Annotated in this window: 52 protein-coding genes (1 of these 52 running past the window's edge); 21 read left to right on the top strand and 31 right to left on the bottom strand. The window is 34.3% G+C overall.

The genetic code is table 11. From position 1 onward, the window contains the following. From coaBC to rpsF, 10 genes are all read right to left on the bottom strand, one after another. On the bottom strand, window positions 1–1,124 hold the 5' portion of the coding sequence (coaBC, locus tag B6A10_RS13865) for a bifunctional phosphopantothenoylcysteine decarboxylase/phosphopantothenate--cysteine ligase CoaBC (RefSeq protein WP_188221341.1). 88 nt of this gene lie to the left of the window's left edge; the window shows 1,124 of its 1,212 coding nt (coding positions 1–1,124); its start codon is at window positions 1,122–1,124; its stop codon lies off the left edge, out of view. Between the two features lie 6 nt (window positions 1,125–1,130). After that, the gene (locus B6A10_RS13860; protein WP_026715030.1) at window positions 1,131–1,448 is read right to left on the bottom strand and encodes a DNA-directed RNA polymerase subunit omega; all 318 of its coding nucleotides are present in this window, start codon (window positions 1,446–1,448) and stop codon (window positions 1,131–1,133) included. Window positions 1,449–1,457: 9 nt separating this feature from the next. After that, window positions 1,458–2,252 carry an outer membrane protein assembly factor BamD gene (locus tag B6A10_RS13855; protein ID WP_188221340.1) on the bottom strand — a complete coding sequence of 265 codons (795 nt, stop codon included), beginning with the start codon at window positions 2,250–2,252 and terminating at the stop codon, window positions 1,458–1,460. Window positions 2,253–2,388: 136 nt separating this feature from the next. Then, window positions 2,389–3,270: a 4-hydroxy-tetrahydrodipicolinate synthase gene (gene dapA, locus B6A10_RS13850; protein WP_188221339.1), complete on the bottom strand. Its 882-nt coding sequence runs from the start codon at window positions 3,268–3,270 to the stop codon at window positions 2,389–2,391. Between the two features lie 9 nt (window positions 3,271–3,279). Beyond that, window positions 3,280–3,798, bottom strand: a complete 519-nt coding sequence (locus tag B6A10_RS13845) for a DUF6913 domain-containing protein (RefSeq protein WP_188221338.1) — start codon at window positions 3,796–3,798, stop codon at window positions 3,280–3,282. 138 nt (window positions 3,799–3,936) lie between these two features. Then, window positions 3,937–5,958, bottom strand: a complete 2,022-nt coding sequence (gene ligA / locus B6A10_RS13840) for an NAD-dependent DNA ligase LigA (protein ID WP_188221337.1) — start codon at window positions 5,956–5,958, stop codon at window positions 3,937–3,939. A gap of 75 nt (window positions 5,959–6,033) precedes the next feature. Beyond that, window positions 6,034–6,507 carry a DUF6495 family protein gene (locus tag B6A10_RS13835; protein ID WP_055092221.1) on the bottom strand — a complete coding sequence of 158 codons (474 nt, stop codon included), beginning with the start codon at window positions 6,505–6,507 and terminating at the stop codon, window positions 6,034–6,036. Window positions 6,508–6,606: 99 nt separating this feature from the next. Continuing rightward, entirely contained in the window at window positions 6,607–7,050 is a 444-nt protein-coding gene (gene rplI / locus B6A10_RS13830) for a 50S ribosomal protein L9 (protein ID WP_055092223.1), read from the bottom strand. 71 nt (window positions 7,051–7,121) lie between these two features. After that, window positions 7,122–7,418: a 30S ribosomal protein S18 gene (gene rpsR, locus B6A10_RS13825; RefSeq protein WP_026715037.1), complete on the bottom strand. Its 297-nt coding sequence runs from the start codon at window positions 7,416–7,418 to the stop codon at window positions 7,122–7,124. A gap of 5 nt (window positions 7,419–7,423) precedes the next feature. Further along, complete coding sequence (rpsF, locus tag B6A10_RS13820) at window positions 7,424–7,765, bottom strand: 30S ribosomal protein S6 (protein WP_026715038.1); 342 nt, start codon at window positions 7,763–7,765, stop codon at window positions 7,424–7,426. A 169-nt stretch (window positions 7,766–7,934) separates the two neighbouring features. Here rpsF and B6A10_RS13815 point away from each other — a divergent pair, with 169 nt between their 5' ends. Then, the gene (locus tag B6A10_RS13815; protein WP_026715039.1) at window positions 7,935–8,630 is read left to right on the top strand and encodes a LytR/AlgR family response regulator transcription factor; all 696 of its coding nucleotides are present in this window, start codon (window positions 7,935–7,937) and stop codon (window positions 8,628–8,630) included. A 5-nt stretch (window positions 8,631–8,635) separates the two neighbouring features. Here the strand turns inward: B6A10_RS13815 and priA are convergent, their stop codons facing one another. From priA to nadC, 3 genes are read right to left on the bottom strand one after another with little or no spacing between them, the layout of a single operon-like run. Next, window positions 8,636–11,089 (bottom strand): replication restart helicase PriA, encoded by a 2,454-nt coding sequence (gene priA, locus B6A10_RS13810; protein WP_188221336.1) that lies wholly within the window; start codon window positions 11,087–11,089, stop codon window positions 8,636–8,638. 37 nt (window positions 11,090–11,126) lie between these two features. Then, on the bottom strand, window positions 11,127–12,062 hold the full coding sequence (locus B6A10_RS13805; protein ID WP_188221335.1) for a YihY/virulence factor BrkB family protein: 936 nt from the start codon (window positions 12,060–12,062) through the stop codon (window positions 11,127–11,129). A 22-nt stretch (window positions 12,063–12,084) separates the two neighbouring features. Continuing rightward, window positions 12,085–12,945: a carboxylating nicotinate-nucleotide diphosphorylase gene (gene nadC, locus B6A10_RS13800; RefSeq protein WP_188221334.1), complete on the bottom strand. Its 861-nt coding sequence runs from the start codon at window positions 12,943–12,945 to the stop codon at window positions 12,085–12,087. 197 nt (window positions 12,946–13,142) lie between these two features. On the opposite strand from nadC, the gene B6A10_RS13795 reads away from it, so the two are divergent. The 3 genes from B6A10_RS13795 (at window position 13,143) to B6A10_RS13785 (ending at window position 16,614) form a co-directional block, all read left to right on the top strand. Next, a complete protein-coding gene (locus B6A10_RS13795) occupies window positions 13,143–14,105 on the top strand; it encodes a c-type cytochrome (RefSeq protein ID WP_188221333.1) in 963 nt (320 codons plus the stop codon). Window positions 14,106–14,216: 111 nt separating this feature from the next. Then, the gene (locus B6A10_RS13790; protein ID WP_188221332.1) at window positions 14,217–14,678 is read left to right on the top strand and encodes a cupin domain-containing protein; all 462 of its coding nucleotides are present in this window, start codon (window positions 14,217–14,219) and stop codon (window positions 14,676–14,678) included. Window positions 14,679–14,691: 13 nt separating this feature from the next. Further along, window positions 14,692–16,614 carry a mechanosensitive ion channel family protein gene (locus B6A10_RS13785; protein ID WP_188221331.1) on the top strand — a complete coding sequence of 641 codons (1,923 nt, stop codon included), beginning with the start codon at window positions 14,692–14,694 and terminating at the stop codon, window positions 16,612–16,614. Window positions 16,615–16,625: 11 nt separating this feature from the next. Here the strand turns inward: B6A10_RS13785 and B6A10_RS13780 are convergent, their stop codons facing one another. Further along, window positions 16,626–17,420 (bottom strand): AraC family transcriptional regulator, encoded by a 795-nt coding sequence (locus tag B6A10_RS13780; protein ID WP_188221330.1) that lies wholly within the window; start codon window positions 17,418–17,420, stop codon window positions 16,626–16,628. 101 nt (window positions 17,421–17,521) lie between these two features. Here B6A10_RS13780 and B6A10_RS13775 point away from each other — a divergent pair, with 101 nt between their 5' ends. Then, window positions 17,522–18,730, top strand: a complete 1,209-nt coding sequence (locus tag B6A10_RS13775) for an MFS transporter (protein WP_188221329.1) — start codon at window positions 17,522–17,524, stop codon at window positions 18,728–18,730. A 118-nt stretch (window positions 18,731–18,848) separates the two neighbouring features. Beyond that, window positions 18,849–19,322: a 23S rRNA (pseudouridine(1915)-N(3))-methyltransferase RlmH gene (rlmH, locus tag B6A10_RS13770; protein ID WP_188221328.1), complete on the top strand. Its 474-nt coding sequence runs from the start codon at window positions 18,849–18,851 to the stop codon at window positions 19,320–19,322. Between the two features lie 97 nt (window positions 19,323–19,419). On the opposite strand, the gene B6A10_RS13765 is transcribed toward rlmH, so the two are convergent. Together B6A10_RS13765 and folP are read right to left on the bottom strand one after the other, a co-directional pair. Next, the gene (locus B6A10_RS13765; RefSeq protein ID WP_238929412.1) at window positions 19,420–20,058 is read right to left on the bottom strand and encodes a hypothetical protein; all 639 of its coding nucleotides are present in this window, start codon (window positions 20,056–20,058) and stop codon (window positions 19,420–19,422) included. A 1-nt stretch (window position 20,059) separates the two neighbouring features. Continuing rightward, window positions 20,060–20,884 (bottom strand): dihydropteroate synthase, encoded by an 825-nt coding sequence (gene folP, locus B6A10_RS13760; RefSeq protein WP_188221327.1) that lies wholly within the window; start codon window positions 20,882–20,884, stop codon window positions 20,060–20,062. Between the two features lie 73 nt (window positions 20,885–20,957). On the opposite strand from folP, the gene B6A10_RS13755 reads away from it, so the two are divergent. From B6A10_RS13755 to B6A10_RS13730, 6 genes are all read left to right on the top strand, one after another. Beyond that, the gene (locus B6A10_RS13755) at window positions 20,958–21,509 is read left to right on the top strand and encodes a DUF1599 domain-containing protein (protein WP_188221326.1); all 552 of its coding nucleotides are present in this window, start codon (window positions 20,958–20,960) and stop codon (window positions 21,507–21,509) included. Window positions 21,510–21,511: 2 nt separating this feature from the next. Next, the gene (locus tag B6A10_RS13750; protein WP_188221325.1) at window positions 21,512–22,615 is read left to right on the top strand and encodes a BT_3928 family protein; all 1,104 of its coding nucleotides are present in this window, start codon (window positions 21,512–21,514) and stop codon (window positions 22,613–22,615) included. A gap of 275 nt (window positions 22,616–22,890) precedes the next feature. Continuing rightward, a complete protein-coding gene (locus B6A10_RS13745; RefSeq protein WP_188221324.1) occupies window positions 22,891–23,412 on the top strand; it encodes a TlpA family protein disulfide reductase in 522 nt (173 codons plus the stop codon). Window positions 23,413–23,453: 41 nt separating this feature from the next. Then, entirely contained in the window at window positions 23,454–24,206 is a 753-nt protein-coding gene (gene tpiA, locus B6A10_RS13740; protein WP_188221323.1) for a triose-phosphate isomerase, read from the top strand. Window positions 24,207–24,313: 107 nt separating this feature from the next. Then, complete coding sequence (gene prmA, locus B6A10_RS13735) at window positions 24,314–25,147, top strand: 50S ribosomal protein L11 methyltransferase (RefSeq protein WP_188221322.1); 834 nt, start codon at window positions 24,314–24,316, stop codon at window positions 25,145–25,147. A gap of 46 nt (window positions 25,148–25,193) precedes the next feature. Then, on the top strand, window positions 25,194–25,469 hold the full coding sequence (locus B6A10_RS13730) for an ATP-dependent Clp protease adaptor ClpS (protein WP_055092249.1): 276 nt from the start codon (window positions 25,194–25,196) through the stop codon (window positions 25,467–25,469). Between the two features lie 75 nt (window positions 25,470–25,544). Here B6A10_RS13730 and B6A10_RS13725 read toward each other — a convergent pair whose 3' ends face one another. Together B6A10_RS13725 and B6A10_RS13720 are read right to left on the bottom strand one after the other, a co-directional pair. Further along, on the bottom strand, window positions 25,545–25,958 hold the full coding sequence (locus tag B6A10_RS13725; protein ID WP_188221321.1) for a DUF6691 family protein: 414 nt from the start codon (window positions 25,956–25,958) through the stop codon (window positions 25,545–25,547). Window positions 25,959–25,961: 3 nt separating this feature from the next. Beyond that, complete coding sequence (locus B6A10_RS13720; RefSeq protein ID WP_188221320.1) at window positions 25,962–26,519, bottom strand: YeeE/YedE family protein; 558 nt, start codon at window positions 26,517–26,519, stop codon at window positions 25,962–25,964. A 291-nt stretch (window positions 26,520–26,810) separates the two neighbouring features. Here B6A10_RS13720 and B6A10_RS13715 point away from each other — a divergent pair, with 291 nt between their 5' ends. The 4 genes from B6A10_RS13715 to B6A10_RS13700 all read left to right on the top strand — a co-directional run bounded on the left by B6A10_RS13715 (window position 26,811) and on the right by B6A10_RS13700 (window position 30,321). Continuing rightward, the gene (locus tag B6A10_RS13715; RefSeq protein WP_055092958.1) at window positions 26,811–27,239 is read left to right on the top strand and encodes a hypothetical protein; all 429 of its coding nucleotides are present in this window, start codon (window positions 26,811–26,813) and stop codon (window positions 27,237–27,239) included. A 97-nt stretch (window positions 27,240–27,336) separates the two neighbouring features. Then, a complete protein-coding gene (kdsA, locus tag B6A10_RS13710) occupies window positions 27,337–28,155 on the top strand; it encodes a 3-deoxy-8-phosphooctulonate synthase (protein WP_055092257.1) in 819 nt (272 codons plus the stop codon). A gap of 22 nt (window positions 28,156–28,177) precedes the next feature. Then, on the top strand, window positions 28,178–29,020 hold the full coding sequence (locus B6A10_RS13705; RefSeq protein ID WP_188221319.1) for a hypothetical protein: 843 nt from the start codon (window positions 28,178–28,180) through the stop codon (window positions 29,018–29,020). A 200-nt stretch (window positions 29,021–29,220) separates the two neighbouring features. Next, window positions 29,221–30,321: a PAS domain-containing sensor histidine kinase gene (locus B6A10_RS13700; protein WP_188221318.1), complete on the top strand. Its 1,101-nt coding sequence runs from the start codon at window positions 29,221–29,223 to the stop codon at window positions 30,319–30,321. 37 nt (window positions 30,322–30,358) lie between these two features. Here the strand turns inward: B6A10_RS13700 and B6A10_RS13695 are convergent, their stop codons facing one another. The 13 genes from B6A10_RS13695 to dnaK form a co-directional block, all read right to left on the bottom strand. Then, window positions 30,359–32,290 carry a family 43 glycosylhydrolase gene (locus tag B6A10_RS13695; protein ID WP_188221317.1) on the bottom strand — a complete coding sequence of 644 codons (1,932 nt, stop codon included), beginning with the start codon at window positions 32,288–32,290 and terminating at the stop codon, window positions 30,359–30,361. Window positions 32,291–32,311: 21 nt separating this feature from the next. Beyond that, window positions 32,312–33,100, bottom strand: coding sequence for a glycerophosphodiester phosphodiesterase family protein (locus tag B6A10_RS13690; RefSeq protein WP_231633664.1), 789 nt, complete (start codon window positions 33,098–33,100; stop codon window positions 32,312–32,314). A 69-nt stretch (window positions 33,101–33,169) separates the two neighbouring features. Further along, window positions 33,170–35,446 (bottom strand): beta-glucosidase BglX, encoded by a 2,277-nt coding sequence (bglX, locus tag B6A10_RS13685; protein ID WP_188221316.1) that lies wholly within the window; start codon window positions 35,444–35,446, stop codon window positions 33,170–33,172. A 1-nt stretch (window position 35,447) separates the two neighbouring features. Next, a complete protein-coding gene (locus tag B6A10_RS13680; RefSeq protein ID WP_055092268.1) occupies window positions 35,448–36,146 on the bottom strand; it encodes a carboxylesterase family protein in 699 nt (232 codons plus the stop codon). 11 nt (window positions 36,147–36,157) lie between these two features. Then, window positions 36,158–37,543, bottom strand: a complete 1,386-nt coding sequence (locus B6A10_RS13675; protein WP_188221315.1) for a glucoamylase family protein — start codon at window positions 37,541–37,543, stop codon at window positions 36,158–36,160. A gap of 93 nt (window positions 37,544–37,636) precedes the next feature. Then, window positions 37,637–38,413 (bottom strand): LamG domain-containing protein, encoded by a 777-nt coding sequence (locus B6A10_RS13670; protein ID WP_188221314.1) that lies wholly within the window; start codon window positions 38,411–38,413, stop codon window positions 37,637–37,639. Window positions 38,414–38,430: 17 nt separating this feature from the next. Then, a complete protein-coding gene (locus B6A10_RS13665; protein WP_188221313.1) occupies window positions 38,431–39,906 on the bottom strand; it encodes a RagB/SusD family nutrient uptake outer membrane protein in 1,476 nt (491 codons plus the stop codon). Window positions 39,907–39,924: 18 nt separating this feature from the next. Continuing rightward, on the bottom strand, window positions 39,925–42,927 hold the full coding sequence (locus B6A10_RS13660; RefSeq protein ID WP_188221312.1) for a SusC/RagA family TonB-linked outer membrane protein: 3,003 nt from the start codon (window positions 42,925–42,927) through the stop codon (window positions 39,925–39,927). Window positions 42,928–43,172: 245 nt separating this feature from the next. Beyond that, window positions 43,173–45,917 (bottom strand): ligand-binding sensor domain-containing protein, encoded by a 2,745-nt coding sequence (locus B6A10_RS13655; RefSeq protein WP_188221311.1) that lies wholly within the window; start codon window positions 45,915–45,917, stop codon window positions 43,173–43,175. 100 nt (window positions 45,918–46,017) lie between these two features. Then, complete coding sequence (locus tag B6A10_RS13650) at window positions 46,018–47,202, bottom strand: acetate/propionate family kinase (protein ID WP_188221310.1); 1,185 nt, start codon at window positions 47,200–47,202, stop codon at window positions 46,018–46,020. 82 nt (window positions 47,203–47,284) lie between these two features. Beyond that, window positions 47,285–49,378, bottom strand: coding sequence for a phosphate acetyltransferase (pta, locus tag B6A10_RS13645; RefSeq protein WP_188221309.1), 2,094 nt, complete (start codon window positions 49,376–49,378; stop codon window positions 47,285–47,287). A gap of 39 nt (window positions 49,379–49,417) precedes the next feature. Then, window positions 49,418–50,488 (bottom strand): magnesium/cobalt transporter CorA, encoded by a 1,071-nt coding sequence (corA, locus tag B6A10_RS13640; RefSeq protein WP_188221308.1) that lies wholly within the window; start codon window positions 50,486–50,488, stop codon window positions 49,418–49,420. Window positions 50,489–50,984: 496 nt separating this feature from the next. Then, window positions 50,985–52,865 (bottom strand): molecular chaperone DnaK, encoded by a 1,881-nt coding sequence (dnaK, locus tag B6A10_RS13635; protein WP_188221307.1) that lies wholly within the window; start codon window positions 52,863–52,865, stop codon window positions 50,985–50,987. A gap of 302 nt (window positions 52,866–53,167) precedes the next feature. On the opposite strand from dnaK, the gene B6A10_RS13630 reads away from it, so the two are divergent. The 5 genes from B6A10_RS13630 (at window position 53,168) to B6A10_RS13610 (ending at window position 57,505) form a co-directional block, all read left to right on the top strand. Beyond that, window positions 53,168–54,004, top strand: a complete 837-nt coding sequence (locus B6A10_RS13630; RefSeq protein ID WP_188221306.1) for a mechanosensitive ion channel family protein — start codon at window positions 53,168–53,170, stop codon at window positions 54,002–54,004. Between the two features lie 46 nt (window positions 54,005–54,050). Further along, window positions 54,051–54,440 (top strand): DUF1398 domain-containing protein, encoded by a 390-nt coding sequence (locus B6A10_RS13625; RefSeq protein ID WP_188221305.1) that lies wholly within the window; start codon window positions 54,051–54,053, stop codon window positions 54,438–54,440. A gap of 384 nt (window positions 54,441–54,824) precedes the next feature. Next, window positions 54,825–56,108 carry a serine hydrolase domain-containing protein gene (locus B6A10_RS13620; protein ID WP_188221304.1) on the top strand — a complete coding sequence of 428 codons (1,284 nt, stop codon included), beginning with the start codon at window positions 54,825–54,827 and terminating at the stop codon, window positions 56,106–56,108. 85 nt (window positions 56,109–56,193) lie between these two features. Next, on the top strand, window positions 56,194–56,697 hold the full coding sequence (locus B6A10_RS13615) for an acyl-CoA thioesterase (protein WP_394354337.1): 504 nt from the start codon (window positions 56,194–56,196) through the stop codon (window positions 56,695–56,697). A gap of 43 nt (window positions 56,698–56,740) precedes the next feature. Next, the gene (locus tag B6A10_RS13610; protein WP_188221303.1) at window positions 56,741–57,505 is read left to right on the top strand and encodes a patatin-like phospholipase family protein; all 765 of its coding nucleotides are present in this window, start codon (window positions 56,741–56,743) and stop codon (window positions 57,503–57,505) included. Window positions 57,506–57,671 lie beyond the last annotated feature (166 nt).

Raw genomic sequence — 57,671 nt, 5'->3', positions numbered from 1 at the left:
TCTTTATCAATAAAAGTAACTTTGTTGGTTGTTTTTTGAAAACCGGCTCCTTCATCCTGCAAAGAATTTAAAACAATCAAATCTAAGTTTTTTTTCTGAATTTTCGCCTTTGCATTTTCAATTTCATTTTCTGTTTCCAGAGCAAAACCAATTAAAAACTGCTGTTTTTTATTTTCTCCCAATGAAGACAGGATGTCTTTTGTTTTTTCGAGTTCAATTACAAAATTATCTGCCGCTTTTTTAATTTTCTGATTAGCTACATTTTTTGGCCTATAATCCGCAACTGCTGCGGCAGCAATAGCCACATCAACATCAGCATAATATTGATGACAGGCATCATACATTTCCTGAGCCGAAGTAACTTTGACAAGCTGAATCAAAACATGATTTACCACACAATGCGTAGGTCCTGAAACTAAAATTACTGAAGCACCAAGATTAGCAGCACTCTTAGCAATATCAAAACCCATTTTTCCGGAAGAATGATTTCCGATAAAACGCACCGGATCTATGGCTTCGTAAGTAGGTCCGGCTGTGATTAAGATTTTTTTTTCTTTTAGAGGCAATTTACTTTCCAAATCAGCTTCGAGAAAAGCAACGATATTTTCTGGCTCAGCCATTCGTCCTTCTCCGGATAAACCACTGGCTAATTCACCGCTTTCAGCAGGAATCATAATATTACCGAATTGTTCTAAGGCCTGAAAACTAGCAATTGTAGATGGATGTTTGTACATATCCAAATCCATAGCCGGAGCAAAATAAACAGGACATTTTGCCGAAAGATAAGTAGCAATTAGCAGATTATCGCAAGTACCATTTGCCATTTTAGACAAGGTATTGGCGGTTGCAGGCGCAACAAGCATTAAATCTGCCCAAAGACCAAATTCCACATGATTATTCCATTTTTCATCTTCTTCATCTTCATTAAAAAAAGTAGAATAAACCGGATTTTTGGACAAAGTAGATAATGTAAGCGGAGTTACAAAATCCTTAGAAGCAGGTGTCATGATCACTTGTACATGTGCACCTGCTTTTATAAAAAGTCGTACTAAAGACGCTGTTTTATAGGCGGCAATTCCGCCAGAAACACCTAGCAAAATTCTTTTACCGCTTAAAACTGACATAGTATCTTATTTGTTTGATTCTCTGAAATAAATTTTACCGTCTAACCATTCCTGAACAGCAAGAGCGTGAGGTTTTGGTAATTTTTCATAGAATTTAGAAACCTCAATTTGTTCTTTGTTTTCAAAAACTTCCTCAAGACTATCATTATATGTAGCAAATTCTTCCAATTTTTCAGTCAATTCTTTTTTAATTTCAGAATTGATTTGGTTCGCTCTTTTAGCCATAATGGTAATTGCTTCATACACATTTCCGGTAGGTTGTTCAATAAGCGTTTTATTGTACGTAATTGTATTTACCGGAGCATTCGTCTTTTTTAAATCCATGACCTTTATTTATTTAGTATATTTTTGTAATTCTTGTTCCACACGAGCATACATTTCGTCTGCCTGTTCTTTATATTTTGTATCCGCTTTAAACTTAATCAAATTTTGATAAGAGGTTTTAGCTACATTCAATCGTTCCTGCATTTTTTCAGGAACACTGTTAATTCCTAATTTATAAGCAGAATCTAATTTATAAAACAAAGCATCTTCTTTGAATTTTGTTCCCGGATAATCGATAATAAAATTATCAAAAGCCACTAATGCCGATTTATAATCAGAAATAGTATTATAACCTTTGGCGTTTTCGTAAACTTTTTTCTCAATCTTTTCCGATAATAATTTAGTCAAACCATTTGCTTCAGTCAAATATTGCGAATTTGGAAATCGATCAATAAATGCCTGCATTTTCTCAATTGCTTTATACGTATCCGCCTGATCCAAACTGTAAACCGGTGATAAAACAGCATAACTTTTTGCTCCTAAAAAAGAAGCTTCTTCTATTTTTACACTTTTTGGATATCCCGAAGCAAAACTTTCAAACTGATAAGCTGCTAAATAATATTGTTTGGTTTTATAATACGACTGTGCGTACATATAAAACATCTTTTCTGCCTGTGGCTTTCCTCTGAATTCCGGAGCTATTTGTTCAAAAAGACGCAATGCTTTTGAATATTTAGCCTGAGCATACAAAGTATCTGCCATTTTATATTTTACCGAAACATCTTCGCTTTTAAGTGCTTTTTGATATTCATTACATGAACTAAAAAGAACTACAAGAAGCAATAAGGATACAATTTTTTTCATTTTTTTATTTTGTTTTTCTAATACAGACCTTTTACAGCCCATAAAAAATCATACCGAAGTTTCGGTGGCAAATTTAGTTATTAATTTAGCGACTACAAAATATTTCTTAGCTTAAAAAAATACTTGCAAAAAGCTATTATTTATCTATTTTTTTGACAAATTCAGCTATTCTTTGTTGCAAATCTTCATCAACTGTTACTAATGGCAAACGCACGGTGTTCTCAGCAATTCCTAAAACCTGAAAAACCTGTTTGATTCCGGCAGGATTACCCTGTTCGAAGATCATATCAATACAATCAGATAATAAATATTGTGATTTGAAAGCTTCATCTACTTTACGATTCAAACCCAGACGAATCATCTCAGAAAATTCCTTTGGAAATCCCTGACCAATTACCGAAATCACTCCGGAACCACCTGCTAAAACTGTAGCTAAAGCCGTCATGTCATCACCTGAAATCACATGAAAATCCTTCGGTTTATCTTTTAACAATTGCATCGCCTGAACAATATCACCGGCAGCTTCTTTGATAGCCACAATATTTTCAAAATCATTTGCTAAACGCAAAACCGTTTTTGGCAACATATTACTGGAAGTCCTTCCCGGAACATTATACACAATTACCGGAATTGGAGAAGCCTCAGCAATGGCTTTAAAATGCTGATAAATCCCTTCCTGAGAAGGCTTGTTATAATAAGGAGAAACTGAAAGAATAGCCACATAAGGCGACATATCTCTTGTTTTTAACTCCTCAACTACTTTCATCGTATTATTTCCACCAACTCCCAAAACCAATGGTAAACGCCCATTATTCGCTTCAATCACGGTTTTAATAACCAATTCCTTTTCCTCATTGTTAAGCGTAGCATTTTCAGCAGTTGTTCCTAAAATAACCAGATATTCAACTCCACCATCTACAGAAAAATTTACAATTCTTCTTAATGCTTCGGTATCGATAGAAAAATCTTCTTTGAAAGGAGTTACCAGAGCAACACCAGTTCCTATTAATGATTGCATGTTTTTAGTTTATATTTTGTTTAATATTTTTAAATATCTAAATAATTCCTGAACAAAAACCTGATAATTTCCCTGATTCGTATTAATCATAAAATCATTCAAGCGTTTGTCTATATTCGCAAAGCCAACTTTAAATTTGGCTCCAGATTCATGAGTTACCACAAGTAAAATTGCTTTTTCTACCTCATAATAACTCACTAATAAATCAAAATCGCGAGCAATAAATTTCTTTACTTCTTTACTTTTAATCTGCCCTTTCCAATCGAGATTTCCTGAAGTTAATTTTACAGTTTCAACCTCAAAATCAACATTTTTATCCCCTTTAAAAAGCAACAAACTAACATTTTCTTTTAAAATTCCGTTGGCTTTTAATTCATCCAGCAAGGATTTAGTGTTGGCAAAATGACTTTGATCAACAATCACTCCTACTGTTTTAATATCGCCTAAAGAAGAACTTCTCTTTACATTAAGTAAGCTGTTTTTTAATCTTTTCTTTACCGAAAACTCTTTTAAGTAATTCAAAAACATAACTTATCTTTATAAGTAAACAAAATTAATTAATTAAGTCACACTAAAAGCGGCAAATCTAAAAAAGTATAATGACGATTTAAAACTTTTTGTTAAATTCTTAACACTCTTTTTTACTCAAAAAAACCAAACAAGCGCTTAATTTTCCGTTAGCATCACCATAAAATCGGATTCAGAAATAATTGGAATATTCAACTTATTCGCTTTATCTAACTTAGCCGGCCCCATATTATCTCCCGCCACTACATAATCCGTTTTAGATGAAATAGAACTACCAACTTTCCCTCCGTTATCTTCGATAGCCGTTTTGAGTTCCTCTCTTGAAAATTGAGTAAAAACTCCCGAAACCACAAAAATTTTACCTTCTAACTTATTCGTTGCATTGAGATTTATTTTTTCAACAATTTCAAATTGAACTCCGTACTGTTTTAAACGTTGAATTATGATTTTATTTTCTTCTTTTTCAAAAAATTCAACTACACTTTGCGCAATTCGTTCTCCAATTTCATCCACTAAAATCAAATCCATCAAAGTCGCCTGACTCAGCGCCTCAATATTTTTATAATGCTTCGCTAATTTTTTAGCGACAGTCTCACCCACATAACGAATTCCTAAAGCATACAAAACACTTTCAAAAGGAATCAGCGTAGATTTTTTAACACCATTTACCAAATTTTCCGCCGATTTTTGCGCCATTCGTTCCAAAGGCAAAATATCCTCAACTTTCAATTCGTACAAATCAGCATAATTTTGAACCAAATGATTATTATACAACAAAGCCACAGTTTCACCTCCTAAACCTTCAATATCCATCGCTTTTCGAGAAATAAAATGCTGAATTCTACCAATAATCTGTGGTGGACAGCCATAAAAATTCGGACAATAATGATTAGCTTCTCCTTCATTACGAACTAATTCCGAATTACATTCGGGACAATGCGTTATATAATCCGTAATTTTAGAATCTTCCGGACGTTTACTTAAATCTACCGCAATAATTTTCGGAATAATCTCCCCTCCTTTTTCCACAAAAACAGTATCCCCAATACGAATATCCAATTTTTCAATCTGATCCGCATTATGCAAGGAAGCCCGTTTTACAATGGTTCCCGCCAACTGCACCGGCTCTAAATTAGCCACTGGTGTAATCGCTCCGGTTCGACCTACCTGATACGAAATGGAATTTAATTTTGTAGCCACCTGCTCCGCCTTAAACTTATAAGCAATTGCCCAGCGCGGCGATTTTGCTGTATACCCTAATTCATCTTGATAATAACATTTATCTACTTTTATCACAACCCCATCCGTCTCATAAGGCAAATCATGTCGATGTACATCCCAATAGTCTATAAATTCAAAAACCTGATCCATTCCAGAAGCAAACTTATACTGATACTTCTCTTTATCAGGAACTTTAAACCCCCAATTTTTAGCACATTCTAAAGCTTCATGTTGAGAAGACCAACACATATTACTAGCTCCAGCCAAAAAATATAACAAACAACTTAATTTTCTTTTACCAACTTCAGCACTATCTTGTAATTTTAAACTGCCTGAAGCCGTATTTCGGGGATTAGAATATGGCGTTTCACCAATTTCAATCAATTCCTGATTCATCTTTTCAAATTCCACCAATGGAAGAATAATTTCACCACGAATATCAAATTTATCAGGATAACCTTCCCCTTTCAACTGCAACGGAATCGACCTTATCGTTTTGATATTATTCGTCACATCATCCCCTTGAAAACCATCGCCACGGGTTACCGCACGGACTAATTTTCCATTTTCATACGTAATACTAATCGACGCTCCGTCGTACTTTAATTCACAGGTATATTGCAAATCGACATTTCCCAGAACTTTTTGAATTCGGTTTTCCCAATCCAATAAATCTTCTTTCGAATAGGAATTATCCAAAGAATACATCCGATGCGTGTGCGCAACGGTTTGAAAATTTTTAGTAATCGTACCTCCTACTCGTTGGGTTGGTGAATTAGCATCAAAAAACTCAGGATGCATATTCTCCAAATCCTGAAGTTCTTTCAGTTTTATATCAAACTCATAATCAGATATCGTGGGATTATCCAAGACATAATAATTGTAATTATGAAGATTTAGTTCGTCTCGTAATTTTTGAATAGTTTTTAACACCGCCATATAAAAAAATTGGTCATTTTAGTTTCTGTAAACAGCCTACTAAAATAACCAATTTTAATAAAAATAACACTTAAATTACGATTCTATAATCGAATTTATTTGTTTAAATAATTGTCCGTCGCTTAAAAAAGCGCCTTGCTGAATTAATGAAAAAATTGAACTGTTACGCTCTTCTGTAAAAACCTTTTTTCCAACCTTCATCTCAATTGTTTCTGTAAACATATTATCACTCAGCCACTGCAAACCTTCTTTGGTTAGAAAATCCACATCCGGCACTAGCGATTTCAAAACAATAGACTGCACATGAGTATCAAAAGCCTGAAAAAGAAAAATATGATTTTTAGAAAAATGCTCTAAATATTCAGCCTTAGCCAAAACACCTTCCCAAATCAAATCGGAAAAAACATCCAATTCCTGTTCAGCAACTTCCGGCTTTTCTTCTTTGATCTTGTCCCACTCTGCTTTATCAATAGATTGGGTTGCCAAAAAATTGACAAATTCAGGATGTAATTCTTCAAATTGTTCTTTTGTTAATCTGGAATATTTCATTTATGCTGAATTGATTTCAGCATCTTATCATTAAGATGCAAATTAATTTTAAAAAAAAATCCCGACTTTCATCGGGATTTTTAATATTGAATAACAAAATTATGCTTTTTCAGCTACAATTTCGTATGGTAATTCTACGATAACATCTCTGTGTAATCTTACAGTAGCAGAATATTTTCCAGTACGTTTAACGATACCACTTGTGATGAATTTTCTTTCGATAGACTGACCTGCTTTTTCTAAAGCTTCAACGATGTCAATATTTGTGATTGAACCAAATAATTTTTCACCACCTGCTTTAGCAGCAATTTTAATTTCAAGAGCTTTTAAAGCTTCAGCAGTAGCTTTAGCATCAGCAATAATTTTAGCCTCTTTGTGCGCTCTTTGTTTTAGGTTTTCAGCTAATACTTTCTTTGCAGAAGCAGTTGCTAATTGAGCAAATCCTTGTGGGATTAAGTAGTTACGACCGTATCCGTTTTTTACAGTTACGATATCATCTTTAAAACCTAAGTTTTGAACGTCTTTCTTTAAAATAAGTTCCATGTTGTTGTCCTTGTATTTTAGAAGTTAGTCCCGTTGAGTTGCAACGAGACAACAACTGTTAATTTAATTGATTATTTTAATAAATCAGCCACATATGGCATTAAAGCTAAGTGACGAGCTCTTTTTACAGCTACAGACACTTTTCTTTGGTATTTCAAAGAAGTACCAGTTAAACGACGAGGTAAAATTTTACCTTGCTCATTAACAAATTTCAATAAGAAATCAGCATCTTTATAATCTACATATTTGATACCTGATTTTTTGAAACGACAGTACTTTTTAGTTTTGTTAGTTTCAATATTTAAAGGAGTAAGATATCTGATATCTCCGTCTTTTTTTCCTGAAGCAGATTGTTGTAATGTTGCCATGATAATTAAGCTTTTTGAGATTTTAATTTTGCTCTTCTTCTTTCAGCCCAAGAGATAGCATGTTTGTCAAGACTTACAGTTAAGAAACGCATAACTCTTTCGTCACGTCTAAACTCAGTTTCAAAAGCGATTAACACTTCTGGTGCTACTTTGAATTCAAACAAATGGTAAAAACCAGATTTTTTGTTTTGGATTTCGTAAGCCATTTTTTTAAGACCCCAATCCTCTTTAGCTACCATTTCAGCTCCTCTACTAGTAAGAAAATCTTCAAATTTGCTTACTGTTTCCTTTACCTGAACATCAGATAAAACGGGATTTAAAATGAAAACAGTTTCGTAATGATTCATAATAAATGTTTTATTTTGTTAAATTTGGGCGCAAAAATAATTAAATAATTCGAATAAAAAAACAAAAAACAACTTTATTCGTTGTATTGCAAAAAAAACCGATAAAGATTAGTTCATGTAAATATTTTACAATACTTTTACTAAGCCAAATCTTAAATTCCTAAAAATTATGAAACTTAATTGTGTCGTTGTCGATGATAGTTCGATACAAAGAATGATCATCGCAAAGTTAGTGAATAATCACCCAAACCTACATTTAATAGGTGATTTTTCCAATGCTATCGAAGCCAAAAGTTGCATGTCGGTGCATTCCGTAGATTTAATATTTCTTGATATAGAAATGCCGGTAATAAGCGGGTTTGATTTTTTAGACGGACTAAAAACCAAACCTCAAATTATTTTCATCACATCAAAAGCTGAATATGCCCTTAAAGCTTTTGACTATGATGCAACTGATTACTTGCAAAAACCTATAGCTGTAGACCGTTTTAATGCTTCTGTAAAAAGAGCCATCGATTTACATTTATTAAAACAGGACACCAAAGAAGAGGAAGGAGAACATATTTTTATCAAAAGTAATTTGAAAAAATTAAAAATCTACACTTCCAGAATCAAATGGATTGAAGCCTTCGGAGACTACGTAAGAGTGGTTACTGAAGACGACAGCCACTTGGTGCTTTCGACCATGAAATCTTTTGAAAATGATTTACCAAAAAAGAAATTTGTTCGTGTTCATAAATCCTACATTATCAACATTGACAAAGTAGAACGCTTTAACAGTAAATTTGCCGAAATTGGTCCAACCAAAATTCCTTTGAGCAGAAACAAGAAAGAAGATTTAGTAAAAGCGCTTTCTTACGCCTAAAAGGTTTAATAAAAATCGACGTTCAATACCACTTTAATCATTCTGTATTGAGCAACACTATCAAAACTATTCAATATTTTTTGAATAGTTTTTTTTGTCCCCATAATCGAAACATTATGGGGATTTTTTATCATTATTGTTCTAATATATTCGTTACGGATTCTGTTAACCGGAGGTTCCTCAGGACCAAGTACCGGAATTCCCAAATGCTGAGACAACACCTGATACAACCACATCGAACCTTCTTTTAATTTCTCAAAATCACGATGTTTTAAAGACAGTTTGATAATTCTGAAATAAGGCGGATATTTATAAATCTGACGGTCATACAACTGTTCTTTATACATTCCCGCATAATCATTGTTTGTTACCTGCTGAATCGTATTGTGATGAGGATTATAGGTTTGAATCACAACTTTTCCTTGTTTTTCAGCTCTTCCTGCACGACCCGCCACCTGAATCATGGTTTGAAAACTTCTTTCAAATGCCCTGAAATCCGGATGGTACAACATATTATCGGCATTCATAATCCCTACCAGACTTACATTGTCAAAATCCAATCCTTTTGCCAGCATTTGCGTTCCCACCATAATATCGATTTCCCTGTTTTTAAAACTGTCGATGATTTTTTCAAACCCAAATTTACCACGAGTCGTATCCTGATCCATTCGGCCAATTTTCTTCTCCGGAAAAAGTTGCACTAATTCCTGTTGGATTTGCTCTGTTCCAAAACCTTTTGTAGACAAATCAATCCCTGAACAACTATGACAGCGCGTAGGCTTTGCAATTGAATAACCACAATAATGACAACGCAGTTCATTTCTGTGTTTGTGATACGTCAAACTCACATCACATTGCTGACATTGCGGTACATGACCACAGGTCATACATTCCAACAAAGGCGAATATCCTCTCCTGTTTTGAAACAAAATTACCTGCTCTCCTAAAGACAAGGCTTCCGAAATCGCTTCAATCAAGACATCACTAAAATGACCAGTCATTCGCTTTCGGAAATATTTATCTTTTAAATCAACCAATTCAATTTCAGGCAAACGCACATTTCCATAACGCGTTTTAAGTTCAATCAGTCCGTATTTTCCGTTTTGTGCATTATAATAAGATTCGATACTTGGCGTAGCCGATCCAAGTAAAACTTTGGCATTAAAAAAACCTGCCAAAACTATTGCCGCATCACGGGCGTGATACCTTGGTGCCGGATCTTGCTGCTTAAAAGTCTGCTCATGTTCTTCGTCAACAATTACAAAACCCAAATTGGAAAAAGGTAAAAACAAAGCCGAACGTGCTCCAATTACCACCTGCGCTTTCTCTGAATTTTGTAAAACCTGATTCCAAACTTCTACCCTTTCATTATTATTATATTTCGAATGAAAAACCGCCACTTTATTTCCAAAATACGCTTGCAATCTTGAAACCAACTGTGTAGTCAACGCAATTTCAGGCAATAAAAACAAAATTTGTTTTCCGGTTTTTAAGTAATCTTCAATAAGTTTGATGTAGATTTCCGTTTTTCCGCTTGAAGTCACACCATGCAGTAAACAAACTTCTTTTTCGATAAAACCGTTTTTAATTTCGTCAAAAGCTTTTTGTTGTGCTTCACTTAACTGCAATAGCGTATCGTTTATTTCTCCGGTAAATTTTACACGGTCTTCCTGCAACAAATATTCTTCAAAAACCTGTTTATCAATCAAAGCTTTTACTTGCGCCGAAGTCGATTGAGAAGCTTCAACTAATTCTTTTACCGAAATTGCTTTCTTATTGGAAGCCGCACTCAACTGAAAATAAGTCAGTACAACTTCTTTTTGCTTATTAGCATTTTTTAAAACTTCCAATAATTCACTCAAGCCGCTGTCAGATTTATATTGTTCACTCAAACGAATATAGCGCACCAATTTAGGCTTATAAACTTCCTGAACTTCATCCTGTAAAACCAGAACATTTTTGTCTATTAATTTTTGAATAATTGGAAAAACACTCTTTTTATTCAAAATCCCAACCACATCCTGTACTTTCAATGAAGATTGCTGCTGTAGCGCCTGAAAAATTAAAAATTCATCATCCGTAAGTTGGCTTTCATCAATAAATGCATCGCTTTTTTGAGAAATCAGCGTTTCATTTTCTAATAACAATGCACTAGGCATCGCACCGCGATACACATCGCCGATGGCACACATATAATAAGAAGCAATCCATTGCCAGTGTTTGATTTGATTTTCAGTAACAACTGGCATTTCATCTAAGATTTGATGAATTTCTTTTGCTTCATACAAAGCGGGTTTATTTTGATGCAAATCAATCGCCAGCGCCGTATATATTTTGCTTTTCCCAAAAGGAACAGCTATTCGCATTCCTTTTTGAATATAATGATACTCGGCTTCAGAAACACTATAAGTAAAGGTTTTAGCCAGAGCCAACGGTAAAATTACTTCAACAAAATACATGAATTATGACTTATTCGATTAGAGATGAATCCTTATTTTAGGACAATTTATTATTAGCTTCTCTCTTTTTTAACTTATTAATAACTTCATTAAGTTCAAAACCAAGTAATAAAATCATACAGTTAATCCAGATATAAAACATAACAATCAATAAGGTTCCGATAGAACCGTAAAGTTCGTTGTATTTAGAGAAACGAATTACCCAAACACCAAAAAAATACGAACTAATAATCGTTAAAATAGTAGTAAACACGGAACCAATAGAAATAAACGAACGATTTTCCTGATTTTTAGTTCCAAATTTAAACAGCACCGAAGTGGTTATTAAAATCATCAAGATTAAGAAAGCATAACGCCCCATTACCATCAACGGAATTTTTTCACTCAAAAAATCTCGGGCATTTAACTGTTGAATTACAACTTCAAAAACAACGATAATTGCTACGGTTAGAATCAACAAAACAGCCAAAAATAAAGACATTCCAACTGCCACAAAATACTGATGAAAAAAACCTCTTTTTACCAAAACATGTTTCGAATTTTCAAAACCTCCTAAAATAGCATTCAATCCATTAGCCATCAAAAAAACCGACAGTAAAAACCCCGAAGAAACTAATCCGGAATGACTGTTATGCAAAATATCATTGATAATATTTTTGATAGCATAAAAAGTATTGGGTGGAACTCCGTCAGCCACAAATTTTAAAAAATCATCCTGAAATCCCTCTATTGGAATAAACGGAATAAGGTTTAAAATGAACAGCGCAAAAGGAAACAAAGCCATGAAAAAACTAAAAGCAATAGCACCGGCACGATTAGACAGGGCACCTTCGGTTAAACCGATAATATACAATTCCAATAAATCATATAAAGACAATCCGCTAAGCCAACTGAGTTTTACTTTTTTTGCCCAATTGACAAAATTGCGCATCAGAGGTATCTTTTTTAGTCTTTGTTCTATTTCTACCGACATTCATTTTCTTTTTATAAAGCAATTAGTCAATCGCTTTTAAACTCAAATCCATATTATAAATTGAATGCGTCAACGCTCCCGAAGAAATATAATTCACACCACATTCTGCATACAAACGAATTGTATCTTCATTAATATTTCCTGACGATTCCGTTTGACATTCATCCCCAATAAAAGCAACTGCTTCCCTGGTCATTTCATAATCAAAATTATCCAATAAAATTCGGAATACTCCGCCTGCAGCCACAATTTGTCTTACTTCTTCCATATCGCGGGCTTCCACAATAATTTTCAAATCGCGATTGGTTTCTTTCAAATAGGTTTTGGTTTTAGCAATTGCTAACCCGATTCCGCCGGCAAAATCAATATGATTGTCTTTCAACATCACCATATCATACAATGCAAAACGATGATTTTCTCCTCCTCCAATCTTTACCGCCCATTTTTCGGCAACTCTAAAACCAGGAGTCGTTTTTCGGGTATCCAAAATTTTAGTTCCGGTTCCTTCTAACATTTTCACATAACTATTGGTTTTTGTAGCAATAGCCGACATTCTTTGCATCGAATTCAAAACCATACGTTCAGCCTTTAAAATAGACTGCGAACTTCCTGAAACATGAAACACAACATCTCCAAATTTTACCGGTGTTCCATCTTCAATAAAAGTTTCTATTTGCAAATTAGCATCCACGTAATTAAAAATCATTTTCGCAAATTCGACTCCGGCAATAATTCCGTTGTCCTTCACCAAAAGCTTTGCTTTTCCTTGTGCCGATGCAGGAATACAGGCTAACGAACTGTGATCGCCATCGCCCACATCTTCCCTGATGGCATTTGCTATTAATAATTCTAACTCGTTTTGAAATTGTGCTTCGCTAATCATTTTTTATCAGAAATTTATACCTCGCTAAATTAGGACATATTTTGTGGATAAGAAAATTTGTTTCCATATATAAGTTTTCACAAACAATCACTTCAAAAACAATTCACTGTAAATCAAAAGCTTAACAATGTTTTTATTATATTTACAATCGTTATTTCGTTCTTTTTCAAGGTTCTACCATCTAATCTGTATTCGTTATGAAAAAAATTTTAAAAATCATTGGAATTATTGTTCTTCTTATCGTTGCAATTGCTCTTATTGGATTTATTTACATCAGCGCAACAGACATCCCCAAATACCAGACATTAACTATCGATTACAAGGTAAAAAGCGATTCGGCTTCAGTAGAAAGAGGAAAAAAACTCGTTACGATGCTTTGTGCCAATTGCCATAAAGATCCTCAAACCGGAAAACTAACCGGAACACTCATGCGCGATGCTCCGGCAGAATTTGGTGAAATATATTCCCAAAACATTACTCAGGATAAAACATACGGAATAGGAAACTGGAGCGACAGCGAAATTTTTTACCTGTTACGCACCGGTGTTAAAAAAGACGGTCAATATGCTCCGCCTTACATGGCAAAATTACCCAATATGGCCGATGAAGACATTAATGCCATCATTGCTTTTTTAAGGTCAGATGACCCAATGATTCAAGCCGATGCCACTCCTGATACTCCTACCAAACCTTCTTTTTTGACCAAATTACTATGTCGCGTAGTCTGGAAACCATTTCCATTACCAACTGAAAAAATCAATTTACCTGATTCCACACAAACTATTGCATTAGGAAAATATCTGGCTCAAAACTTAGAATGCTTTTCCTGTCACTCCGCCGATTTTAAAACGAACAATTTCCTAAAACCGGAACTAAGTGAAGGTTATTTTGCCGGTGGAAACAGTCCCCTTGATACCGAAGGAAGAGTCAAAAAAACACCTAATTTAACACCTGATAAAGAAACCGGAATAGGCAACTGGACTAAAGAGCAATTTATCAAAGCTGTCCGTTTTGGAATGGTTGATGGTCAAAAAGCGTTGACCTACCCGATGATTCCTTACCCACAACTAACTGATACAGAAACCGCTGCTATTTACGAATATTTAAAAACTATTCCGCCGATTAAAAACAAAGTTGAACGATCAATTTACGAGGACTAATTTGCAAATTACCTGCTATTTAAAAAATTAATCCAGCTGAACTTTTTTAAGAAAAAACGACTTTTCATCAGAGATTTATGTAGTATATTTGGTGAAAACAATATTATTACAATGTCTGAAATACTTTCCGAAAACGAAAAAAAAGAGCTGATTGATTTGGTTTCGCAATACATCGACCTAAGTGTCACTCCTTTTAAAAAAGCTGAAAGAACCGTGGTTCGAATAGACAAAAGAAATCCGATGTATGGCGGAAAAGGCATTGTTTATTTACTACAAATGTTTAACGAAGGTGAATTGACCAATAATCGCATTGGAGCCTACATGGTTTTTAAAAACAAAGGGGACGAAGCCGGATTTCATACCCATGGCACCCGCCACGAAGAAGAACTTTATATTGTGATGCATGGCGAAGGCGAATATTCGGAAATGACTAAAAAAGATGGTATTATCCGAAAAAAAACACTCAAAAAAGGAAGTATTACAGCCATGAACGGCGAAGGTTTTCATTCACTCATTAATACTACGGACGAAGTTCTAATTGTTTTTGTCATTACTACCAATAATCCTCAATAAAGCTTTAAAATTTATGCCAAATAAATGCTGCCTAAATACCGTTCGAAAAACAACATTTTACCGTTTTTCCAATAGTTGCAATCTTGCGATTTTGCTTTTTATAATACTATTTGCAACTACTGTAAAAGCCCAAAATGACAGCATCAATAAAAAATCAGATTCTATTAATGCTGCAATTGTTCAGGATTTTAATAAAAAATTAGGCTTAATAGAAGCCCAACGAATAAGCGATTCTCTAAAAAAAGTTGCCTTAGAAACCGAACTGAAATCCTTAAAAACCACCGATAACTTAAAAAAAGCTGCTTTACAAAAACAATTACAGGCATTAAGCAAACAGGATTCTATTCGAATAGCGGAAAAAAAACAGCAAATTGACTCACTGCGAAAAACCGTTAAAGGACATCCTGTAGTAGGATTTTTCAACGACACCTTATTTATCATATACAACAAACTGGGAAGTTTTTCGGCAAAAGACCGTGCCAATGCTATTAGTGAACGTATCAGAACAATTGCAGGCGAATTAGCGTTCAACGGCAAATCCATCAAAATTGTGGAATCCGAAACGACCTTAGATATTGTAAAAGGCGAGCACATTATTATGAGTGTTTCTGAAAATGATGCTATTTGGAACAAAACCTCAAAAACAGCTTTGGCTCAGAAATATAAAATCATTATCAGCGATGCTATTATCAAATACAAACAGGAAACCAGTTTAAGCACCTTGGCTAAAGAAATTGGATTGGCTTTTTTGGTGCTGCTTATAATTTACTTTCTGATTAAATACATCAAAAAGTTGTTCTTTTGGCTGGAGACTAAAATCCGAAAAGAAGAAAATCATCGCATTAAAGGAATCAAAATTAGAAACTTCACCTTATTTGATGCACACCAACAAGTAAATGCTTTACTCAATGTCAATACTTTTTTAAAATGGCTGTTTATAGCACTTATTGTTTACATTGCCTTACCAATACTTTTTGGGATTTTTCCCTGGACAGAAGATTTTGCCGGGACTCTATTTGGCTATATTTTAAATCCTTTGAAAAAAATAGCTTTAGGATTCTGGAATTACCTGCCTAATTTAATTACTATTTTAGTCATCATTTTTGTTTTCAGATATGCGCTTAAAGGCATCCGCTTTTTGAAAAATGAAATTCAAAAAGGCAATCTGGAAATCCCCGGATTCTATGCCGATTGGGCTAATCCTACATACCAAATCATCCGAATTATTGTTTTAGCTTTCATGCTGGTGGTTATTTTCCCATACCTTCCGGGGAGTAATTCTCCCGTTTTTCAAGGTGTTTCTGTATTTCTGGGATTCTTGTTTACCTTTGGTTCAGCCGGTTCATTGTCTAATATTATAGCTGGATTAATCCTGACGTATATGCGTTTGTTTAAAATTGGAGACCGTGTAAAAATTGGTGAAGTAACCGGAGATGTTATCGAAAAATCTTTATTGGTTACCCGAATCAGAACGATTAAAAACGAAATTATTTCGATTCCTAATTCTACCGTGATGAATAGTCACACAATTAATTACAGCAGTGATGCGCCTGAAAAAGGACTTATTATCCATTCCACCGTTACAATTGGCTACGATGTTCTCTGGAAAAAAATGCACGAAGTTTTAATTGAAGCTGCAACCCGAACCGAATTGATTTTGCCGGAGCCAAAACCTTTTGTATTACAAACCAGTCTGGATGATTTTTATGTTTCTTACGAAATTAACGCTTATGTAAAAGAAGCCAACAAACAAGCAGTAATTTATTCTAATTTACATCAAAATATTCAGGATGTATGTAATGAAAACGGCATCGAAATCATGTCGCCACATTACCGGGCTGCCCGTGACGGAAGTCAGACTACGATTCCGGAAAATTATTTAGACAAAGATTATAAAGCGCCGCCTTTTCATTTGAAAATTAATAAAGAGGACTAAAAATTAAAAGTTTAGGCAAAATCTTCTAAAATATAATTAGAAGGTGTTTTGCCTAAATGTTTTTTAAACATAAAAATAAATGCACTGGTGGTTTCATAACCTAAATCAAAAGCAATTTCTTTTACCGATTGTTTTTCTCCAAGCCTTTTAATCGCTTCGAGTAATTTTAATCGAATACGCCAATCACTAAAATTCATTCCTAATTCTTTAATAAACAATCGGGACAAAGTCCTGCTACTCATACAGGAAATCTCCGCATAATATTCGATAGTGTGTTTACTGGCAACATCTTCAAGTAAAAGCTCAACAACATTACTCAACACTAAATGATTTGTAGTAGGTAAAAAAGTGGCACTTGGCTGAATCGAAGCCAATTCATCCATAAAAACATCCATAATTCTTCTTTGCGAAGGCGTAATTATTCCATCAATTTTAAAAGAAATAATTTTAAACAACAGCTGTTTTAAAAATTCAGAAATATCAAATGAAAATGTAGTTCCAGGAAGCCCGGCTGTAAATGAAGGATCTATAAAAACACTATACAAATTCACGTCTTGCTGAAACGAAACCTGATGCTCCATCCCTCCCGGAATCCATAATCCCTGCAACGGATTCACAACCCAAATTTGATTCTCTACAACCACATTCATTACTCCGCTACTGGCATAAATCAATTGTGCTCTGGGATGCGCGTGAGAAACACAAATCGCATTAGTAATTTTCTCGGTATACCCCACAACAGGTAATTCCGGATTGATTTGGAAACCATAATCTACTAAATAATATGTCTGATATTCGTTATTCATTGTCCAAATATAGTAATTCTGACAATGTTTTTTATTAGCAACTTTGTATAAAATATTACAGCTGTTATTTTAAAAGAATATTTTAAACAAAAAAACAATTCATGGAAAATGTCAAATCACATCAGGAAATAGCCCAAAAGACTATTTATTCGATACTATTTACAATAAGTTTTTCGCATTTTATAAATGACTTATTGCAAGCCGTAATCCCTTCAGTTTATCCTTTATTAAAAGACAATTTTAATTTAAGTTTTTCTCAAATTGGAATCATCACATTTACTTATCAAATGATTGCTTCCCTTTTACAACCTTTTGTAGGCATGCATACCGATAAAAAATCAAAACCCTATTCGTTATTAATAGGAATGTCTTTTACAATGGCAGGTTTATTTTTTATTTCAATAGCCAGTAGCTTCAATTATTTATTAATATCTGTCAGCCTTGTTGGGATTGGCTCTTCAATTTTTCATCCGGAATCTTCCAGAGTAGCGCATTTGGCTTCGGGAGGAAAAAAAGGATTAGCACAATCTATTTTTCAATTAGGAGGAAATGCCGGAAGTGCTATTGGTCCTCTTTTAGTAGCTTTGATGGTGATTCCTTATGGACAAACCAATATTATGTGGTTTTGTTTAATTGCTTTAATAGGAATTCTGGTTTTATACAAAATTGCTCTATGGTACAGTAATCATTTATCATTAAAAAATACAACTGCAAAGACTCCGGAAATTTTCATTCATCATTTGTCAAAAAAGAAAATTGTCTTTTCTTTATTCATACTATTAATTTTAATTTTCTCAAAATATTTCTATTTAAGCAGCATTACCAGTTATTATACTTTTTTTCTAATTGATAAATTTCATTTAAGTATTCAGGATTCACAATTGTATTTGTTTACATTTTTAGGAGCTGTTGCAACCGGAACCTTAATAGGAGGCCCTTTAGGAGACAAATTTGGAAGAAAATATGTCATTTGGATTTCCATCTTAGGCGCGGCGCCTTTTACACTTTTATTGCCCCATGTTAGTTTGTTTTGGGTAGGCATTTTATCTGTTTTCATTGGCTTAATTATATCTTCTGCCTTTTCAGCGATATTAGTCTATGCTACCGAACTCTTACCGGGAAAAGTAGGTTTGGTTGCCGGATTATTCTTTGGATTCGCTTTTGGAATGGGCGGTTTAGGATCGGCTGTTTTAGGTAAATTGGCCGACGAAACAAGTATTGCTCATGTTTTTAACCTTTGTGCCTATTTACCATTATTGGGTATTCTAACGGCATTTTTACCTAATATTGAAAGTAAAAAAACAACTTAATGACAAGCGTAAATTCGCAAATTTATTTTTATGCTATGCTTTAAATTTGCGAATTTGCGGTTATTCTTAAAATCAAAAACTAGTTTAATATCTTTGCACTTCGAAAATCATCCGCAAAATGAACATTAAACTTCTCGCTATCGGCAAAACCGACAATAAGGCATTACAAAGCTTAATTGACGATTACACCAAACGTTTGTCTTTTTATATCAAATTTGATTTGGAAATAATTCCCGACATCAAAAATGTAAAAAACTTATCCGAAAGTCAGCAAAAAGAGAAAGAAGGCGAATTGATTTTGTCAAAAATTAGTTCGACCGACCAATTAATTTTATTGGATGAAAACGGAAAAAACTTTTCCAGCGTAGGTTTTTCGGAAGAATTACAAAAAAAAATGAATTCCGGTATCAAAACCTTAGTTTTTGTCATTGGTGGTCCTTATGGATTTTCTGAAACGGTTTATGCTAAATCTCAAGGAAAAATTTCACTGTCCAAAATGACTTTTTCCCATCAAATGGTGCGTTTGTTTTTTATCGAACAATTGTATCGTGGATTTACCATTTTAAGAAATGAACCGTATCATCATCAGTAACTGATATTAGATTTCAGATTTTAGAATGCAGATTTCAGAAAGCAGAATATAGAAGCTTGAACTTTTAACAAAATCTATTTATCCTTGTTCTTAAGATTTAATGTATAAACTCATTTGGTGAAATCGGATTTATACTGTACAAATCAAATTTTCGTAACAAAATCTTATTTTGAATATATTCGCCATAAGTCATATTTTTATCAAATTGGGTAACAATTCGCGGTTTCAAAATAAACTGAATACTAAAAAACTCTTGTAACAAATCGGCTTTTTTTACATATTTCCCATTTAAAGAAACCAAATCGCTGCCTTTTTGGAAATAAATAACAAAGTCATTATTTTTAGGTTTTCCCATTTTATAATACACTTTGGTAAAAGCTAAAAACGCCAAATTTTCTTTTACTGTATCCGCATAAGAGTAATAATTCTCTGCATTTTCATTTTGATGTACTTTTTCATTGCGTTTTTTATCCTGCATTTTTATGACTTCAGGAATGACTAATTTTAAAGGCAAACGCTTATCGATATTAAAAATCCAATTGGTCGTACTAATACTATTTTTTCGATTCACTTCTGCCAACGTATCTTTTTCATTAACTCTGAAAAAAATATAAATCGGTGAATGATCCTGAACATCACTCACTACAGTTGTATCGGATTTTGGCAATTGAATATCTTCTTTATTTCCGCAGGAAGCGAGTAAAAAAACGATAATAAGACTAAAATATTTCATCATTTTAAGCATTCAGTTTTTCAAACAATTTCACACATTCCACTGCCTCTTTCACATCATGAACTCTCAAAATTTGAGCGCCTTTGATCAAAGCCACCGCATTTAAAAAAGTAGTTCCGTTCAAAGCTTCGTCGGCACTAATTCCTAAGCTTTTATGAATCATCGATTTTCGGGAAATCCCAACCAGCAATGGCAATTCTAAATTATGAAATAATTCCAGTTTTTGCATTACTTCAAAATTTTGTTCTATAGTTTTGGCAAAACCAAAGCCCGGATCTACAATCAAATCGTTTATTCTTAAACTTCTGGCCTGAGCTATTTTTTCTGAAAAATAAAACATCATTTCCTTAACCATATCGTCATATTCCGTAAGACTTTGCATGGTTTGCGGAGTTCCCCGCATGTGCATCATAATATAAGGAACCTGATATTGAGCAATTACTTCCATCATTTTTTCATCCAAATTCCCGGCAGCAATATCATTAATTATAGCAGCACCGTTTTCAATACAGGCACTAGCCACTTTACTTCTAAAAGTATCAATTGACAACAAAATATCCGGAAAATGTTTTACTAACAATTGCACAACCGGAACAATTCGGTTCAGTTCTTCTTCTTCCGAAACAAATTCGGCGCTGGGTTTACTCGAATAAGCCCCTAAATCGATAAAAGTAGCTCCTTCAGCCAGCATTTTTTCAACTTTTGCAATAATTTCTCCTTCGTTGGAATACCTTCCTCCGTCAAAAAATGAATTGGGCGTAATATTTAAAATCCCCATTACTTTTGGCAGCGATAAATCGATGAGCTGCCCTTTGCAATTAATTGTCATTTTCAAATCTTTGTTTTAAAGTTGAATCCTTTTCCCTACTTTTGAGAAAATTTTAGACAAATATACATCAATAATGAAGAATACTTCTCAAGAATTTGATCAGGTAATTGCAATTTGCCGTTCGTTATTTCTTAACAAAATGCAGGATTACGGAAGTGCCTGGCGCATTTTAAGATTGCCTTCCTTAACTGATCAGATTTTTATTAAAGCCCAAAGAATCCGTAGTTTACAGGAAAATGAAATTCGAAAAATTGACGAAGACGAATCCGGAGAATTCATCGGAATTATCAATTATGCGATTATGGCTTTAATTCAATTAGATTTGGGTGTTGTGGAACAACCGGATTTAGATGTGGCAAAAGCAACACAATTGTACGATGCCAAAGTGCAATTGACCAAAGATTTAATGGAAGCTAAAAACCATGATTATGGCGAAGCCTGGAGAGAAATGCGCGTAAGTTCTCTTACTGATTTGATTTTGCAAAAATTACTTCGCGTGAAACAAATTGAAGATAATAAAGGAAAAACAATCGTTTCTGAAGGAATTGACGCTAATTATCAGGACATGATTAATTATGCTGTTTTTGCTTTAATATTAATGGGATTTGCTAAAAAACAAAAATAATTATGAAAAACGCCATCACTCAGTTTTCCAGACTATTTGTTGGAATTTTATTTATCATTTCAGGTTTAATCAAACTAAACGATCCGGTAGGTTTCTCTTATAAATTAGCCGAATATTTTAGCGAACCGGTTTTTAATCTTCCCTTTTTAGAACCTTTTGCTTTGACATTAGCCCTATTTTTAGTGATTGTCGAAGTGCTTTTAGGAATTATGCTGCTCATTGGTTACAAATCCAAATTTACCATTTGGAGTTTGTTGCTCATGATTGTATTTTTCACCTTCCTGACTTTTTATTCTGCTTATTTTGATGTGGTTAAAGATTGCGGATGCTTTGGTGATGCTTTGCATCTTACACCTTGGCAATCCTTTTCCAAAGACGTTATTTTGTTGTTTTTTATCTTCATTTTATTTGCCAATAAAAAATTAGTAAGACCTTTATTCAATCATAAAGGAGTGCAAAATTTAGTTACTTCTTTGGGATTAGTAACTGCCATTTTTCTGGCTTATCACGTTTTAAATCATTTGCCTATAATTGATTTCCGCCCTTACAAAGTGGGTACAAACATTCAAAAAGGAATGGAAATTCCGGAAGGCGCTCCAATGCCGGTAGTACAAATGACTTTTATTTATAAAGTAAACGGAGTCGAAAAAGAATTTACCGAAAACGACCTGATGAATCTTCCCGAAGGAGCCGAATTTGTGGATCGAAAAGACAAAGTAATCAGCGAAGGCTACATTCCTCCTATTCATGATTTTACAATGATTAAAGACGGTTCAGATTATAAAGACGAGCTTTTACAGGAACCTAAATTGCTAATGTTTGTTAGTTATGATTTAACTAAAGCCGACGAAGACGGAATGCAGGACTTAGAAAAACTAAATCAAACGGCTCAGGCAAAAGGCTATAAAGTAATTGGCATGACCAATTCTTCAGAAGAAGAAATTGCAAAAGCGCAGAAAAAATACAAACTGAAATTTGATTTTTACACCTGCGATGCTATTGCTTTAAAAACGATAGAAAGAGCAAATCCAAGTATTGTTGTTTTAAACCAAGGAACTATCACGCAAAAAGTACATTACAACGATATTAAAAAATTGAAATTATAAAAAAGACAAACTCCTAAATTGACGATTCCGGTTCATTTAGGAGTTTTTTTATTCATTTTACAGCTCCAAAACAGTCAAAAAAGACTATTTAATAGTCCGTTTTTAAGACAAATTTAAAATTTCAATGATTTTATTTCAAAAAAAACCGTCTAACTATTACGTTTTCTTTCGTTTTTTTATAACTCTAAAAGCTGTATTTGTTATTTTATTTAATAATTTTCAAAAAAAAACATTCCGTAAACAGCAATCAAATTGTTTATTTTAACTTTGGAACAATGAAAAAATTAGGTACAACAATCGTTATTTTACTTCTTTTGGTGGGTATTTCCTGTTCGAAATCCAATGAACAAAAAACAAGATTTTCTAAAAAAGCATTAACGGCAACCGTTCTAAACACTGAGGGAAACTCAATTGCTTTCGAAAATATTTTAGCCCAAAACAAAGGAAAAAATTTGGTGATTAAAATTTGGGCCAGCTGGTGTCGCGATTGCATCAAAGACATTCCAAAAATGAAAAGCTTACAGGAATCCTATCCTGAAACCAACTTTGTTTTTATTTCCATGGATGACAGCGCCAATTCCTGGAAATACGGAATAGAAAAATACGAATTGGAAGGCTCGCATTTTATGGCAAAAGATCAAATGAAAGGCGAATTTGCCAAAGCTATAAATTTAGACTGGATTCCTAGAACAATAGTTGTTGACAAAACCGGAAAAATAGTCATTTATCGCGCTGTTGAAACCGATTTTGAAAAAGTGAATTCGACTTTAAAGCAATTAGAAAAAGAAACAATTTAAGAATTATAAACAAACAAAATTTAAATACAATACTTATCAAAATGAGAAAAAAAATTGTAGCAGGAAACTGGAAAATGCACAAAAACGCAGCACAAACCAGCACATTATTAGATGAATTAATCTCAAAAGTACCTTCTGAAACCAGAGCTCAGGTTATTGTTGCGCCAACATTTGTAAATTTGGCAGCTGCTGTAAATCAATTAAAAGGAACAAACATCAGTGTTTCGGCACAAAACGTTCACCAAACAGAGAGCGGAGCTTTCACAGGAGAAATTTCTGCTGATATGTTGACTTCTGTTGGAGTAAACACTGTAATCCTTGGACACTCTGAGCGCAGAGCAATCTTCCACGAAACAGATGCTTTAATTGCTGATAAAGTAAACACAGCTTTAAAACACGATATGACCGTTATTTTTTGCTTTGGTGAAGAATTAAAAGACCGTCAGTCAGGAAATCATTTCAACGTAGTTGAAAACCAATTAAAAGATGGTTTGTTCCAAATTGATGCTAAATCTTGGGATAAAGTGGTTTTAGCTTATGAGCCAGTTTGGGCTATTGGTACAGGAGAAACTGCTTCTCCGGAACAAGCTCAGGAAATGCACGAGTTCATCAGAGAAACGGTTCTTAAAACGTACGGAAAAGAAGTGGCTGAAAATGTAACTATTCTTTACGGAGGTTCTGTTAAACCTGAAAATGCTAAAGAAATTTTCTCTAAACCGGATGTTGACGGAGGTTTAATTGGTGGAGCTGCTTTAAAAGCAGATGATTTTGTAGCTATCGTTACAGCTATCTAAAAATAACATTTATACCATTTTAAGAAAGCGATAATTCATTTTATCGCTTTTTTTATTTTTCTAATTTCATCAAAGAGAAATACTACCTTTGCAAAAAATTAAATTTTATGTCAAATATTTATATCGCCTACCATTTTAGCATTGAACCAAAAGAACTGGGTTCAGAAATTTTAATTGCCGAATTGGGCGAATTAGCCTTTGAAAGTTTTACTGAAACCGAAACCGGAATTTCTGCCTTTGTACAAAAAGATTTATGGGACGAAATGATTTTGGAAAACGTACACATACTCCATTCGGAAGAATTTGAAATTGATTATACTTACGAAGAAATCGAACAGGTAAACTGGAATGAAGAATGGGAAAAAAACTTTGAACCGATTGATGTGGACGGAAGATGTCATGTGAGAGCGCCATTTCACCCAAAAACGAATGCTGAATTTGATATTCTAATCGAACCTAAAATGAGTTTTGGTACCGGACATCATGAAACCACACACATGATGATTCAACATCTTTTAGAAATGGATGTAACCGGAATGAAAACTCTGGATATGGGTTGCGGAACAGCAATTTTGGCTATTCTTGCCGAAATGAAAGGCGCACAACCTATTGATGCGATTGATATTGACAACTGGTGTTATTTGAACTCGATTGAAAATGCCGAGCACAACAATTGTACAAATATTAGTATTTATGAAGGCGATGCTTCTTTGTTAAAAGATAAAAAATACGATTTGATTATTGCCAATATCAACAGAAACATTTTGTTGAATGACATGCAGGCTTATGTGGACTGTTTAAATCCAAAAGGAACCTTATTACTAAGTGGTTTCTACAATGAAGACATTCCTTTTATTGATGCTGCCTGTACCGAAAAAGGGTTGACTTATGTTAAAAAATTCGAAAGAAACAACTGGGTTTCCTTAAAATACGTAAATTAGTACTCTGTTAAAAATCAAATATTTAAAAGTATTAAAAGCGATTACAATGAGTACGAAAGAAAAAGTTAGAGAAAGAATAAGCGTTCAGGAAGTTATTACAAAAAACAATGAAATTGTACTTTATAATGACGATGTAAATACTTTTGATCACGTAATTGAAACCTTAATGCGCGTTTGTGAACACACTCCTGAACAAGCCGAACAATGTTCCTTAATTGTTCATTACAATGGAAAATGTACGGTAAAAACAGGTTCAATGGATAAATTAAAACCACAATGTACGCAACTTTTAGAAGCCGGTTTGAGCGCTGAAATCATTTAATTAAAATAATTATACCCATAAAAAAAGCATTTTCTGAAATTTAGAAAATGCTTTTTTTTATAACTGAAAAACAAATTAATGAGGTAATTTGTCTTTAAAAGCACCGTAAATAAAGGTTCCTATCAAAGCTCCCAGTAAAACTAAAATTACACTGGTAAAACCGGCTCCAACCAGAATAAATATCGGTCCCGGACAGGATCCGGCCAAAGCCCATCCTAAACCAAAAATAATCCCCCCTACAATATAACGTACCGTTGCAGGCTCTTTATCCGGAATACAAATTGGAGCTCCCGAAAAATCTTTTAAATTATATTTTTTAATGATCTGAATTCCAATAAGTCCCGTTAACACTGCAACCATAATGATACCGTACATGTGGAAAGACTGAAACTGAAACATTTCATAAATGCGATACCAGGAAACGGCCTCGGCTTTGGTTAAAACAATTCCGAAAATAAATCCAACTAAAATAAACTTTATCAATTTCATACTTTATAGAATTAAGGGTAAAATAAAATGAACCATTATCAATCCGCCGATAAAAAATCCAATAACGGCTTTTAAAGAAGGAAGCTGTAAATTACTCAAGCCCGAAATAGCATGACCTGAAGTACATCCTCCGGCATAACGGGAACCAAAACCTATCATTATTCCCGCAATAATTAAAATCAAAATTGACTTTGGAGATTCGAAAACCTGATTAGAGAAAAGCGCATCGGGCATTAATTTTCCATTGGGTGCATCGATATTCATGGTTTGCAGCTGCTCAATAGTTTTGGGATTGATAGCAACATTCGAAGCATCACTTAAATAATGTGTAGCTACAAAACCGCCTAACATCGCTCCGGCTAACACCGCCAGATTCCAACGTTGTGATTTCCAATCCCAATCAAAAAAAGGCACTTTTTTTCCGGCTCCTGCCAAACTGCATAAGGTTCGCAAATTAGATGACATTCCGAAATTTTTCCCGAAAAAAATTAAGCTTAGCATCACTAAACCAATTAAAAAACCTGAAATATACCAAGACCAGGTATGATAAATTAATTCCATATTCTATTATTTTTATGCAAAGTTAAGCACTACGTTTTCAATTGAGTGTGAGAAATGTTACATAAGGCAAAAAACACCTTTTCAATTCAAAAAAAAGCAAAAAAGTACGCTAAACTTTGAAGTTCTCAATATCTTTGTAAGACAATTAAATACCACAGATTTTCTCTATTTCGAAATTAATTTAATTTTATGAAATCATTAGTTATATCTAATTTGCGTAAAAAATTACAAGAAAATAAAAAGCTTGTACTGTTTATAATCACTAAAAAATTAATTGCTGTATTAGTTTTAATGTTCTTGAGCAGTTCCTGTATCAGCACAAAATCAACCTTGAAAAATGTAAATAATAACGCGCCTATCCCTAAACTTTCCAGAGAAAACACCTTTATTATTACCGAATACAGTAAAGACAAAAAATACGGTTACAACAAAGACTACCCTATCAATATATTTTACTACAACACAAACAACGAACAGTTAAACGAAGAGCGTTTTCTAAACGCGCTGGCAGGTCCCAAAGGGGAAAAAATCACCTATACGAAAATGGAAACCTGCTGCCCTTTTCCTTCCAAAAGAACTTCTATGGGAGCGGGTTTTTTAAATGTTTATGAGATTCGATGGGAAGGTCAAAAAAAACCAATTACCTTATATCTGAATATTTACGAAAAAGGATTTTTAATGTGCCCAATGGGATTAAGCATTAAAAAAATCAATCCATAAAAATCTTTTTTCACCAGAATTTCAATATCAAAAAAATAGAATTTTAAAACGTCAAGTCGCAAATCATAACTACCTTTGCAACTTCAAAAAATCACCTATGAACATACAAAATATTCCCCAAATTAAGCATGCCGAAAGTGGTAATTTCTTTTTGCTTTCAGGTCCGTGCGCCATTGAAGGAGAAGAAATGGCTTTGCGTATTGCCGAAAAAATTGTTGGCATTACTGATAAATTACAAATTCCTTATGTTTTTAAAGGTTCTTTCAAAAAAGCCAATCGTTCCCGAATTGACAGTTTTTCAGGAATTGGCGATGAAAAAGCCTTAAAAATCCTTCGAAAAGTTTCTGAAACTTTTCATATTCCAACGGTAACGGACATCCACACCAATGAAGATGCTGATAAAGCAGCTCAATACGTTGATGTTTTACAAATTCCTGCCTTCTTAGTTCGTCAAACGGATTTGGTTGTGGCTGCTGCCAACACAGGAAAAACAGTCAACCTGAAAAAAGGACAATTTATGAGTCCGGAAAGTATGAAACACGCCGTACAAAAAGTATTGGACTGCAACAATCAAAATGTAATGGTTACGGATCGCGGAACGATGTTTGGTTATCAGGATATGATTGTAGATTTCAGAGGGATTCCTACCATGCAACAATATGCATCAACCGTACTGGATGTTACCCATTCGTTACAACAACCTAATCAAACTGCCGGAGTTACCGGAGGTCGTCCCGATATGATTGAAACTATTGCCAAAGCCGGAATTGCTGTTGGTGTAGATGGAATTTTTATCGAAACACATTTTGACCCAGCTAATGCCAAAAGTGATGGCGCTAATATGTTGCACTTAGATTATTTTGAAGATCTGATGACCAAATTAGTCGCTATCAGAAAAACAGTTAACGCATTCTAATCTTTAATTCTATAAATAAATCGTGAAAAAATTAATTACTGCTGCCTTTGTTGCTTTTTTATTTGTGAACAATCTGAGCGCACAGGAAGAAATAAAAGTTCAGGACAAATATACCGCTCACAACAAAGGAAAATTCTTTATTAGCTGGGGAGGAAATCGCGAAAGCTACACAAAATCGGATGTTACTTTTAAAGGTGACGGTTATAATTTTACCGTAGAAAATATGAAAGCCCACGATAAACCAAAAGGTTGGCATATTGATTATATTAATCCTTCCCGAATGACTATCCCACAAACCAATTTCCGTTTGGGATATTTCTTCAGCGACCATTACAGCGTAACTGTAGGTGTGGATCACATGAAATATGTGATGACACAAAATCAAATGGCTAAAGTTAACGGAAACATCAATATTGGTTCTGAATTTGATGGAACTTACAATCATGAATTGAAGGAAATGACACCTGAATTCTTGATGTACGAACACACAGACGGTTTAAATTACGTTCATACAGAGGTTTCAAGATTTGATGACATTTCTTCTTTATTTAAACTTCCCAATACCGACAAAGTGCAAATTAACTTAACAGAAGGTTTGGGTGCCGGTCTTTTATATCCTCGAACGAATACTACTTTACTAGGGAAAGAACGTCATGATGATTTTCACGTTTCCGGATATGGTCTTTCGGCAAAAGCAGGTTTGAATTTTACCTTCTTTAAACATTTTTACCTTCAGGGAGAATTAAAAGGCGGTTACATCAACATGCAGGACATCCGAACTACGCAAAGTCCAACAGACAAAGCGGCTCAGGATTTCTTCTTTTTCCAACGAATTATAGCTTTTGGAGGAATTTTTAAAATATAATTCAATTCTTTCAAGACTATTTTTTTTACTATACATAGGTTTGTTATTTTTATTACAAACCTCTTTTTTTATACTAAAAAACAGCACTAAAAGACAAATAAATACTGCTCAGTTCCAAAAAAAAATTACTTTTGTTTAAAGATTCCCCAAATCTCTTGCAAACCTATTTACTTGTAATATGCCTGTTGTAGTAAATATTTATGACTAAAAACAAAGAAAAAGCCATTCTCAATACTCTTGATGCTTTTAATAACTTCGAAAAATTTTTTGACAGTTCTCATGATTTATTTTGTGTGGCCGGATACGATGGTTATTTCAAAAGAATCAATCCGGCGGTTTCTAAAGTCTTAGAATACAGCGAAGAAGAATTATTTGCACGCCCTATTAATGATTTTGTCTACCAAAGTGATAAAGAAAGAACTAATACGGCACGAAATGAACTCAGAATCCGAATTCCTTTATTCGATTTTGAAAACAGGTATTTAACCAAAAGCGGACAAATTGTATGGCTTTTATGGACATCCATTCCTATTGAAGAAGAGCAACTTATCTATGCCGTTGCAAAAAATATTACTCACAAAAAAGAATTAGAAAAAGAACGAAAACTACATCTCAAAAAACTCACCGAAATCAACAACGAATTCAAACAACTGAGTTATTCAACTGCACATGATTTACGATCACCGGTAAACAATATGCTGGCGATTTTTGATTTGATGGAAACCGAAGATATTAAAAACGAAGAAACGCTGGAGTTTATCAATATTCTTAAAACCACAGCAGATACTTTAAAAGAAAGTTTAAACGAATACATCAAGCTTTTAAACGCTCAAAATCAAAGTGAAACACAACTGGAGGAAATTGATTTAAAAGATACTTTGGATGAAGTTTTTCTTTCTATCAATTCTTTAATTCAAAACTCAGAAGCTTCTATTAGCGTAGATTTTTCGGAAGTTCAAAAAATTAATTTCAATAAATCTTATCTCAAAAGTATCTTTTTGAATTTAATTACCAACTCCATAAAATATGCTAAACCAAATACTTTAGCCTCGATTGCTATTCGTTCAAAAATAAATAACGGTAAAACACAATTGATTATTTCGGACAACGGAATCGGATTTGACATGGACAAAGTGAAAGATAAAGTCTTTGGTTTGCACCAAAAGTTTAGCAATCATAACGACAGCAACGGAATTGGATTATATCTTGTTTACAATCAAATTACAACTTTAGGAGGTCAAATTACACTTGACAGTACAATAAATGAAGGGGCGACTTTTACTATAACTTTTAAGAGTTAATTTTTTGAACAAAAAAATGAAATTATCCTTAATTCAATTATTTAACTACAATGATTTTATTTTTTTTACCAATACCATTTTCATTAAAAGCTTCAATAGTAAAATAATAAGTCGTTCCTTTATCTAAACCTCTAAAATCATACGAATTATCTCCATAAACCATAATATTATTATATAATTTATCCGGAGCAATTCCATAATAAATTGTATAACCAACAGCATCATTTTGTTTTTTCCAAGAAATCATTGCATTCCTGGAATCTAATTGATTTCGGTCAACCTTAAACGAAGAAACAGCTTTTGGCTTATTTGCCAAACCATTTCCAAAAACCCTGAAATCAGAAATAGCAAACAGTCCGGAAGCATTATGAACATTAAGCATTTTTATAAAACGTGCTTTAAATGGTTTGCTTAATTCTACATAATCATGAGGTACATCTTTATCATTTTTTGATTTATCCACCACCAAAGTCCAATTTTGAACGTCATCTGACATGTAAATTTTATACTGATAATAAATATCCATCGCTTTATTGTATTGCGTGGCTTTATGATCGGCATAATTAATTTGTAAAGCGTTGATTTCCATTGGTCGTCCTAAATCTATTTGAAGCCATTCACCAGGGCTAGCCGTTTTAGCCGACCAATACGTTTGAATATTTTCGTCGGTTAAATTTTCAGAATTGTAACAAAATCTCTCGAATACTTTTTTTTCGCCATTATCCATTCTGTTAGTTTCAACTTCCATACATTCTTCAAAAGAAGAAACGCTTACCGGTTTTTTATAAGAAAGTAACATCCAGCCTGAAGACGCTCCGCTAGTCTGATTACGCTGACTTGTAGGCAACACAATTGGAAAATCACCATAAGCGGTAATAGAATACATGACATCATCTTTATCAAATCCGGCAGGAAACATATCAATACGACGTTCAAAACGATCTTTAATGGAAATTTTACAGGTTCCTGTATTCCAATAATTTCCGTAATTATCAGCGAAAGTATTTCCGTGTCCCGCTCCTATTACAAATCCGCCCGGTTTATATGACATCGGATTATGTTTTTGATAAACAAAAGGGCCAAGAGGATGATTACCAACATGAACGCCGTTTGCATAACCTTTAAATTCCGTTGCCGGAGCACCATATTGCATGTAATATTTACCATTATGCTTAGTCATCCAGGCTCCTTCTATAAAATTTCCCCAAGGCGCGGGTTCCATATCATTATTAGGTCCAAAACGCTCCCATCCATGTTGCGAAGGATCTAAACCAACGACCACCTTAGCCTCTCCATACGGATGCTGAATATCCTCAACCTCTGTTGCTTCGTATAATTTTGCATAATCTGCCTGATTCCCTTTTGGTAACCAGGTTTTGTAATCAACCTCAACACCTACCAAAGGTAATTTTCCACTGGAACCATAATACATATACACTTTTTTATCATCATCCTGAAAAATAGCGGGATCCCATGTGGGCAACATCGCCTGATTTACATGACGAGTCCATCTTCCGGATTTTGGATTAGCCGTTTTCCAGATAGGATGGTCTCGTTTCCAGGTAGAACCCACATAAAACAAAGTATCATTTACCACCCAGGCTGCCGGAGCACACTGGTCGTCATCGCCGGGTTGTCTTTGAAAACTTCCGTAAACAAAATTCCAATCGGACATATCTTTACTCCAAAAAAATCCTGCCTGATTAGTCGCAAATAAATAATATTCGCCTTTATAGGTAATGATAACCGGATCGGCACTGGAACGCCGCGAAACCGGAATTCCATTATGATTATAAGTCGTATAATTGTAACCAATGTTTATTGGATTACAAAAAGTTGTTGCCGGTTTTTCGGGATCAAACCACTCAGTTTTGTTCGAATTTACTGTTTGCTGCGCCAAAATATTATTGACACCAAACAACAAAAAAAATAAAACAACTAAGGAAAATAGTTTCTCGTTTTTTTTCATGTTAGTATAATTTTAAAAAAATTATTTTTCCGATTGTAGCCTTTCAATTAATAACTCCGGCTCATTAGTAGTAATAAAATTGAATTGATGGGCTATTATCCAATTCATCTCAACCGTATCGTTTACCGTCCAGACATTTAGAATAATATTATTTTCTTTAGCTTCTTTAATCCATTCCGGATGTTTTTTAAAAACTGAATAATGATAATCAATGCCATTAATTTGGTCAGCTTTGACTTCTTTAGGTGATTTATTTCCTTCTAAATATTGCAAAGAAGCTTTGGTGTCCACACTTCTGATTTGTTTTAAAATATCATAATCAAAACTAATGTAAACTGTAATTTTTTCAGCTTTGAGTTTTTTAATGGTTTCAACCACTTTTAGAGCGGTCATTTTCCCTCTTTCCTTGCTAATCGTGGAAGGTTTTATTTCGCATACTAAAAGAGTGTTTTTATTACTTCTTTTCCCTTCTTTGATATATTCGTTAAAAGTAGGTAATTGCTCTCCGTTAGCCAGTTTAAATTTTATTAAACTGGCATAATTGGTTTCCTCAATAAGCAATTTGTTATAATGAGCATCGTGATTAATAACCAGCGAATCATCGGCTGTTCTCCAGACATCAAATTCAGAGCCTGCGAGTTTTAAATCGATGGCACGTCTTAAAGCAGCAATTGAATTTTCGGGTAAATTATTTTTTTTCCACGCTCCGCGATGCGCCACAACAGCATTCATTTTCACACCACAGGAGGAAATAAGTAAAAACAACAAAAGAATAACACTGTAAACCGCTTTTCTCAAAAAAATCATCATACTAATACTTCTCTCTTTGGGAGAAAAAAGCCCTTCAAAAGAAGAGCTTTTAACCAATTAATAAACCAACTATTTAACTAACTCGAAACTTACTTTATTTTCTACAGCAGAATCTTTTCCAACAAAAACTTCAAACTGTCCCGGTTCGGCTACAAATTGTAAATCAGAATTATAGAATTTTAAATCTTCAACTGAAACCTCAAAACTCACTGTTTTCGCCTCCCCTTTTTTAAGGAATATTTTTTGGAATCCTTTTAATTCTTTTAACGGTCTTGTTACAGAACCTACTAAATCTCTAATATACAATTGCACTATTTCTTTTCCGTCATAATTCCCTGTATTAGCAACATCAATACTTACTTTTAATTTTCCGTCAAAATTCATTTTATCAGATGAAATTTTCAGATTTGAATAATCAAAATTAGTATAGCTCAATCCATACCCAAATGGATATAAAGGCTCATTTCTTTCATCTATATAATTAGACCTGAATTTTTCAAATTTGCCTTCCTTATTCATCAAAGGTCTTCCTGTATTTTTTTGATTGTAATAAATAGGCACCTGACCAACGCTTCTTGGAAAGCTAGTCGTTAATTTTCCCGATGGATTTTCATTTCCGTATAAAACATCCGCAATGGCATAACCAGCTTCACTTCCAGCAAACCAGGCATTTAAAATGGCCGGTACCGTTTTATTTTCCTGAACCAATACCAAAGGTCTTCCGGTAAATAAAACCAACACAACCGGCTTGCCTGTTTTTAGTAATTCCTGTAATAAATCTTTTTGCGCCTGTGGAATTTCAAGATTAGTTCTACTGCTACTTTCCCCGCTCATCTCCGCCGATTCTCCTAAAGCAGCAATAATTACATCGGCCTGATTAGCGACTTTTAACGCTTCGTTAGTTAATTCTTCTTGGGTTCTGTTATCTCTGTGAAGGGTTTTGCCAAACATTGTCGCTTTCTCTTCAAAAACGGCATCATAATCTAAATTACTTCCTTTGGCATAAAGAACTTTTGCATTATTACCTACTACTTCTTTAATTCCTGCAATTAATGAAATCGATTTATCCATATTAGTAGCCACACTCCAGGTTCCCGCCATATTTTCTTTGGCATCCGCCAAAGGACCAATAATAGCCACAGTTGCTGATTTTTTTAATGGTAAAATTTGATTCATATTTTTTAATAAAACCAGAGATTGAGCCGAAATTTTACGGGCTTCTGTTCTGTTTGCCATGGTGTAAACCTCCGTTTTAGCTCTTTTTACATCACAATATTTATATGGATTCTGGAATAATCCTAAGTCATATTTGGCTTCCAAAATAAGTCGTACCGCATTATCAATTTGTGCCAAAGTCACTTTATTTTCTGCCAAAGATTTTTTCAACGTCGTTAAAAATCCTTCTCCTACCATATCCATTTCAATTCCAGCATTCAAGGCTAAAGCAGAAACAGTTTGTAAATCTCCCATTCCGTGGGCGATCATTTCGGGAATTCCGGTATAATCAGTAACTACAAAACCTTTAAAACCCCATTGCTTTCTTAAAACATCTGTCATCAACCATTTGTTTCCAGTAGCAGGAATCCCATCTACTTCATTAAACGATGCCATCACCGAACCTACACCAGCATCAACAGCAGCTTTGTAAGGCGGAAAATAATCATTGTACATTTTGATTCTGCTCATATCAACCGTATTATAATCTCTACCTCCATCCGGAGCACCGTATAGAGCAAAATGTTTTACGCAGGCCATAAGAGTATTATTTTTAGACAAATCATTTTGCTGATAGCCATTAACCATAGCTTTAGCCACCTGACTTCCTAAATAAGGGTCTTCTCCGGATCCTTCAGAAATTCTTCCCCAACGCGGATCACGGGAAATATCAACCATAGGTGAAAATGTCCAGTTGATACCGTCAGCACTCGCTTCCTGAGCGGCAATTTGAGCACTTTTTTCTATTAATTTCATATCCCAGGTACACGATAAGCCCAATGGAATAGGAAAAGTTGTTTCGTAACCATGAATAACATCCATTCCAAAAAGAAGTGGAATTTTCAATCTGCTTTTCTCTAAGGCAATTCGCTGTACTTCCTTAATTTTCTCTACCGATTTGATATTAAACAAACCGCCTACTTTTCCTTCAGCAATATTTTTAGCAATATCAGAACTGTTTGCCTGACCGGTTGTAATATCTCCTGAAGTGGGTAAATTAAGCTGACCTATTTTTTCATCCAAAGTCATTTTTGACATTAAGTCATTAACAAATTCGGCTTTAGGTTTAATTTTTTGTCCAAAGCAGAAAAAAGAACATACTAAAAAGAATAATGTTATTTTGTTTCTCATTTTATTTAATTTTTTGTTTTAACATCCATTCGTAAATCTCAGAAGCATCATAAACTCTGGTCCAACTGTCGTGGTTGGCATCATCAAAAATGGTCAATTGAATATTAGAATTACATTTTTGAAGCTTTTTATAAATTGAAATCGAATAATTGACATCTACCACATCGTCTAATAAACCATGAAAAATCTGAATCGGAATATCTTTTAATTTACAATTTTCAATCATTGGAATTCGATCAACAAAACCTGCAATGGGCACCAAAGCGGCAAACATTTCAGGATGGGCAAAAGCTAAATTCCAGGCTCCCCAAGCCCCCATACTGAGTCCAGTTAAATAAATTCGATGAGAATCAATTTTATTCTCTTTTTGAATTTTTAAAATCAAATGATATAATACCTCCGAATTCCAATATTCATTTTCCGGACACTGAGGCGCCAAAACATAAGCATCAATTGAATTATTTTTTAAATATTTAAATGGCCCGTGGACTTTTACTTTTTCAATATCAGTTCCTTTTTCTCCCGAACCGTGAAGAAAAACAATCAACGGTTTATTTTCTTTGACTTCTTTAGGTACATATAAAGCATAATTCAATTCCTTTTTTTGAATGATTTCTGTTTTAAATGTGCCTTTTGTTTGAATTTGAGCAAAGGCAAAATGGGTAAAAATGATAAAAAATAAATAACTGTGTTTTTTCATATTAAGGATATTTATGGGGTCAAATTGTATTTACCGGATTCAAAATCTAACTTGCTTAAACCTTGTTTAACTTCTATTGCATTCATAAATAATTTCCATAACAATCCTGTTCGATAATTTTCAATCATTGGAGCAATTGTTCCCTGATCAATTGCCAGATAACGAGGTGTTACCCAATTATACTGAGGAGAAAAAGCGTCATAAGGACCTGCAATACCAACATATTGTGCTTTATGTTCATCGTACAGATAATGTAAAAATTTCATAGCTTCAACCGGTGCAAAAGGAAATGATGACAAAGCCGCTGTGGGCGAAATTACTCCGGTGTCATTATTCGGCTGATGTGCAGTATAGCCCGTTGTTCCGTCGGCATTTCGGGTATAACTGGCAGTCAGTCCCCAACATTTATCTGAATAATCTTTCCAGTTATGTGGATTTGCAATACTGTACTGAATCATAATTTTAGCATGATTTTGGGTCAAAACACCATAATCTGCATATTTATCTTTCAAACCGTTTGGATCTAGCCCCAAATAAGAGTAATGCGACCAAAACATTGGTCCTACATTTCCGGTAGCTCCATTATAATTAAAAATGACGGGGATTCCGTATTGATAACCGCCATTTACAATAGCACCGCTTCTGGCCCAGCCTTTATGATAAGCATCAGCTGAAATAGGATGTGTAGGGGAAGAAGCTGCCATGATATAAGTAATCAAACATTCATTATACCCTTCCAGCTTAAAATTCATTTCCCAACCGTAATTAGGAGACCAATGCCAGTAAAGAGCATCCTCGCCTTTGGTGTACCAATCCCATTCTACTCCTCTCCAAAGTTCGTCAGCCTTGGCGGCTAAATCTCTTTCAGCTGCATTTCCATCTTTAAAATACTCTCTAATGGTAATCAAAGCCTGGCAAACAAAAGAAGTTTCCACTAAATCTCCTCCATTATCTTTAGTGCCAAAAGGAATTACTTTTCCGTCTTTATTGTCCATCCAATGTGGCCATGCACCATAAAAACGATCGGCTTTTTCAAGAAAATTTAAAGCTGTTGCTAATCTGGAAATGGCTTCGGCTCGTGGTAAAAAACCTCTTTCTACCCCAACAATGATACTCATCAATCCAAATCCGGAACCGCCAGTGGTAATAATATTTGCTTCAAAACCGGGATCGCCAATGATATATCTTTCTCTGGCTAATTTAGAATTTGCATCTGCATAATCCCAAAAATACTTAATTGCATCCTTTTGAACTAGGTCCAATGCTTCGGTATCAGTTAATGGATTTACAGGATTTATTGGAGTTGTTGTTTCCTCATTCTTCGTCTTCTCTGGTGAAGAAGAAGAGCAGGCTCCAAAAACACTCAAAAAAAGAATTATATATAAACTGCTTTTCATTTTTTTTTACTTATGTGATAATTAAAGAGATAGAAAAATACATCCGGATATTAATTTATACCCAGATGTATATAATTTTCTATTAAAAAAGTATTAATTCATCAGACTGACTATTTCAGTTTGAGTAAGAACTTTATTAAAAACTTTTATTTCATCATACAAACTATTATCCGACTTATGTCCCCAATAAGAAAAAGTAGGCCCACCGGAACCAATTAGAAAATCTACACATCCTGTAAAATTTAACGGACTGGAGAATGAACTTGTTCTTTGAAGAACGCCGTTGAAATAAATTTTAGATTCGGTTGCAGAAATAGTAAGTGTAATATAAACCCAATTATTATCTACAGTTAATACTCCTCCATCATTCCATGATTCACCCGTTCCAATACCGGCATTCAATTTTATGGTTTGAGAAGATCCGTTTCCTTCTCTGAACAAACGAAAACCATATTTTCGTCCGTCATCTCCCGTAATTGAAGGATTTCCAACTACGACTAATCCTGATCTATCAGGCGCTGCATTCACTTTATACCAAAATGCAACTGTTAACTCATTAGTTCCAAACAAGCCTTTCACCGGATAGGTTATATAAGAATCTGTAGCTCCCATAAAAGAGTACTCTCCTACTTTGGGATCTCCTAAACTGGAATTTCCAACTTTAGTAGCAGGAGCTCCGTTTATAGAATTAAGATAATATGTATTATTAAACTCTGCAAAAAGGGTTTCTCCATCCAGAGGCGTATAATTGCCCACGTCAGTTGGATAATCTCCTAATTCCGGTCTTTCCATATCCTGACATCCCATAAATGCTAATGAAATAAGCAGTATCCCAAAGTTTCTCTTTATAATTGATTTATTAATATTCATGATTTTAACTTTAAAAATTAGTAATTAGGATTTTGAACTAATATCCCTCCAGATTGATCAATAGCAGTTTGCGGAATTGGATAATATTGGTTTTTAGCCTGATATCCCAAACCACCTAAAACTGCCGGAGCATCACCCCATCTTACCAAATCATAAAATCGTTCATTTTCCATGGCAAGTTCAATTCTTCTTTCGTGCTTTATAGCTGTTCTTAAACCCGTCTGGCTCAAATCTGTTACTTTAGGTAAAACAGCACTTGTACCTCTTGCCCTGGCTCTAATCATTTCTAAATAATCGGATGCTTTGGTTGCGTTTCCTGATTCATTTGCCGCTTCAGCAGCCATTAATATTACATCGGCATATCTTAAAATTTTAATATTTTTCCAATGATTTTTATTTTCTCCGTAACTCTGTCTGATACTAGGAGTTGTATAAGCTTTTTTGTTCCAATAGGGTTGATCTAATGGTGGACTGTTCGGAACAGTTAAACCAAAACCATCATTTTGCCCAGAAAAAAGGATTGTAGCTTCTTTTCGAGGATCACCAGCTTCATAAGCATCCACTAAATTTTGAGTTGGAACATTAAATCCCCAACCTAAATCCCAGGTACTTGAGCCACGTACCCCTTGAGATTCCCAATAATTGTTAGAATAATTAACCCCTGCAATTCTTACAAATTGTACTTCAAAAATGGATTCTTTTGAATTATCACCCGTTTCAGAAAATAAGGTAACATAGGAGTTATCCAATACATATTGTTCAGAATTAATAACTAATTCACTTTTTTCTAAAGATTTAGTCCAATTACCCTGATATAAATATAATTTTGCCAATAGAGCATTCGCAAAGCCTTTGGTGGCTCTCCCCGGATAAGCTGGCCAACTATCCGGTAACTTGGAAGCAGCAAATTCTAAATCACTAATAATTTGAGCATCAACTTCTGCAACAGTCGATTTGGCCTTAATACCATCACTTGGAACAACAATTTTCTTTAAAATAATTGGTACTTCACCATAATCTCTGCGCAAATCAAAAAAGGCAAATCCTCTGATTGCCATAGCTTCAGCTTTATTAATCATCGTTCCCTCATCTGTTAAACCAGATTCATCAATATCTACAATTAAATCGTTACAGGCAAAAATCAAACTATAATGTCCGTCCCAATAAGCAGCAAACTCTGCCGGAGAATATTGAAACTTATCCATAACATTCCCTCTGGTTGCAGCATCCGTTGCTGTACTTCCTTTTTGAGCGTCATCAGAACGAATACTTTGAAACCAATATCTGTCCCAATTAGTTACTCCTTCCTGAGTTCTGATTTTTCCATATAAACCAAATGCTTTTTCTTCGTATCCTCCTGCTGTTAAATCACCTTCTGTTGCAGTTCCTAATGGCTTTCTGTCTAAAAATTCATCATCATTACATGAATTTAAAACTGTTACTGCTAACAAAGCAAAAAGTGATAATTTGATGATATATTTATAATTTTTCATTTTTCTTTATTTTAAATTTTAAAAAGTCACATTCAATCCTAATGTCATGATTGTCGGGATTGGATATCCTCCTGTATCTCTACCAAAAGAGGTTGGTGTTCCACCTGCTTCTGGTGTAAAACCGGAATTATTAGCCCATGTTACCAAGTTCTGTGCATTAACATAAACTCTTAATCCTTGAATGTTTATTCTTTTTAATAATTGAGCATCAAAATTATATCCCAGTTGAATATTTCTTAGTCTTAAATAACTGCCATCTTCAATCATATAAGTTGAATTCAGTTTATTATATCCTGATCCGTCATTAAGTCTTGGTTCCCAATTCGAAGTACCTGCTCCATTCCATCTGTCTAATCGAGCTGTTCTGTAATTGAATTTAGCAAAAGTGGATCCATTACCCCAGTCTCTATAAATTTCATTCCCATAAACTCCTTGAAAATCTATAGAAAAACTAAAATTTTTATAGGTAATATTTCCTGAAAATCCATAAGTAAAATCAGGACTTGGGTTACCAATAATAGTTCTGTCATCTGTAGTAATCTGTCCATCACCATTTACATCTTTGAATTTTAAATCTCCCGGTGCATAGTTCCCAAGAGTACTGGGAGCAGAAGCTATAATATCGGCATAAGATTGATAAACGCCTTCTACTTTATAGCCGTAAAAAGAACCAATCGGAGCACCTGCGGTTAAAATAGATGGTCCGTCAAACACTTCAAAACCATCAATATAAACTGATTTTACTTTATTCTTAAGTGTTGCTAAATTTCCGCTAACAGAATAAGTAAAATCATCATTTATCTTATCGTTCCAGGAACCAGAAAACTCAAATCCTTTATTCGAAATTTCTCCTGCGTTGGTATAAAATTTTTCACTTCCCAAATCTACAAATGTCAATAAGTTATCAGTGGTTTTATTATAATAGGTTGTTTCAAATTTCAACCTGTTTTTTAAGGTTGATAATTCAAATCCTGCTTCATAAGAGGTCACTGTTTCCCACTCTAAATTTGGATTATTTCTATAGGCTAAAACATAAGCCGGCACTAAGGATTCCCCAAAAACGGCCGAAGAACCCGTAGTATAATTAGGTTGTGACGGATAATGAACTCCTGAATATTGATTCCCTAAAATACCATAAGAGCCTTTCACTTTAAGTTGATCAAAAATCGTTTGATTTTCCATGAATTTCTCTTTGGTTACATCCCAGGCAGCACCTACTGACCAAAAATTCTGAAATCTGTTTGCTTCACTAATTTCCGAAGAACCATCACGTCTAAAAGAAGCATTCAAAATATATTTTCCATCATAATTGTACAAAACACGACCTAGATAAGAAACGGTGGCTCTGTCCCATTGATCAGAATTTGACAAACGTGTCGTTGGATCACCAAAAGGATAAGTATTTAGATACCACCATCTTTTGTCATAAGGTATTGGATCACCATTTACATATTGCTTTACTGTACCACTAACAGACTCGTATCCTTCCTGATATCTGGTATAACCTGCTAAAGCAGTCAAATTATGGTTTCCAAAAGACTTCTCATAAGTAAACAAATAGTCTTGTTGTGTTTTTTGAGTATCGCTTTTGAATTGGTTTACATTAGTCAATGCATTTCCGGCATACAATGTTGTTTCTCCTGTTTCTCCTACATAAATATTAAATACCGGAGTATATCCTCTTCCTTTACTGTATCCTAAATCGGCTAAGTAAGCTGCACGGAATTTCAAACCTGAAAAAAGTTTAAACTCAGCAAAAACATTTCCAACATATCTGGAATCTCTATTCAACTGAGTATATTTTTTCCCCTCAACATTTGCTAAAGGATTCCCTATTTGAGCACCACCAATTTCAATGGGCAATTGATTGTACAATCCAAATTCGCTGTTATAAGGAGCTACAATTGGAGTGGCATTCAAAGAAGATATAAAATCATGCAATTGAGGCATTCTGGCATCATATCCATTAAAACCAATCCCTACTTTTATCCCATCAGTAATTTGAACTTCATCATTGATATTGAAAGTGAATTTTTTAAATTTTTCATTTTCAATCAAACCTTCTTCTGCATGATAACCCGCACCTAAATAAAATTTATTCTTTTCGGTTCCGTTAGAGATACTTATATTATGTATAAATTGATTAGCACTATTATTTTCAATAATATTTACCCAATTTGTATTGGCGCTAAATTTATCGTAATAAGCATAAGGCGAAGCCCCTTCGTTAACTCTTTGCTCATCATACAACATTTTGAATTGAGAAGCATTAGTCATTGAAGGTTTATTAGGTATCGTTTTAATTCCTATGGAAGAACTCAAATTTACTGTAGTAACACCACTTTTAGCTTTTTTGGTAGTAATGATAATAACACCATTCGCACCTCGAACACCAAAAATCGCCAGAGAAGAAGGATCTTTTAAAACTTCCATCGATTCAATATCATTTGGATTGATAAAACTGATATTATCATTTAAAATCCCATCCACCACATATAATGGTTTCGTTTGGTATCTACTTACTGTACCTCTAATTCTAACATCAGGATCTTCTCCTGGTTTACCGGTATTCACAACAGACAAACCTGCTACTTTACCCTGAATTGATGAGACTGGATTCGCATTTGGTTTATCCGCTACTTGCTTGCCTTCTACTTTAACAATAGATCCTGTTAAATCCCTTTTCTTGGCTGTTCCATACCCAATAACCACAACCTCTTTTAAAACAGTATCTGCTGCTTCTTTTAAAGTAACTGTCATTGGTGTATTCGTTGCTGGTATAGAAGCTGTTTCAAGACCTATCATCGAAATTTTTAAAATTTCTCCCGCCTTAGCATTTATGGTGAAGTTCCCATCAAAATCTGTTACAGTAGAAGTTTTAGACTCGACAGCAATAACATTGGCTCCGGGAAGTCCCAATCCACTACTGTCAACTACTTTTCCTTTAATTGCCTGTACCTGTCCGGACATATAAGCCGGAAGCAATAGGAGTGCTAAAAAGCTAAAAATTAAATTTTTCATATGGTTAATAAATGTTAAAGTTAGTAGAGCCAAATTAAACAATTACAACCGTAGAACACATCAAATTACACTACTACACAGCCACATCATTACACCAAAAAACAAACATAAAACACTAAAAACAAGCAATATAACATCAAACCAAAAATCCTTTAACATATCGTTATGATGTAGTAATGATGTACTGTAATCAGTCAAAAAAAGATTATGAAAAATACAAAATGTATAAAAAAAGTAGTTTATTTTTATATACTTAATAAAAAATTAGACAGATTATCATCCTGAGACAAATTTAATTTTTTGCGTAAACGATACCTGTGCAATTCAACACCTCTAAAGGAAATATTCATTAACGGAGCTATTTCCTTAGAAGAAAGGTTCATTTTTAGATAAACACACAATTTTATATCCTTTGAAGTTAAATGCGGATATTTCTTGGAGAGTTTAGTAATAAATTCATTATGAATTTGATTCAAATTAGTTTCAAAAATTTCCCATTCGTGTTTATAAACCTCATTTATTTTAATTACTTTCTTAATTTCACTTTTCAACTTATTGAAATCTCTTTCTGTTTCTAAAATGCGTTGAATATTTTCAATCATTTCACTTTGTTTGGCAATCGAAAGAGATTTTCCGGCAACCTCTGAAGATTTAGACAAAACTTCTAATTCTAAAATATGTTTTTCATATTCCTGAATATTTAATTCGTTTTCAGCCTTTAATTCCATTTCAAGGATTTTTTTCTGATGCTTCAATTCTTCTTCTCTCAATTTCATTTTTTGGAGATAACGCATCTTATTCCACTTATAATACAAATACAAAACAGCCCCAATCACTAATAGATAAACCACAATCATCCAAAAAGAAAAATACCAGGGTTTTGCAACCTCAAAATCAAACGCAGTAACTTCATCATAATTACTTCCACTATAATTATAAGCTACAAAATTATGAGTACCGCTTTCTAAATTATTCAAAAGAATTTTCCCTTCCTTAACCGGAATAAAACCACCGGATTTATCAAGTTTGTAAAATATATTAGGCTTCTCGACCCCATATTTACCCGAAATTACATTAATACTTAACTCTGAATTATATGGTATCTTCGAATTATTAGCTACATAAACACCTTTGTCAAAAGCTTCAATTTTTAACTGAGGATTTAAATTAGCTTTGCTTTTAAATTTAAAAGAAACAAAACCATCATCCAGATTTAATAAATAATTTCCATTGGATTCAAAAATTTTTAAATTACCGTTGATAATTTTTCCTTTATAATATTTCTCCAGAAAAAGGTTTTTTACAAATTTATTTTCGTTAGCGTAAACCTGATACAGTAAACCATCCTGAAGTATCACAAAATGATCTTCATCGATTTTAACAATATCAGAAACGTTTAAAAAATGCGTATTAAAAAACTCATTTTTAACCAATTTATCAGCAATTGAATTATAAGTGTACCAGCTATTATTAATCAGATAAAGTATTTCGTTTCTAAATTCAAAAATTTTGACGCCAAAGTCATTCGTAATTTTACTCTTCTGTGTGATATTTTCAATTTTAAGAGGTTCATAAGAATCATTATAAACTACCCGATACAAACCTCTATAATTATCTGCTGCCCAAATTTCATTTTTTCTGTTTTGAGCGATATATTTAATAGGCTTTAAAAGCCCAGGAATCATCACTTTATGATCTGAATTTTGCAAATCATCATAAACATAAACACCGCTATAACTCGCCTGTAAATAAGAATTATTAATACTGCTTTTTATTAAATTCCAACCTCCGTTTACACCGTTTAATTTAGAAAAAATGCCATTCTCGTAAACAAAAGTACCTTCGTCATGTCCAATCAAATATTTATTATCAATTTTACTGATATTCCACGATTGTCCCTGAGAATTAGGAATAAAAGAAAAAACATCTCCTTCATATTTAAAAACACCATAATTAGAAGCCATTAAATAACCTTTATCTGTTTTAACTACAGAATATACTGAACCCAAAGTCCCGGAATTATCATGAAAAATAGACACCGGAGAATTGACTTCCACATGAGCAATTCCATTGTCTAAACCTAGCCATAAATCGTTCTCTTTATCTAAGGCTATGCTCAAAATTGAGCTGTTCATCAATACATTATTCCTGTTTATATTTCGATAAGAACCAGTATTTAAATCAAAAATATAAACCCCTCTATTAGCTGTTCCTACTACTAATCGGTTATTTTTAATAAACTTGGCAACATTAATACTGGCTCCTTTTAAAATTTCATTTAGCGGGTATTTCCAGGCTGTTAAACCACCATTTTCGTCAACATAAATCCCTTTTTTCTTCGTGAAAAAATAAATCTTATTTTGATGCTTTTCAATCGAATGAATCACATTATTCTCTAATAACGACCACCTTTGTATTTTAACAAACTGAGAATCCTTAAATTCATAAATTCCTTTATCTACTGCTGCCACCAACAACTGATTATTAATCACAAAACAATAGGAAGCCAAAAAAGGAAATTTAAAACTCTTTATTCTCTTGCCGTCAAATTGAAAAAGCGCATTAAATGACTGGAAATAAATTTTGTTATTAAATTCAAATATCTTCCAGATTTCTTCGTTATCACGGTCACTAAAAATCTGTTTATTATTAGAAATAGAGACGTAATGCATTTTCGCATTTTTCCTTACCCAGTAACCAAATTCTTTATATGAACCCGAATAAATCCTTTTATCTTTCACCATAATGGATCTTATAACAGTTTTATTTGGTAACATATTTTTCTCCCATTTTACCCCATCATATCTCAGCAAATAATGATTATTAGCAAAATACATTGCGTCATCCTCTCCCTGAGCCACATTCCAGGTTTGATTGTCTCCCTCGTAATTTAATTTCGTATAATTTTCTACAAAAGGGAGCAACTCCTGCGCATAAAATGATGAGGATAAACAAAACAGAAATAATAATTTAAGTAGGCTTGTTTTCAAAATACATGGTTTTATACCCAAATATAATTAGATTTATGATAGATAAATACATAAAAAGCCTCTCTTTCGAGAAGCCTTTACTATTAAATCTGAAAAAAAGCTAAGCTAAAATTAATTCAGACACCTGATTAGCAATTTCAAGCTCTTCATTGGTAGGAATTACCAGAATTTTAGTTCTGGAATTATCGGTATTGATTGCTCTGATTTCTTTAGAACGAATTTCATTTTTTGCGTCATCCAATTCGATCCCTAAAAATTCCATATCTGTACAAACTGATTTTCGGATATAAGTCGAATTTTCGCCAATTCCGGCTGTAAACACAATAGCGTCTACACCGTTCATTGCCGCTGCATAAGCACCAATATATTTTTTTATTCGATAAACATTCATATCCAGTGCCAATTGACAATTAGCATCCCCTTTTTGAGCATTCGCCTGAATATCTCTTAAATCACTATAGCCGGTAAGTCCCAGCATTCCGCTTTGTTTTTGCAAAACCGTATTGACTTCGTTCAATTTATAACCTAAGGTATTAACCATATAAAAAATCACCGATTGGTCAATATCACCGCAACGGGTTCCCATAATCAAACCGTTCATAGGACCAAATCCCATACTGTGATCGACACTTTTTCCGTCTTTTATCGCAGTGATACTACAGCCATTTCCTAAATGAACTGTAATTATTTTGCTGTTTTTCTCTAAAAAAGCAATCGCTTTTTCAGAAACATATTTATGAGAAGTTCCGTGAAAACCATACGCTCTGATTTTATTTTCTGTCAGCAAATAATTGGGTATAGCATAACGATAAGCAACTTCGGGCATCGTTTGATGGAAAGCCGTATCAAAAACCGCAATTTGTTTCGCTGCAGGAAAAACTTCTTCCGCCACAATAATTCCTTCTAAATTGGCAGGATTGTGCAGGGGAGCCAATTCAAAAAGTTGCTTTATTTTTTCTTTGACTTCCTCCGTAATCAAAACTGTATCGGAAAAACTGGCTCCACCGTGAACCACACGATGCCCCACAGCTTCAATTTCCTTAGTACTTTTTATTACTCCTATATTTTCATCGAGTAATAATTGTGCTATTTTCTCTAAACCAATTTTGTGATTGGGAATAGGCAAAATTTCCTCCAAAACATCTTTATTGGTTTTATAACTAAAATTTGAAGTTTCCAAACCAATTCTATCAATCATACCACTGCAAATCACTTCTTTAGCCGGCATATCTATCAATTGGTATTTAATCGAAGAACTCCCAGAATTTATGATAACTATTTTCATTTTTAATCGTTTAATTGTTTAACCGCTTAATTGTTTAACCGTTTAATGCAAACCAATTAAACAGTTAAACGATTAAACTTTTTTATAATCCCTGCGCCTGAATTGCTGTAATTACAACGGTATTAATAATATCATCAACCGTGCAACCTCTACTTAAGTCATTTACCGGTTTGTTCAATCCCTGCAACATTGGGCCAATAGCTAATGCTCCGGTTTCCCGCTGAACTGCTTTATAAGTATTATTTCCGGTATTTAAATCTGGGAAAATCAACACACTCGCCTGCCCTGCAACTTCTGAATTTGGCATTTTACTTTTTCCAACACCCATATCTACCGCTGCATCATACTGAATAGGTCCTTCTATTTTTAAATCGGGACGTTTTTGTTTGACAATTTCGGTGGCGGTGCGCACTTTTTCTACTTCATCTCCTTTTCCGGATGAACCTGATGAATACGACAACATCGCCACTTTTGGTTCTATTCCGAAAGCCAAACTGGAATCAGCAGAAGAAATGGCAATTTCAGCTAATTGTTCTGCTGTTGGATTAGGATTGATAGCACAATCACCAAAAATAGAAACACGGTCTTCCAGACACATAAAAAATATGGAAGAAACCACACTCGAATTCGGTTTGGTTTTAATGAATTGCAATGCCGGCAAAATAGTATGCTGGGTGGTGTGAGCAGCTCCCGAAACCATTCCGTCCGCATGGCCTTTGTACACCATCATGGTACCAAAATAAGACACATCTTCCATTAAATCTCTCGCCATTGCCATCGAAACATTCTTGCTTTTTCGAAGTTCATAATAGGTATTTACATAATCATCATAAAATTCCGATTCGATTGGCACAATAATATTTACTTTCGAAAAATCAAATGCAATTCCCAGTTCGGCAACTTTCTGTTCGATTTGTTTTTTATTTCCAATAATCGAAATATCCACCACATCCATTGCCAAAAGTCGCGAAGTGGCAATAATAATCCGATCGTCATTTCCTTCGGGTAACACAATATGTTTGCGATGTTGTTTGGCTCTTTTGACCAAATTATACTGAAACATTTTTGGCGTCATTCCCTCGGCTTCAAAAGCACTTAATTTATTGGCTAATTCATCCAGATTCACATATTTTTCGAAAGTGCTGATGGAAGTTTCAATTTTGTGTTTATTCTCGGCATAAATTTTAGATTGAATGGAACCAATTTGATTGGTAATGCGATAGGTTCCTCCTTCAACCGAAATAACCGGAACCACACTATGCAAACCGTCAATTAATTTTAAAATGGTATCTTCCGGCAAAATATTTCCAGTTAAAACAATCCCCGAAATAGTTGGATAATTAGCCGATTCATTAGCCTGCAAAGCCCCTAAAATAATATCTGCACGGTCTCCCGGTGTGATTACCAAAGCATTTTCTTTCAAATGCAACAAATAATTACGCAGCTGCATAGCACCCACACTATAATTACCCACTTCGTTATTCAGATAATCTTTTCCAAAAAGCACTTTAGCATCCAATTCTTCCACAATTTCTTTAACCGTTGGATTGTTCAAACTGGAAACCACCGGAATAGCGCTCACCAAAACTTCTTTGGGTAAAACACTGCGCAAACCTTCTTCGGCTAATTGTAAATTTTCAGGTTGGATTTTATTGGCAATAAAAGCCAAAACTTCTACTTCTTTATTTTTAAACGAATCATAAGCTAAATATTCGCCGTCGAGGAATTCTTCTAAAGTTTTCCCCACACCCGAACCGACAATAATCGCCGGAATCCCCAGGTTTTTAGCAATCAATACATTCATATCGAGTTCTATGGCTGTACCTTCCCCGCTAAAACTGGTTCCTTCCACCAAAACAAAATCAAAACGTTCCTCTAAATGTTTGAATTTTTCGATAATCAAATCCAAAACATCGCCTATTTTTCCCTTATTTTTCTTTTTAATAAGCTGACTTTTGGTAATGGCATAAGCGTCTTCAAATTTGATATCCAAACCAAAATAAGAAATCACCGTTTCGATATGATTGTCTAATTTTCCATCTTCAAAATCTTCAATAATGGGTCTGAAATAACCCACTTTTGCCGTTTTACCAATCAGCATACTCATTAAACCTAAAGTAATAATAGATTTTCCGCTACTACTTTCGGAAGTTGCGATATAAATAGCTTTGTTCATTATTTTTATATTTTAATTTCTGATTCTTCCTTTATCTTTTTAAAACCATTTTATCTTTTTAAAATAAGCCACCATGGCCAAAACCAACAAAAACATACCTCCTAAAACAATAAAATAACCGTTTTGGAATTTTAATTCCGGCATATTTTCAAAATTCATCCCGTAAATACCTGCAATGAAAGTTAACGGAATAAAAGTGGCCGAAACAATCGTCAGGGTTTTCATAATCTGATTCATTTTGTGTCCCTGAGACGAAAAAAAGAAATTTGAAGCAGTTTCCAGCATCCCCATATCCGATTCAATTTGTTCCAGAAGTTCTAAACTTTTTTGATGTAATCTGGAAAAATATACATAGGAATCGTCTTCGATAACATTACAAATGATGTCTTCCTGCAAACTTTTAATTCCGGTTAAAGAATCCCGCAACGGAACAATAGAACGTTTTAAAAAATTAAAATTATCGCGGTGTTTTTCTATTCGCACCAAAATATCCGGATTGTCACTGGATTTAGCCAGCACCAATAATTCTTCAACTTTGTCTTCTTCGTTTTCAATAGTAATGTAAAAATTCTCGATAACAGCATCCAAAAGCAAATACAATAAATAGTCGGTTTTTTTAGTCCGAATCACACCTACTTTGGTTCGAATGCGTTCCCGGATATGCGTAAAAAAATCACTTCGTTTTTCCTGAAATGAAATTAAAACGCCTTCTTTTAACAAAAAACTGATTTGTTCTACCGTTATATTATCCGAATTCTCTGTTGGCAAAATGGATTTTATGTTAAAAAACAAACTGGTAGTTGTTTCTTCTAATTTTGTTCGCCGCGTTGTATTTAAAATATCTGAAAGCAAAAAATTACCAATATCAAAAAAATTACCAATCCCTTCAACAATACTAATATCATTCAAACCGTGTAAATTCAACCAGTTGTTTTTAGTCAAATCAATGCTGTGCTGAAAATCGGAAAGTACAATATTAGGATTCTCTTCTAAAGAGGACTCGTCATAGACAAACAACTGCATTTCCGATTCTGAACGCTTATGTTTTCCGGTATATTCCAGCTGATTCAATTGTACTTTTCTGGCTTTTTTATATTTTATTTTTCTCATACAAAAATAATTTAACAGTAATATTACGAAAAACTTTTGGCACAGAAGTACAACTTAACAATTAAAAAACAAGAATTAACGAGGTCAAAAGTAGTTTGAAATTCCTGTTTGTTTTATGAGATAAATCATGTTTTGGGAATAAATTCTTATCAGAGAAAAATAAACCCGATAGCTTTTTGAAATAACCGATACACCTTAAAAATTTATTTTTTAAACAAACTAAAAAATCTCAAAGTATGTCATTCCGACGAAGGAGGAATCTCAGTTAGAAGCTCGACAAAGATTAGTGATTTTGATTATGGAATAACTTACGGAGATTCCTCCTTCGTCGGAATGACAATATTGTGTAAAAAAACAACTAAATAGTGTCTTTCACTGCTCTTGCTTACACTTGGGTTATAAAACCTGTCGGGTTTAAAATTAGAACACAAAAAAAACCGATCCTTTTCAGGAACGGTTTTATCTTAATACTTAATACTAATTTCTTAGTACTAAATTATTTCACTTCTTCGTAATCTACGTCTTGAACGTTATCACCTTCAGCTTGTGGCTCAGCAGCAGCTGCCTGACCTTGCTCTCCTTGAGCGTACATAGCTTCAGTAGCTTTTTTCCAAGCAGCGTTTACGTTGTCTAAACCTTTTTGGATAGCTTCTAAATCTTGAGATTGGTGAGCCATTCTCAATTCAGTTAAAGCATATTCAATAGCTGTTTTGTTTTCGTCTGAAATTTTATCTCCTAACTCTTTCAATTGAGATTCAGTTTGGAAGATAGTACTGTCAGCTTCGTTCAATTTTTCAGCTCTTTCTTTAGCTTGTCTGTCAGCATCAGCATTTGCTTCAGCATCTTTTTTCATTTGTTCGATTTCTTCAGCTGTTAAACCAGAAGAAGCTTCGATACGGATATCGTGAGATTTTCCAGTTCCTTTATCAGTAGCAGAAACTTTGATGATACCATTAGCATCAATATCGAAAGATACTTCGATTTGAGGAACTCCTCTTGGTGCTGGTGGAATACCATCTAAGTGGAAACGACCAATTGTTTTGTTATCAGCAGCCATTGCTCTGGCTCCTTGTAATACGTGGATTTCTACAGATGGTTGAGAATCAGCAGCAGTAGAGAATACTTGAGATTTTTTAGTTGGGATAGTAGTGTTAGCTTCGATAAGAACAGTCATTACACCACCCATAGTTTCGATACCTAAAGATAATGGAGTAACGTCAAGTAACAATACATCTTTTACATCTCCAGAAAGTACACCTCCTTGGATAGCAGCACCGATAGCTACAACCTCATCAGGATTAACTCCTTTAGAAGCTTTTTTACCGAAGAATTTCTCTACTTCTTCAACGATTCTTGGGATACGAGTAGAACCTCCTACCAAGATTACTTCGTCGATATCAGAAACTGATAAACCAGCATCTTTTAATGCTTTAGCAACAGGCTCCATAGAACGTTTTACCAAAGAATCAGCTAATTTCTCAAATTGAGAACGAGATAATTTTTTCACTAAGTGTTTTGGTCCTGAAGCCGTAGCTGTAACGTATGGTAAGTTGATTTCAGTCTCAGCAGAAGATGATAATTCAATCTTAGCTTTTTCAGCAGCTTCTTTAATACGTTGCAATGACATTGGATCCAAACGCAAATCAATACCTTCTTCAGCTTTGAATTCGTCAGCCAACCAGTCAATGATTACTTGGTCAAAATCATCACCTCCTAAGTGAGTATCTCCGTTAGTAGATAATACTTCGAAAACTCCGTCACCTAATTCCAAAACAGAGATATCAAAAGTACCTCCACCTAAATCGTAAACAGCAATTTTTTGATCAGTTCCTTTTTTATCCAATCCGTAAGCTAATGCAGCAGCAGTAGGCTCGTTGATGATACGCATAACTTTTAATCCAGCGATTTCACCAGCCTCTTTAGTAGCCTGACGTTGCGCATCGTTAAAGTAAGCAGGAACAGTAATAACTGCTTCAGTAACTGTTTGACCTAAATAGTCTTCAGCAGTTTTTTTCATTTTTTGAAGTGTCATAGCAGACAATTCCTGAGCAGTATATAAACGACCATCAATATCCACACGTGGTGTATTGTTGTCTCCTTTTACTACTTTGTAAGGAACTCTTTTTGCCTCAGCTTCAGTTTCAGCAAAAGTATGTCCCATAAAACGTTTGATAGAAGCAATAGTCTTAGTTGGATTAGTTACTGCTTGTCTTTTTGCAGGATCACCCACTTTAATTTCTCCACCTTCAACAAAAGCGATGATAGATGGTGTAGTTCTTTTTCCTTCTGCATTAGGAATAACAACTGCCTCACTACCTTCCATTACAGAAACACAAGAGTTGGTCGTACCTAAATCAATTCCGATTATTTTACCCATTTTTATTTATATTTAAATTTTAATATACTAGTTTATAACTCATGCTGCATAAGTCAATCTTTATGCCAATATAAAAGCCCGCTGTAAATTGGCATAAATAATTATAATTGACATAAAACTACTGACAAGATGACATTTTTAATACGCTGACAGAAATGCAAAACCCAATTTCGGACTGTCATATTATTAATGTAGCCCTCTCTCAATAGCAATCAGAACTAAAAATTAAAATTCACTAAACAAAAAATCAACTGAAAATTCCATCACATTTTCTTATTTTTAAAATCTAAAAAAAATCGCCCATGCTCAACTTTAAAACTGATTTAAAATTACTCATCACTATAATCCTGATTTTAGTATGTACATTCGTCTTGGGCGCCATTGTTGACAAAATCCTGAAACGATTTATGTACAAAGGATTAGAACACAAAGATTTTGATGTTACGGGTTTCAAATTCTTAAAACACCTTATCATTACTGTCATTTATATTTTAGGAATTTCCTTCGCCCTGATTCAAATTCCCGAATTCAAAATCATCGGACATTCCTTATTGGCTGGTGCCGGAGTTATTTCATTAATAGCCGGTTTGGCATCCCAACAAGCCCTGAGCAATATTATGAGTGGTATTTTTTTGGTTATTTTCAAACCCTTTCGCATCAACGACCGTATTACCATAAATGATTATACCGGAATTGTAGAAGACATCAATTTAAGACAGGTGGTTTTAAGAGACGTTGAAAACAATCGGATTATTATTCCAAATTCGGTCATCAGTAACGGAATTATTCAAAACACCAATATGCAGGACACCAAATGCTGCAAAGGCATAGAAATAGGAATTGGCTACGAAGACGACATCGAAAAAGCACTTGCCATCATGCAGGATGAAGTAGCCAAACATCCGCTGTTTATTGACACCCGAACTCCTGAAAATATTTTGAACAACACACCTCTTGTTGTTGCCAGAGTCATCGCACTGGCCGATTCCAGTGTAAATCTGAAAGCCTGGGCCTGGACCAAAAATCACAGCGACGGTTTTATTTTGTACTGCGATTTATTGCAAAGTATCAAAAAACGCTTTGATCAGGAAGGGATTTCAATACCTTTTCCACAAAGAGAAATTTCTATTAAAAAATAAACAATACCTCTTTTTACATTAAATTTGAAAACCTAAAAAAACAAACATGTTTACCATAGAACAAATAAAAGCGGCACATGCCAAAGTAAAATCGGGAGCTGATTTTCCCAATTATATTCAGGATTTAATCCAATTAGGCGTAAATGGCTACAACACCATTGTTACTGACGGTAGTGTAGCTTATATTGGAGCTGACAATTTTAGCGTAAGCACCGAAAAAAAATACGATGCCATTGCAGTAACACCATCAGCTAACAAAGAACGTTTTATCGAATTTCTGGTCATGCATCAGGACGGACAAACTGACTATCCTACTTTTTGTCAGCATGCCGCCATTTGTGGTATTGCCAAATGGCGTGTGGATATTATCGAAATGACCTGTACCTATTACGATAGTAACAACAATCCTATTTTGATTGAAAAAATTCCGGAGTAATAACATTTTATTGTTAAAAATCGGAATACAGATAAAGTGGATCTAACAAATTTCCACAGATTAAAATTAAACCGCTAATGTTCGAGTGTCCTTAGCTTCCGCAGTCGAGTGTCAAATGTTTGAAGAATGCGTAAAAAGAAAAGCTGCCTGAGCGTAGCGAGTTTCTTTTCTTTTTACGCATTCGAAAACTAATTTGACCGACGAGGAAGCGTAAGACTTGAAATCGAAGATTCATGAATACCAAAAAAACAATAATAACCTATGAATATTTTTTTGTTTCTTTTTTGATCAAGCAAAAAAGAAAATTAATAAAACCGAATATTCTGTTTTTAATAAAACCAACCAAACAGATTTAGCACAAATTAAATCTAAAAAGAACCAACCATGAAAAACCTTTTTATTTTACTTTTTACGATTTCCAGTTTTAGCAATAACGCTCAAACTAAATCCATTAAAAATTCCCCAAAACTCATTGAAGCTACTCCTGCCAGCGCTGGCATGTCAGACGAAAGACTGGCGCGTATCGACAATATGCTTAACAAAGCAGTTGCTGATTCGGAAATTCCGGGAGCAGTTGCTCTGGTAGCCCGTCATGGCAAAATTGTGTATCTGAAAGCCTTTGGAATGGCTGACAATTTGGCTTCCAAAAAACTGAATACCGATGCTATTTTCAGAATTGCCTCCCAAACCAAAGCCATTACTACAACCGCTGTGATGATGCTTTGGGAAGAAGGCAAATTCAAACTCGACGACCCCATTTCGAAATACATTCCCGAATTCAAAAATCCGCAGGTTTTAGATTCGGTTTATCCTGACGGAAAATATACTACGAAAGCCGCCAAAAGAGAAATCACCATTCGCGACCTTATCACCCACACTTCCGGAATTGGCTATGGCCAAATTGACAGTGATCCCCGTTTTAAAAAAATATACAAAGATGCCGGCGTAACCGATTTATTTACCACCGACAGAATTACTATTGCCGAAAGTGTCAAAAAACTGGCAAAGCTGCCTTTACACCACAATCCCGGCGAAAAATTCACTTATAGTGAAGGTTTGGATGTCATTGGTTATTTTATTGAATTGATGTCAGGAATGCCAATGGATGAATATTACCGAACTCACATTTTTGAACCTTTAGGCATGAATGACACCTTTTTTTATTTGCCTCAATCCAAAGCGAACCGATTAGTTACGATTCAAACCAAAGAAAACGATAAATGGATTCCGTTTCCGAATACTTTTTATGATGTTAATTATCCTGTCAAAGGAGCCAAAAGCTTTTTCTCCGGTGGTGCCGGACTTTCGAGTACTGCCAAAGATTATGCAACTTTCCTGCAAATGTTCCTAAATAAAGGCGAATTAAACGGCGTTCGCTTATTGAGCAGAACAACCATTCAGTTTATGTTGAGCAATCAAATAGGTGAAATTTGGGGCAAAACCGATGCCGGACATGGTTTAGGTTTCAGAATTCTTAACCAAATGGGCGAAGATTTGGGCGGACAAGGCAGCGCGGGAACTTTCAACTGGGGCGGTTATTTCAATACCCAATATTTTGCCGACCCAAAAGAGGATTTGATAGGAATTATTCTGAAACAAACACAAAAAACATCTGATAATACCGGCTGGAAATTCCAACTTCTGGCGGAACAGGCTATCGATGATTAATTCATTTCATAACAAACAAGAAAAGCGGTTTCTATTTTTTTAGAAATCGCTTTTTGGTTTTTAAAATTGCCTGATAAAATAAAAAATGCCATTCAAAATAGATTGTAATTCGTTAAATTTACAAGAACAAAATTTTATTTTAATCTTCAATATGACTTCTTTCAGTAAACACCTTACTTTTCGCTGGGCTGATTTAGACCCCAATTTTCACGTTCGTCACAGTGTGTATTACGATTGTGCCGCCCAACACCGCATGGAAATATTAGACAGTCTGGGACTGAATTTAAAAGTGTTCCAAAAAATGCATTTTGGCCCGGTACTTTTTAGAGAAGAATGTGTTTTTAGAAAAGAAATCACTCAGGGAAATTCCGTTTATATCCATACTACCGTTGCTAAAATGCGCACCGATGCTTCACGCTGGTCGATTGCGCATGAATTTCGCACCGAAGACAATTTACTTTGTGCTACACTTACAGTCGATGGCGCCTGGATGGATACCAAATTACGCAAACTCATCGATCCTGTTCCGGAAATTGCCGTTAATGCGTTATTGAGTATTCCTAAAAGTGAAGATTTCATTGAATCTTAAGCAATAACCATAATTCATAACTCACAACTCATAACCTTAACAAATGAAAACTAAAGTTGGGATTGTATTTTCCGGTGGTGGCGCAAGAGGAATTGCCCACTTAGGATTATTAAAAGCCTTAGAAGAATTTGGTATCAAAGCCTCTATTGTTTCCGGAACCAGTGCAGGTGCCATTGCTGGCGCTTTTTATGCAGCCGGTTATACGGCAACTGAGATTTTGAATATTCTGAAAAAAGGTCAAATTTTTAGTTTTTCTAATTTGCTAATGAAAAGACAAGGACTTTTTGCCATGAAAGGCTTTCATGACATTTACCTGGACTGTTTTCCGCATAATTCCTTCGAAGATTTAGACATTCCTTTGTATATTACCGCAACTGATATTTTAAAAGGCGAATTGGTTTATTTTACTTCAGGAAATCTTTCTCAGGCTATTATGGCTTCTTCCTGTATGCCGTTATTATTTCAACCCGTACATTTCAATGACACTTTATATGTAGATGGCGGTGTGATGAACAATTTCCCTATCGAACCACTTTTAGGTCAATGCGATATAATCATTGGCAGTTATGTGAATTCCATCAAAAAAGAAGTCGAAAAAGTAAGTATGAACAATATTCTGGATCGCTGTTTTCATTTGGCCATGAAAAGTTCGGTTGAACAAAAAACACACAGCTGTCATTTGTATTTCGAACCGCCAAACATGACCCAATTCAGTCTTTACAACCTTAAAAATGCCGATGAAATCTTCCGCTACAGCTATCATTATGCGCTGACTTTAGAACGCCAAATCAAAGCACTGGATATTTAGTTTTAGTTGTCGGTTGTGAGTTGTGAGTTGTTGATTTGAAACTTAGAGTCAGTTAAGTATTCTATTCCTGTTCTCTGTTCTCTGTTCTCTGTTCTCTGTTCTCTGTTCTCTGTTCTCTGTTCTCTGTTCTCTGTTCTCTGTTCTCTGTTCTCTGTTCTCTGTTCTC

Origin of the sequence: Flavobacterium pokkalii, from assembly GCF_014596575.1 — a bacterium.
Lineage (GTDB): Bacteria > Bacteroidota > Bacteroidia > Flavobacteriales > Flavobacteriaceae > Flavobacterium > Flavobacterium pokkalii.
The sequence above is the reverse complement of the archived record's forward strand: the minus strand, read 5'-3'. Positions and strand labels throughout refer to the sequence as shown.

Bases quoted from the DNA above. Each gene is read 5' to 3' on its own strand.
- B6A10_RS13775 (WP_188221329.1), top strand. From the start codon at position 17,522: ATGGAAAATGTCAAATCACATCAGGAAATAGCCCAAAAGACTATTTAT.
- corA (WP_188221308.1), bottom strand. From the start codon at position 50,488: ATGAGAAAAATAAAATATAAAAAAGCCAGAAAAGTACAATTGAATCAG.
- B6A10_RS13610 (WP_188221303.1), top strand. From the start codon at position 56,741: ATGAAAACTAAAGTTGGGATTGTATTTTCCGGTGGTGGCGCAAGAGGA.
- dnaK (WP_188221307.1), bottom strand. From the start codon at position 52,865: ATGGGTAAAATAATCGGAATTGATTTAGGTACGACCAACTCTTGTGTT.
- tpiA (WP_188221323.1), top strand. From the start codon at position 23,454: ATGAGAAAAAAAATTGTAGCAGGAAACTGGAAAATGCACAAAAACGCA.
- B6A10_RS13720 (WP_188221320.1), bottom strand. From the start codon at position 26,519: ATGGAATTAATTTATCATACCTGGTCTTGGTATATTTCAGGTTTTTTA.
- rplI (WP_055092223.1), bottom strand. From the start codon at position 7,050: ATGGAACTTATTTTAAAGAAAGACGTTCAAAACTTAGGTTTTAAAGAT.
- B6A10_RS13695 (WP_188221317.1), bottom strand. From the start codon at position 32,290: ATGAAAAAAAACGAGAAACTATTTTCCTTAGTTGTTTTATTTTTTTTG.
- B6A10_RS13650 (WP_188221310.1), bottom strand. From the start codon at position 47,202: ATGAAAATAGTTATCATAAATTCTGGGAGTTCTTCGATTAAATACCAA.
- B6A10_RS13620 (WP_188221304.1), top strand. From the start codon at position 54,825: ATGAAAAACCTTTTTATTTTACTTTTTACGATTTCCAGTTTTAGCAAT.
- folP (WP_188221327.1), bottom strand. From the start codon at position 20,884: ATGACAATTAATTGCAAAGGGCAGCTCATCGATTTATCGCTGCCAAAA.
- B6A10_RS13690 (WP_231633664.1), bottom strand. From the start codon at position 33,100: ATGATGATTTTTTTGAGAAAAGCGGTTTACAGTGTTATTCTTTTGTTG.
- B6A10_RS13625 (WP_188221305.1), top strand. From the start codon at position 54,051: ATGTTTACCATAGAACAAATAAAAGCGGCACATGCCAAAGTAAAATCG.
- kdsA (WP_055092257.1), top strand. From the start codon at position 27,337: ATGAACATACAAAATATTCCCCAAATTAAGCATGCCGAAAGTGGTAAT.
- B6A10_RS13855 (WP_188221340.1), bottom strand. From the start codon at position 2,252: ATGAAAAAAATTGTATCCTTATTGCTTCTTGTAGTTCTTTTTAGTTCA.
- priA (WP_188221336.1), bottom strand. From the start codon at position 11,089: ATGTATTTTGTTGAAGTAATTTTACCGTTGGCTCTGGCTAAAACCTTT.
- B6A10_RS13715 (WP_055092958.1), top strand. From the start codon at position 26,811: ATGTTCTTGAGCAGTTCCTGTATCAGCACAAAATCAACCTTGAAAAAT.
- B6A10_RS13665 (WP_188221313.1), bottom strand. From the start codon at position 39,906: ATGAAAAATTATAAATATATCATCAAATTATCACTTTTTGCTTTGTTA.
- B6A10_RS13680 (WP_055092268.1), bottom strand. From the start codon at position 36,146: ATGAAAAAACACAGTTATTTATTTTTTATCATTTTTACCCATTTTGCC.
- B6A10_RS13730 (WP_055092249.1), top strand. From the start codon at position 25,194: ATGAGTACGAAAGAAAAAGTTAGAGAAAGAATAAGCGTTCAGGAAGTT.
- B6A10_RS13780 (WP_188221330.1), bottom strand. From the start codon at position 17,420: ATGAATAACGAATATCAGACATATTATTTAGTAGATTATGGTTTCCAA.
- B6A10_RS13750 (WP_188221325.1), top strand. From the start codon at position 21,512: ATGAAAAACGCCATCACTCAGTTTTCCAGACTATTTGTTGGAATTTTA.
- B6A10_RS13725 (WP_188221321.1), bottom strand. From the start codon at position 25,958: ATGAAATTGATAAAGTTTATTTTAGTTGGATTTATTTTCGGAATTGTT.
- B6A10_RS13835 (WP_055092221.1), bottom strand. From the start codon at position 6,507: ATGAAATATTCCAGATTAACAAAAGAACAATTTGAAGAATTACATCCT.
- B6A10_RS13785 (WP_188221331.1), top strand. From the start codon at position 14,692: ATGCCAAATAAATGCTGCCTAAATACCGTTCGAAAAACAACATTTTAC.
- rpsR (WP_026715037.1), bottom strand. From the start codon at position 7,418: ATGGCAACATTACAACAATCTGCTTCAGGAAAAAAAGACGGAGATATC.
- B6A10_RS13630 (WP_188221306.1), top strand. From the start codon at position 53,168: ATGCTCAACTTTAAAACTGATTTAAAATTACTCATCACTATAATCCTG.
- B6A10_RS13860 (WP_026715030.1), bottom strand. From the start codon at position 1,448: ATGGATTTAAAAAAGACGAATGCTCCGGTAAATACAATTACGTACAAT.
- B6A10_RS13765 (WP_238929412.1), bottom strand. From the start codon at position 20,058: ATGATGAAATATTTTAGTCTTATTATCGTTTTTTTACTCGCTTCCTGC.
- B6A10_RS13815 (WP_026715039.1), top strand. From the start codon at position 7,935: ATGAAACTTAATTGTGTCGTTGTCGATGATAGTTCGATACAAAGAATG.
- B6A10_RS13790 (WP_188221332.1), top strand. From the start codon at position 14,217: ATGTCTGAAATACTTTCCGAAAACGAAAAAAAAGAGCTGATTGATTTG.
- B6A10_RS13845 (WP_188221338.1), bottom strand. From the start codon at position 3,798: ATGTTTTTGAATTACTTAAAAGAGTTTTCGGTAAAGAAAAGATTAAAA.
- dapA (WP_188221339.1), bottom strand. From the start codon at position 3,270: ATGCAATCATTAATAGGAACTGGTGTTGCTCTGGTAACTCCTTTCAAA.
- bglX (WP_188221316.1), bottom strand. From the start codon at position 35,446: ATGAGAAACAAAATAACATTATTCTTTTTAGTATGTTCTTTTTTCTGC.
- ligA (WP_188221337.1), bottom strand. From the start codon at position 5,958: ATGGCGGTGTTAAAAACTATTCAAAAATTACGAGACGAACTAAATCTT.
- rpsF (WP_026715038.1), bottom strand. From the start codon at position 7,765: ATGAATCATTACGAAACTGTTTTCATTTTAAATCCCGTTTTATCTGAT.
- B6A10_RS13700 (WP_188221318.1), top strand. From the start codon at position 29,221: ATGACTAAAAACAAAGAAAAAGCCATTCTCAATACTCTTGATGCTTTT.
- B6A10_RS13745 (WP_188221324.1), top strand. From the start codon at position 22,891: ATGAAAAAATTAGGTACAACAATCGTTATTTTACTTCTTTTGGTGGGT.
- B6A10_RS13755 (WP_188221326.1), top strand. From the start codon at position 20,958: ATGAAGAATACTTCTCAAGAATTTGATCAGGTAATTGCAATTTGCCGT.
- B6A10_RS13675 (WP_188221315.1), bottom strand. From the start codon at position 37,543: ATGAAAAGCAGTTTATATATAATTCTTTTTTTGAGTGTTTTTGGAGCC.
- rlmH (WP_188221328.1), top strand. From the start codon at position 18,849: ATGAACATTAAACTTCTCGCTATCGGCAAAACCGACAATAAGGCATTA.
- B6A10_RS13615 (WP_394354337.1), top strand. From the start codon at position 56,194: ATGCCATTCAAAATAGATTGTAATTCGTTAAATTTACAAGAACAAAAT.
- pta (WP_188221309.1), bottom strand. From the start codon at position 49,378: ATGAACAAAGCTATTTATATCGCAACTTCCGAAAGTAGTAGCGGAAAA.
- nadC (WP_188221334.1), bottom strand. From the start codon at position 12,945: ATGATTAGCGAAGCACAATTTCAAAACGAGTTAGAATTATTAATAGCA.
- B6A10_RS13670 (WP_188221314.1), bottom strand. From the start codon at position 38,413: ATGAATATTAATAAATCAATTATAAAGAGAAACTTTGGGATACTGCTT.
- prmA (WP_188221322.1), top strand. From the start codon at position 24,314: ATGTCAAATATTTATATCGCCTACCATTTTAGCATTGAACCAAAAGAA.
- B6A10_RS13795 (WP_188221333.1), top strand. From the start codon at position 13,143: ATGAAAAAAATTTTAAAAATCATTGGAATTATTGTTCTTCTTATCGTT.
- B6A10_RS13660 (WP_188221312.1), bottom strand. From the start codon at position 42,927: ATGAAAAATTTAATTTTTAGCTTTTTAGCACTCCTATTGCTTCCGGCT.
- B6A10_RS13805 (WP_188221335.1), bottom strand. From the start codon at position 12,062: ATGTCGGTAGAAATAGAACAAAGACTAAAAAAGATACCTCTGATGCGC.